Annotated in this window: 47 protein-coding genes and 1 pseudogene (1 of these 48 running past the window's edge); 30 read left to right on the forward strand and 18 right to left on the reverse strand. The window is 44.1% G+C overall.

What is annotated here, in order from left to right:
* From ACVW0P_RS11335 to ACVW0P_RS11350, 4 genes are all read left to right on the forward strand, one after another.
* Positions 1 to 758, forward strand: the 3' portion of a protein-coding gene (locus tag ACVW0P_RS11335; RefSeq protein ID WP_457132192.1) for an aspartate kinase. The gene continues 553 nt to the left of window position 1, outside the view; 758 of the gene's 1,311 nt are visible here — the last part of the coding sequence; its start codon lies beyond the left edge, outside the window; its stop codon occupies positions 756 to 758.
* Between the two features lie 98 nt (positions 759 to 856).
* Positions 857 to 2,053 carry a diaminopimelate decarboxylase gene (gene lysA / locus ACVW0P_RS11340; protein ID WP_457132193.1) on the forward strand — a complete coding sequence of 399 codons (1,197 nt, stop codon included), beginning with the start codon at positions 857 to 859 and terminating at the stop codon, positions 2,051 to 2,053.
* A 368-nt stretch (positions 2,054 to 2,421) separates the two neighbouring features.
* Positions 2,422 to 3,561 (forward strand): GAF domain-containing protein, encoded by a 1,140-nt coding sequence (locus ACVW0P_RS11345; RefSeq protein ID WP_457132194.1) that lies wholly within the window; start codon positions 2,422 to 2,424, stop codon positions 3,559 to 3,561.
* Positions 3,562 to 3,657: 96 nt separating this feature from the next.
* Positions 3,658 to 3,852: a cold-shock protein gene (locus ACVW0P_RS11350; protein ID WP_067057762.1), complete on the forward strand. Its 195-nt coding sequence runs from the start codon at positions 3,658 to 3,660 to the stop codon at positions 3,850 to 3,852.
* A 203-nt stretch (positions 3,853 to 4,055) separates the two neighbouring features.
* Here ACVW0P_RS11350 and ACVW0P_RS11355 read toward each other — a convergent pair whose 3' ends face one another.
* Positions 4,056 to 4,247, reverse strand: coding sequence for a hypothetical protein (locus ACVW0P_RS11355; RefSeq protein WP_354431703.1), 192 nt, complete (start codon positions 4,245 to 4,247; stop codon positions 4,056 to 4,058).
* 203 nt (positions 4,248 to 4,450) lie between these two features.
* On the opposite strand from ACVW0P_RS11355, the gene ACVW0P_RS11360 reads away from it, so the two are divergent.
* Positions 4,451 to 4,816: a YtxH domain-containing protein gene (locus tag ACVW0P_RS11360; protein ID WP_354431704.1), complete on the forward strand. Its 366-nt coding sequence runs from the start codon at positions 4,451 to 4,453 to the stop codon at positions 4,814 to 4,816.
* A gap of 144 nt (positions 4,817 to 4,960) precedes the next feature.
* Here the strand turns inward: ACVW0P_RS11360 and ACVW0P_RS11365 are convergent, their stop codons facing one another.
* Entirely contained in the window at positions 4,961 to 6,865 is a 1,905-nt protein-coding gene (locus tag ACVW0P_RS11365; protein WP_457132195.1) for a M1 family metallopeptidase, read from the reverse strand.
* A 217-nt stretch (positions 6,866 to 7,082) separates the two neighbouring features.
* Complete coding sequence (locus ACVW0P_RS11370; RefSeq protein WP_354431706.1) at positions 7,083 to 7,586, reverse strand: DUF892 family protein; 504 nt, start codon at positions 7,584 to 7,586, stop codon at positions 7,083 to 7,085.
* 91 nt (positions 7,587 to 7,677) lie between these two features.
* On the opposite strand from ACVW0P_RS11370, the gene ACVW0P_RS11375 reads away from it, so the two are divergent.
* On the forward strand, positions 7,678 to 8,622 hold the full coding sequence (locus tag ACVW0P_RS11375; protein ID WP_457132196.1) for a Smr/MutS family protein: 945 nt from the start codon (positions 7,678 to 7,680) through the stop codon (positions 8,620 to 8,622).
* Between the two features lie 9 nt (positions 8,623 to 8,631).
* Here the strand turns inward: ACVW0P_RS11375 and ACVW0P_RS11380 are convergent, their stop codons facing one another.
* Positions 8,632 to 8,925: a HigA family addiction module antitoxin gene (locus ACVW0P_RS11380; RefSeq protein WP_457132197.1), complete on the reverse strand. Its 294-nt coding sequence runs from the start codon at positions 8,923 to 8,925 to the stop codon at positions 8,632 to 8,634.
* Positions 8,926 to 8,966: 41 nt separating this feature from the next.
* The gene (locus tag ACVW0P_RS11385) at positions 8,967 to 9,206 is read right to left on the reverse strand and encodes a type II toxin-antitoxin system RelE/ParE family toxin (RefSeq protein ID WP_457132198.1); all 240 of its coding nucleotides are present in this window, start codon (positions 9,204 to 9,206) and stop codon (positions 8,967 to 8,969) included.
* 96 nt (positions 9,207 to 9,302) lie between these two features.
* Between ACVW0P_RS11385 and ACVW0P_RS11390 the strand changes: the two genes are divergently transcribed.
* From ACVW0P_RS11390 to ACVW0P_RS11410, 5 genes are all read left to right on the forward strand, one after another.
* Positions 9,303 to 9,632 carry an ArsR/SmtB family transcription factor gene (locus ACVW0P_RS11390; protein ID WP_457132199.1) on the forward strand — a complete coding sequence of 110 codons (330 nt, stop codon included), beginning with the start codon at positions 9,303 to 9,305 and terminating at the stop codon, positions 9,630 to 9,632.
* A gap of 53 nt (positions 9,633 to 9,685) precedes the next feature.
* Positions 9,686 to 10,243 (forward strand): DUF6428 family protein, encoded by a 558-nt coding sequence (locus ACVW0P_RS11395; protein WP_457132200.1) that lies wholly within the window; start codon positions 9,686 to 9,688, stop codon positions 10,241 to 10,243.
* 11 nt (positions 10,244 to 10,254) lie between these two features.
* Complete coding sequence (locus ACVW0P_RS11400; RefSeq protein WP_457132201.1) at positions 10,255 to 10,671, forward strand: arsenate reductase ArsC; 417 nt, start codon at positions 10,255 to 10,257, stop codon at positions 10,669 to 10,671.
* Positions 10,672 to 10,673: 2 nt separating this feature from the next.
* Positions 10,674 to 11,732, forward strand: coding sequence for an ACR3 family arsenite efflux transporter (gene arsB / locus ACVW0P_RS11405; protein ID WP_457132202.1), 1,059 nt, complete (start codon positions 10,674 to 10,676; stop codon positions 11,730 to 11,732).
* An 84-nt stretch (positions 11,733 to 11,816) separates the two neighbouring features.
* Positions 11,817 to 12,332: a hypothetical protein gene (locus tag ACVW0P_RS11410; RefSeq protein ID WP_457132203.1), complete on the forward strand. Its 516-nt coding sequence runs from the start codon at positions 11,817 to 11,819 to the stop codon at positions 12,330 to 12,332.
* A gap of 71 nt (positions 12,333 to 12,403) precedes the next feature.
* Here ACVW0P_RS11410 and ACVW0P_RS11415 read toward each other — a convergent pair whose 3' ends face one another.
* A complete protein-coding gene (locus tag ACVW0P_RS11415; protein ID WP_457132204.1) occupies positions 12,404 to 12,838 on the reverse strand; it encodes an SRPBCC family protein in 435 nt (144 codons plus the stop codon).
* A 1-nt stretch (position 12,839) separates the two neighbouring features.
* A complete protein-coding gene (locus tag ACVW0P_RS11420) occupies positions 12,840 to 13,157 on the reverse strand; it encodes an ArsR/SmtB family transcription factor (RefSeq protein ID WP_354431716.1) in 318 nt (105 codons plus the stop codon).
* A gap of 125 nt (positions 13,158 to 13,282) precedes the next feature.
* Between ACVW0P_RS11420 and ACVW0P_RS11425 the strand changes: the two genes are divergently transcribed.
* A complete protein-coding gene (locus ACVW0P_RS11425) occupies positions 13,283 to 14,335 on the forward strand; it encodes a glycoside hydrolase family 130 protein (protein WP_457132205.1) in 1,053 nt (350 codons plus the stop codon).
* Between the two features lie 73 nt (positions 14,336 to 14,408).
* Positions 14,409 to 15,815, forward strand: a complete 1,407-nt coding sequence (uxaC, locus tag ACVW0P_RS11430; protein WP_457132206.1) for a glucuronate isomerase — start codon at positions 14,409 to 14,411, stop codon at positions 15,813 to 15,815.
* Here the strand turns inward: uxaC and ACVW0P_RS11435 are convergent.
* Positions 15,805 to 17,637 carry an ATP-binding protein gene (locus ACVW0P_RS11435; RefSeq protein WP_457132207.1) on the reverse strand — a complete coding sequence of 611 codons (1,833 nt, stop codon included), beginning with the start codon at positions 17,635 to 17,637 and terminating at the stop codon, positions 15,805 to 15,807. The two genes, uxaC and ACVW0P_RS11435, sit on opposite strands and share 11 nt — an antisense overlap.
* A 353-nt stretch (positions 17,638 to 17,990) precedes the next feature.
* On the opposite strand from ACVW0P_RS11435, the gene ACVW0P_RS11440 reads away from it, so the two are divergent.
* From ACVW0P_RS11440 to ACVW0P_RS11455, 4 genes are read left to right on the forward strand one after another with little or no spacing between them, the layout of a single operon-like run.
* Positions 17,991 to 19,148, forward strand: a complete 1,158-nt coding sequence (locus ACVW0P_RS11440) for an acyltransferase family protein (RefSeq protein ID WP_457132208.1) — start codon at positions 17,991 to 17,993, stop codon at positions 19,146 to 19,148.
* 9 nt (positions 19,149 to 19,157) lie between these two features.
* A complete protein-coding gene (locus ACVW0P_RS11445; protein ID WP_457132209.1) occupies positions 19,158 to 20,084 on the forward strand; it encodes a ChbG/HpnK family deacetylase in 927 nt (308 codons plus the stop codon).
* Position 20,085: 1 nt separating this feature from the next.
* Positions 20,086 to 20,466, forward strand: coding sequence for a hypothetical protein (locus ACVW0P_RS11450; RefSeq protein ID WP_457132210.1), 381 nt, complete (start codon positions 20,086 to 20,088; stop codon positions 20,464 to 20,466).
* Between the two features lie 7 nt (positions 20,467 to 20,473).
* Positions 20,474 to 22,006 carry an FAD-dependent oxidoreductase gene (locus tag ACVW0P_RS11455; RefSeq protein ID WP_457132211.1) on the forward strand — a complete coding sequence of 511 codons (1,533 nt, stop codon included), beginning with the start codon at positions 20,474 to 20,476 and terminating at the stop codon, positions 22,004 to 22,006.
* A 56-nt stretch (positions 22,007 to 22,062) separates the two neighbouring features.
* On the opposite strand, the gene ACVW0P_RS11460 is transcribed toward ACVW0P_RS11455, so the two are convergent.
* Positions 22,063 to 23,250: an MFS transporter gene (locus ACVW0P_RS11460; protein ID WP_457132212.1), complete on the reverse strand. Its 1,188-nt coding sequence runs from the start codon at positions 23,248 to 23,250 to the stop codon at positions 22,063 to 22,065.
* A gap of 127 nt (positions 23,251 to 23,377) precedes the next feature.
* Here ACVW0P_RS11460 and ACVW0P_RS11465 point away from each other — a divergent pair, with 127 nt between their 5' ends.
* From ACVW0P_RS11465 to ACVW0P_RS11485, 5 genes are all read left to right on the forward strand, one after another.
* A complete protein-coding gene (locus ACVW0P_RS11465; protein WP_457132213.1) occupies positions 23,378 to 24,055 on the forward strand; it encodes a response regulator transcription factor in 678 nt (225 codons plus the stop codon).
* 102 nt (positions 24,056 to 24,157) lie between these two features.
* Positions 24,158 to 25,531, forward strand: a complete 1,374-nt coding sequence (locus ACVW0P_RS11470) for a HAMP domain-containing sensor histidine kinase (RefSeq protein WP_457132214.1) — start codon at positions 24,158 to 24,160, stop codon at positions 25,529 to 25,531.
* Positions 25,532 to 25,657: 126 nt separating this feature from the next.
* Positions 25,658 to 26,881 carry a TolC family protein gene (locus ACVW0P_RS11475; RefSeq protein WP_457132215.1) on the forward strand — a complete coding sequence of 408 codons (1,224 nt, stop codon included), beginning with the start codon at positions 25,658 to 25,660 and terminating at the stop codon, positions 26,879 to 26,881.
* 86 nt (positions 26,882 to 26,967) lie between these two features.
* Positions 26,968 to 28,062 carry an efflux RND transporter periplasmic adaptor subunit gene (locus tag ACVW0P_RS11480; RefSeq protein ID WP_457132216.1) on the forward strand — a complete coding sequence of 365 codons (1,095 nt, stop codon included), beginning with the start codon at positions 26,968 to 26,970 and terminating at the stop codon, positions 28,060 to 28,062.
* 134 nt (positions 28,063 to 28,196) lie between these two features.
* The gene (locus ACVW0P_RS11485; protein ID WP_457132217.1) at positions 28,197 to 31,334 is read left to right on the forward strand and encodes an efflux RND transporter permease subunit; all 3,138 of its coding nucleotides are present in this window, start codon (positions 28,197 to 28,199) and stop codon (positions 31,332 to 31,334) included.
* A 229-nt stretch (positions 31,335 to 31,563) separates the two neighbouring features.
* Here the strand turns inward: ACVW0P_RS11485 and ACVW0P_RS11490 are convergent, their stop codons facing one another.
* From ACVW0P_RS11490 to ACVW0P_RS11500, 3 genes are all read right to left on the reverse strand, one after another.
* The gene (locus tag ACVW0P_RS11490; RefSeq protein WP_457132218.1) at positions 31,564 to 32,868 is read right to left on the reverse strand and encodes an NAD(P)/FAD-dependent oxidoreductase; all 1,305 of its coding nucleotides are present in this window, start codon (positions 32,866 to 32,868) and stop codon (positions 31,564 to 31,566) included.
* Between the two features lie 189 nt (positions 32,869 to 33,057).
* On the reverse strand, positions 33,058 to 33,915 hold the full coding sequence (locus tag ACVW0P_RS11495; RefSeq protein ID WP_354431732.1) for a sigma-70 family RNA polymerase sigma factor: 858 nt from the start codon (positions 33,913 to 33,915) through the stop codon (positions 33,058 to 33,060).
* A gap of 153 nt (positions 33,916 to 34,068) precedes the next feature.
* Positions 34,069 to 34,260: a cold-shock protein gene (locus ACVW0P_RS11500; RefSeq protein WP_129875592.1), complete on the reverse strand. Its 192-nt coding sequence runs from the start codon at positions 34,258 to 34,260 to the stop codon at positions 34,069 to 34,071.
* A 278-nt stretch (positions 34,261 to 34,538) separates the two neighbouring features.
* Between ACVW0P_RS11500 and msrA the strand changes: the two genes are divergently transcribed.
* From msrA to ACVW0P_RS11525, 5 genes are all read left to right on the forward strand, one after another.
* Positions 34,539 to 35,168 carry a peptide-methionine (S)-S-oxide reductase MsrA gene (msrA, locus tag ACVW0P_RS11505; RefSeq protein WP_457132219.1) on the forward strand — a complete coding sequence of 210 codons (630 nt, stop codon included), beginning with the start codon at positions 34,539 to 34,541 and terminating at the stop codon, positions 35,166 to 35,168.
* A 2-nt stretch (positions 35,169 to 35,170) separates the two neighbouring features.
* Positions 35,171 to 35,686, forward strand: coding sequence for a peptide-methionine (R)-S-oxide reductase MsrB (gene msrB, locus ACVW0P_RS11510; RefSeq protein ID WP_457132220.1), 516 nt, complete (start codon positions 35,171 to 35,173; stop codon positions 35,684 to 35,686).
* A 312-nt stretch (positions 35,687 to 35,998) separates the two neighbouring features.
* Complete coding sequence (locus tag ACVW0P_RS11515; RefSeq protein WP_457132221.1) at positions 35,999 to 36,583, forward strand: fasciclin domain-containing protein; 585 nt, start codon at positions 35,999 to 36,001, stop codon at positions 36,581 to 36,583.
* Between the two features lie 136 nt (positions 36,584 to 36,719).
* A complete protein-coding gene (locus ACVW0P_RS11520) occupies positions 36,720 to 37,871 on the forward strand; it encodes an FAD-dependent oxidoreductase (protein ID WP_457132222.1) in 1,152 nt (383 codons plus the stop codon).
* 141 nt (positions 37,872 to 38,012) lie between these two features.
* Positions 38,013 to 38,336 (forward strand): hypothetical protein, encoded by a 324-nt coding sequence (locus ACVW0P_RS11525; protein ID WP_457132223.1) that lies wholly within the window; start codon positions 38,013 to 38,015, stop codon positions 38,334 to 38,336.
* Here the strand turns inward: ACVW0P_RS11525 and ACVW0P_RS11530 are convergent.
* From ACVW0P_RS11530 to ACVW0P_RS11540, 3 genes are read right to left on the reverse strand one after another with little or no spacing between them, the layout of a single operon-like run.
* Positions 38,333 to 38,890 carry a PAS domain S-box protein gene (locus tag ACVW0P_RS11530; RefSeq protein WP_457132224.1) on the reverse strand — a complete coding sequence of 186 codons (558 nt, stop codon included), beginning with the start codon at positions 38,888 to 38,890 and terminating at the stop codon, positions 38,333 to 38,335. The genes ACVW0P_RS11525 and ACVW0P_RS11530 overlap by 4 nt on opposite strands.
* A 53-nt stretch (positions 38,891 to 38,943) precedes the next feature.
* Entirely contained in the window at positions 38,944 to 40,926 is a 1,983-nt protein-coding gene (locus tag ACVW0P_RS11535) for an HRDC domain-containing protein (protein WP_457132225.1), read from the reverse strand.
* A 57-nt stretch (positions 40,927 to 40,983) separates the two neighbouring features.
* Positions 40,984 to 42,672: a pseudouridine synthase gene (locus ACVW0P_RS11540; protein WP_457132226.1), complete on the reverse strand. Its 1,689-nt coding sequence runs from the start codon at positions 42,670 to 42,672 to the stop codon at positions 40,984 to 40,986.
* 165 nt (positions 42,673 to 42,837) lie between these two features.
* On the opposite strand from ACVW0P_RS11540, the gene katG reads away from it, so the two are divergent.
* Positions 42,838 to 45,099 carry a catalase/peroxidase HPI gene (gene katG / locus ACVW0P_RS11545; RefSeq protein WP_457132227.1) on the forward strand — a complete coding sequence of 754 codons (2,262 nt, stop codon included), beginning with the start codon at positions 42,838 to 42,840 and terminating at the stop codon, positions 45,097 to 45,099.
* Positions 45,100 to 45,238: 139 nt separating this feature from the next.
* Here the strand turns inward: katG and ACVW0P_RS11550 are convergent, their stop codons facing one another.
* The 3 genes from ACVW0P_RS11550 to ACVW0P_RS11560 form a co-directional block, all read right to left on the reverse strand.
* Positions 45,239 to 45,511 carry a hypothetical protein gene (locus ACVW0P_RS11550; protein WP_457132228.1) on the reverse strand — a complete coding sequence of 91 codons (273 nt, stop codon included), beginning with the start codon at positions 45,509 to 45,511 and terminating at the stop codon, positions 45,239 to 45,241.
* Complete coding sequence (locus ACVW0P_RS11555) at positions 45,511 to 46,194, reverse strand: cytochrome b/b6 domain-containing protein (protein WP_457132229.1); 684 nt, start codon at positions 46,192 to 46,194, stop codon at positions 45,511 to 45,513. The genes ACVW0P_RS11550 and ACVW0P_RS11555 overlap by 1 nt, the downstream gene beginning before the upstream one ends.
* Positions 46,195 to 46,846: 652 nt before the next feature.
* Positions 46,847 to 47,410: a helix-turn-helix domain-containing protein gene (locus ACVW0P_RS11560; RefSeq protein WP_429380091.1), complete on the reverse strand. Its 564-nt coding sequence runs from the start codon at positions 47,408 to 47,410 to the stop codon at positions 46,847 to 46,849.
* Positions 47,411 to 47,759: 349 nt separating this feature from the next.
* Between ACVW0P_RS11560 and ACVW0P_RS11565 the strand changes: the two genes are divergently transcribed.
* The gene (locus ACVW0P_RS11565; protein ID WP_457132230.1) at positions 47,760 to 48,125 is read left to right on the forward strand and encodes a cupin domain-containing protein; all 366 of its coding nucleotides are present in this window, start codon (positions 47,760 to 47,762) and stop codon (positions 48,123 to 48,125) included.
* Between the two features lie 187 nt (positions 48,126 to 48,312).
* Positions 48,313 to 49,514: pseudogene (locus ACVW0P_RS11570) on the forward strand (acetate/propionate family kinase).
* Positions 49,515 to 49,534: the final 20 nt, after the last annotated feature.

The raw sequence follows: 49,534 nt of genomic DNA on the forward strand, positions 1-49,534 counted from the left end.
ATGCCTTTGGCGAGATAGATAACCTGCGCCGTGGCGGCAGCGATTATACGGCATCATTAATTGGTGCGGGCATCCGCAGCGAGGAAGTACAGATCTGGACCGATATTGACGGGATGCACAACAACGATCCGCGTATTGTGAACAACACCAAACCCATTGCACAGCTATCATTTGATGAAGCTGCCGAGCTGGCTTACTTTGGTGCCAAAATCCTGCACCCGCAAAGTGTGTTCCCTGCGCAAAAGTATAAGATCCCGGTACGGTTGTTAAACACTATGGACCCGCAAGCCGCCGGTACCTTGATAACCAACACCAGCGAAAAGGATAAAATAAAATCGATAGCCGCTAAGGATGGCATCACCGCTATAAAAATCCAAAGCAGCCGCATGCTGCTGGCGCATGGCTTTTTACGCCGCGTATTTGAGGTGTTTGAGCGTTATCGTACATCTATTGATATGATCACCACATCTGAGGTAGCGGTATCCTTAACAATTGATGATACCACTTACCTGGGCGAGATCACCGCTGAACTTGGTGCTTATGGCTCGGTTGATATTGATGTGAACCATACTATTATATGTGTGGTTGGCGATTTTGCCGCCGAGAAACATGGCTACGCATCCCGCGTACTGGAAGCCATTAAGCATGTTCCTGTAAGGATGATATCATACGGTGGCAGCGATCATAACATGTCGGTACTGGTAAAAACAGAAGAGAAGATAGAGGTATTGAGAAGCTTGCATAGCAGGTTATTTTAGGAGCCTCTCCCAACCCTCTCCGAAGGAGAGGGCTTTAGAAATGTTTAATTAAGATAAATAAAAGTCTCCCCTATCGGGGGAGATTTAGAGGGGGCTAAATGTTCAACAACAATACGATACAGCGCTTTAACGATACCGAAACACCATTCTATTATTATGATATGGATGTTTTGCGCAATACGCTTGATGCCTGTAGGGATGCATCATCAAAATACGGTTTCCATGTGCATTATGCTATGAAGGCCAACTTCAACACCAAAGTGGTGGGTATGATCCAATCCTTTGGGTTTGGTGCCGATTGCGTAAGCGGTAACGAGGTGAAATCTGCAGTGAAGCATGGCTTTGATAAAGGCAAAGTGGTTTTTGCAGGCGTTGGTAAATCTGATAAAGAAATCAATCTGGCGTTGGATGCAGATATCTTTTGCTTCAATGTGGAGTCGGTCCAAGAACTGGAGATCATAAACGAACTTGCCGCTGCCAAGGGCAAAGTGGCTGGTATCGCCATCCGGATCAATCCAAACGTTGATGCGCATACCCATCATTTTATTACCACCGGGCTTGATGAGAATAAATTCGGCATTAACACCTGGCAGCTAAATGACGTAGCCGAGATGCTGCGTAAATGTGCCCATCTTAAATTTTTAGGCATCCACTTCCACATCGGGTCGCAAATTACCGATATGGAGGTTTACCGCAACCTGTGTACCCGTATCAACGAGATCCAGGATTGGTTTGAAGACCATGGCTTCGCGATAAAGATATTAAACACCGGTGGTGGCCTGGGTGTAGATTACTATAACCCCGACACCAATGGCATTGCCGATTTTGAAGCATATTTCAAAGTATTCAGCAAGTTTCTGCGTGTAAAACCTGGGCAGGAGGTGCATTTTGAATTAGGCCGGGCAATGGTTGCACAGTCAGCTTCGCTGATATCAAGGGTGCTGTATGTAAAAAACGGCCAGAAGAAGAACTTCCTGATCCTGGATGCCGGCATGACTGAACTGATGCGCCCAATGCTTTACCAGGCGTACCACGCAATTGAGAATTTGAGCAGGGAGCGTGGAGCGAAGAGTGACGGAGCGGACTTAACGGGCACCCCGCACTCGGTACCTCTAATAAATTATGACGTAGTAGGCCCCATTTGCGAGAGTACAGATTGCTTCAGGAAAGATGTTGACCTGCCGCAATCGTACCGCGGCGATTTGATCGCTATCCGTACAGCGGGGGCTTATGGCGAAGTGATGGCGTCTAACTATAACCTGCGCGATCATGTGCAGTCCGTTTACTCCGAATAGGTTTAAACACACCGCAAACCAACTGTAGATATTAAGCGTATATTAATTAAATAGCTTCTTTTGATTAATTATAAGGTGGTTGTCTTATATACAAAGTGGCTAAATAATTAATATTGCTTTTGTGGTTATAAGTAATGTTAAGGTATTTAGTAAAGCCCCGCAGGTTAACGCTTACGGGGCTTTTTTTATCCTAAAACTTTTTGAAGTAAATTGTGAACTCTACAGTTAGTTTTCCCGTATTTTAAATAAATGCGCAAAAAAAATCTTACAACTCGCACCAAAACCTGAACCAAAGTGCATGTTATAACGTATTAAGAAAAACCTTATAGTTATATTAAAATAACTTGGAATAATATTTATTAGTCACAATGAATTACACCGAGCAACAACGCCTTACCGCGGTAGACAGGTTTAAAAACCTCGACGACGGTATCACGAAAGACCTCAACGATATTGTTGCCCTTGTATCAGAAATATGTAACACCCCGGTTGCCCTGGTTACTGTGCTTGATAAAGATGTACAGTGGTTTAAAGCAGCCACGGGTACTGATGTTACAGACACCCCCCGAAGCGTTTCGTTTTGTAATAATACCATTGAGCAGGAAGGTATCAATATTATATACGACTTGCAAAAGGACGATCGCCACAACCAAAACCCCCTTGTAGTGGGCGAACCCAATGTGCGCTTTTATGCAGGCTCGCCATTGATCACCAAAGATGGTTATGCCATTGGGAGTTTATGTGTGGTGGATATGGAGCCGCGTGATCTTACCGAGCATCAGCAAAAAGCTCTTCAAATAATGAGCAAACAGGTGGTAAACCTAATGGAACTTAACTGGAGCCTTAAAATAATGGCCCAACAACGCGAACGTGAGCAGCAACAAGCTGAAACCATAATTGACTCTGAATTTAAACTAAAAGCTATTTTTGATAGTAGCAAAGATAGCCACATACTTATTGATAAAAACTTTTCGGTACTAGCCTTTAACAAGTCGGCATCATCATTTATCCACACCATTTATGCCCACGTACTTGTTAATGGAGATAGTTTGTTAGACTATTCGGACCCCAAAACATTAATCCAATTAAAAAAATATTGCAAAGCTGCGCTTGGTGGTAAATCTGTAAAACGAGAGTGGCATATTATGGCCGGTACCCCATATTCCTGCTGGATGAATACCACATTTATACCCGTTAGGAACAAAGCAGGCGAAGTTATAGGTGTGGCGTTAAACTCTACCGATGTTACACATCATAAAAAGCAGGAAGCTTACATAAACGTACAAAACGAGGCGCTTAACCGTATTGCTATTATCCAGTCGCACGAGTTGCGCAGGCCGGTTGCATCGCTGTTAGGTATCATGGACCTCATAAAAATGGAGAACGTGTACTTTAACTATTTTGAGATGATGGAGCTTACCGTTAACGAATTAGACGAGAAGATCCGCGGGATTGTTAAAGATTCTGAGAATACTCTTCATAGCCGCCACCTTGCTGTTGTAGCATAAATAAACCATTTATAGCACCGGCATAACCAGCATTTACAGCACGTTTGCACTTATGTGGATTATTATGCATACTTTTGCACTTTAATAAATAAAATAATGCAAAAAGAAGGAACAGTAAAATTTTTCAATGAGACAAAAGGTTTTGGATTTATCACACCTGATGGTGGTGGTGCCGACGTATTTGTTCATTCAACAGGTCTAATCGACGAAATTCGTGAAAACGATAAAGTTGAGTTCGAAGTAGAAAACGGTAGAAAAGGCTTAAACGCAGTAAACGTAAAAGTTGTTTAATTATATATTAATCCACTAAATGTTACAGAAAGCATCCGCTCCCCAAAGGGCGGATGTTTTTTTTGTTCCGCGATTTTATGGTTGTGAGTGTTTATTTTTATGTTAGCCTGTGAAGGATTAGCACTGCGGATCAGTCATTGATTAGGTCAAACTAACAATCTTTCAAATGCAAACAGGCCTTCGATAACTTCGGCATGAGTGTTCTAAGCATTTCCTCTCGTCCAAAAAGCCACCGATGCCAAAGCAATGATGGGCATCATTACAGGTATCAGTGTTTCCAAAATATGGCGACCCACACGATGGACAACATTTTCTTTCCGGTTAAAAGTAGGGAATAGTTTATATTTAAGTACAATTAGTATAGCTACCAGTACAACGGTTACTAAATAGAGCATTTTCCCAAAATGTTCAGACTTTAATAAGTCTGTTAACGCTCCCCGGGCCATAATACACTCAACGTCAAGCTAACAGCTTTGTGTTGAGTGTACCTTAAATTGGTGTTGAATAATCGCTTAGATAACTTTATTGAAAAAAATTTAAACAGTGCGGCATGGCATTTGTTAACTAAGTACAAATCATCTACTAAAAAGTAATTAATATGAAAGATCAAGCAAAAATTATAGCAGCACTTTTAGTGGGTGCTGCAGCGGGTGCCGCATTAGGTTTATTATTGGCCCCGGAAAAAGGCGAAGAACTAAGAGGCGATATCGCTGATTACGTAAATGACCTTGTTGATAAAGCGAAAAACAAAGCACAGAGTACTGCCGATAACGTTAAAGAATACGCCAGCAGTACGGTTGATTCTGTAAAATCGAAATTCAATGGGGCCGTTAACGATGCCGAAGGCGCTTACGATGATGCAAAATCAAAAGCTACCAATTATGCCGAAAACGGTGCAGACAGTGCAAAATCAAAAGCAAAAAGTACCGCAAACGACTGGAATAATTCTATCCAGAACGCGTAAGGTATTTAAGATACATGTTTAAAAGCCCTACCGACTGATGTTGGCAGGGCTTTTTTTGTGGTATTGCTCACTAAGCCTCCTGACGAAATAAGCAAAAAAAAGCGCCGACCTTTAGGCCAGGCGCTTTTATATTGGAAAAAAGACTTATTTCTTTTTAGCAGGCACGGCGGCAGGTGCCCAAGTATTATCCTTGGTATTGGCATCCATATAGATCCCGTTATCAAGCGTGATAGATTTTAAACTTTTACCCCGCTCGTTAGTAAAAGTTACCAGTGTTTGTTTCTGATTAGCTTCCCAAACCGCAGGGGTTTTGTGGACGGTTTTGGTAGTGCCATCGGCGTATGTTATAACAACATCAAATGGGATAGCGAAACCACCAACGTTAGCTACTGTAAAGGTGCAACCATCTTTACCTGTTACCGGGTTTTTAATAGCCAGGTCGTTGTAGTAATTGGTGAAGAACCAGTTGGTAAAAAACCAAGTTAAGTTACGGCCAGATACATTGCTCATCGAGTTAAAGTAATCCCAGGGGATAGGGTGTTTACCGTGCCATCTGTCCATATAACCATGCAGGGCTTTCTTGAATAGTTCATCGCCAAGCATATCTTTAAGCGCTAAGTAGCTTAACGATGGCTTACCGTAAGCGTTATTACCATAACCGGTGGTCAGTTCGCTGGTTTGGGTTATAACCGGGATATCCTGATTGCTCGAACGGTTATTGATCCATCCGTTAATACGGAACTGTTTATAAAACTCATCTGCCTTTGCTTTGCCTTTTTCGGCAGTGCCTATCAGGTATTCTAAGGTAGTTGCCCAGCCTTCATCCATAAACGCATAGCGGGTTTCGTTGATGCCCATATAAAAAGGGAACCAGGTATGTGCAATTTCGTGGTCCTGCACAAGTTGTGCAAAACCCGGGTCGCCCATTTGGCTGTCGTTCACCATCATAGGGTATTCCATATCGGCAAATCCCTGGAAAGCAGTCATCTTAGGGAATGGGTAGGGTACTCCCGGCCAGTTGTGGCTAAACCAACCCAAGGCGTTACGGCCGTATTGAACTGATTTTCTAAAGTCGGTACCGGCTACAGAGTAGGCAGCCTGCATGCTGGAACGCCTGCCGGTTTTGTTATCAACAATAACACTGCCTGCGTCCCAAATGTAATGGTTGCTTAGGCCAACAGCTACGTCGCTAATATCGGTAGCGGTCCATGTCCAGGTGTTCATGGCGCTTTGATTGGTAACCTTGTTGCCTGTAATTTCTTCAATGGTAGCCACATTAATAGTGCTGTCGCTGGTCATTGACTTTTGCAGGCGGTTAGCATATTCTTTTTGTAAAACTTTGTTTGGGTTTTGCAATGTACCTGTAGCCCAAACAATAAAGTTTTTAGGCACGGTAACGTTTAGGGTATAATCGTTAAAGTCGTTGTAAAACTCCTGTGCATCAACAAATGCTACGCGGTCCCAGCCGTTGTAATCGTCATAAACAGAAACTCGCGGGTAAAAGTAGGCCAGGTAATAACTGGTGCTGTCTATCTGCCCTTCGCGGCCGCTTTGTTTTGATGCGTCAAAATGCCATGCGATGTTGATCTTAACAGAATCATGTGGCATCAACGGTTTTGTTAAACCCACAGCCTGGTTGGTAGATGACGCCTGCGCGTTGTTCCAGGGCTTTTTAATACCTGCAATTAAAAATGAATCTATCTGGATGCCCGATGTTAAGTAATCGGGCCCTGCATCACTCATACGGGCCGAACCCGGACGGTGGATATTCAGGATCAGTTTCATGTTCAGCCTTTTCAAAGTATCGGGGCTGTTGTTGTAGTACGTGATGGTTTCGGTACCTTTTACCGTAGCCATTGGTGGCGCGGCAGTTATCGAAATGTTGTAACGCGCGCGGTTTTGCCAGTATTTGGCACCGGGTTTACCATCGGCACTGCGGGTGCCATTCTCAAAAGCTTTTTTTACATCGCGGGGCATGTAAAGGCTTTGGGCCTGCAATTGTACCAGCGCAATGCTGCAAATTGCGGTTAACAGGATTTTTTTAAACATGATAAATGATTAGCTTTTATAAAAACACGAAGCAAATGTAGAATATAAATGAGTAAACCTTTGACGGTTTTGGTAAACGAATTGTTACAATACTTGCTTGTTTTGCGGCTTTTAATTATATTCCTTTGTATCAAGTTATTTTAGTAGGGGTATTAAATAACTATACAAAGCCGGGCTTTTTAGTCCGGTTTTGTTATTTTATATGATTTTGCTGATGTTAATCGGTAATGTATTCCTTAGCTATCAGCGTAAATAACTTGTCGTTATCTGCCGACTCATCAAAGTTTTCCTTCAATAACTGCTTCACCTCGTCATATTTCAAAAGTTTGGCTATCATTATCAGCATCCGGTACGATGTAATGTTGATATGCTCCAGAACTTGTAAATAAAGCATCAGGTCAAGGTCGTTTAATAAGGGGACGTCTTGCCCGTCGTCCAGGCAAAACTCATCTTTCACAATAGAGCGGATAGGGTTGCAAACCTCAGGTAACGGGGTTTCACCTATGAGCTTGTAAATGTCTTCCATCCGTTCCACCTGTTTATCAACGTCGCCGCCAAACTCACCAACAGCAAGCTTAAGCGCTTTAAACGATGCAATCTTTACCAAGTCGTCTGTTCGCTGCTGCAAAAAACGTTTACCATTGTATATGCGGGTTAAGTGATGTAAAAAGATCTGCTTTAAAAAAGCATCATCAGGGGCGGGTGGGGTACGAGGAGCCATCTTGCTTAATTAATTGTGAAAGGGAATTCAAATTTAAACAATTAACAACCATTAGTACCATTTATTCGCTATTGCTCGTTATTATTGCATTATGAGATATAAGTTAGGCGATTTTGTACGATTTGTTGACGAAAAGCTGGAAGGCTATGTAACCCACATCATCGACGAGCAGATGATAGGTGTTACCGTTGAGGATGATTTTGAGATCCCTGTTTTAGCCAGCAAGGTTACTTATGTACATGGCCACGGTGCCGAAAGCCACGACGCAGAATACGTTGCCGAAGCAAAACCACTCGGCGAGTTTAAAAGCAAGGGCGTACATATTGCCATAGTTGCTGACGCAAAAGCCCAGGCGCTGGTGCACTTGTATATCATCAACGAAACATCATACCAATTGCTTGCCTCGGTTACGGCGCAACAGCAAAAGGATTTTAAAGGCGAGTTTGCAGGCATCATCGAAGCTAATGGTGTAGCCAAGGTTTACTCGGCTAAACTATCCGACTTGCAGCTATGGCCGAAGCTTATCTTCCAGGTTGTGTTTTTCACAAAGCAAAACCAGCCATCGGTAAGTCCGTTGAATGTGAGCGAACAGTTTAAGGCAAAAGATTTTTCGGATGCTAAAAAGCTTGTTCCGTATATTAAACAACACGGCTGGATGATCCAATTGGACGAACCGGAACTTATTATAGATGCCGAGAAGCTAAAAGAAAGCTTTTTTAAACCTGCCGAAGAGAAAGCCCCAACCACTGTAAAACCCGTAAGCGAGCTTGACCTCCACATCGAAAAACTGCGCGACGATTACCAGTTCTTAAACAGCAGCGAGATCCTCAATATCCAAACCGACCATTTCAAAAAAGCGCTTGATGCCGCCATTGTACACCAGATGCCCGATATTACATTTATCCACGGCACAGGCAACGGCATACTTAAACACGAACTGCATAAACTGCTTAGCAAGCACCCCAAAGTACAAACCTTTATGGATGCCCGTAAAGAAAAGTTTGGTTATGGCGCTACCAAGGTGGTGTTGAAGTAGGTGGGAAGATTAAGCGCTTTTAAGGCGCTTAATGGTATCAAACTCTTCTTGCTTTTCGGCCATGGCATCTTCTATGTCAAAATCATCTTGCAGGCCAAGCCAAAACTTCGCGCTATTGCCAAAGAAATGACTGAAACGCAATGCAGTATCCGCGGTTATCCTGCGGTTGCCTTTAATAATTTCAGATATACGCGTTTGGGGGATGTGCGTTTCTTTTGCTAACCTGTAAGGAGTAACTTCTAACGGAAGTAAAAACTCTTCGAATAAGATCTCCCCCGGATGTATATTGGGTAATTTTTCCATTTTAATGATAATCTACAATTTCAACTTCAGTCGCGTTGCCGTTATCCCATTAATATTATACGCCATTGATTGTTTATTCTGATGCTGTAAAAATCTCTTAAGTTACCTTTTAATTTTTCGAGTTTATTTGATGGCGGAATTGTTAGATCGGATACGTTTTGCGAATTATTTAGCATCCTTAATTTCCTTCTTCCCGTAGTTTGAATGTCCATGGGCATTTTAACAACCCTGGTACCATTCCATATTTTTTCTGTGTCTTTAGAACCGAAAGAAATGATCATGCTAGCTTCATACGTTACTAACGTTAAAGGTAAGTGATTAAATATTTAAAACAAAACATTTTGATTTGAATTATTAATCGTAATATTGCGATTGATATGGGGGTTACTAAAAAAGATATTTTTACTAATGAGCAAAATAAGTTGGCTATGCAATTAAAGGCTATTGCACACCCGGCGCGTATCGCTATCCTGCAGCATATTATAAAAGCCAATGCCTGCATTTGTGGCGATCTTGTAGACGATTTGGGTTTGGCCCAGGCAACCATATCACAACATTTAAAAGAACTGAAAAATGCCGGGTTGATCCAGGGGACAATTGAGGGTGCAAGCATATGCTATTGCATCGAACCCAAGGCATGGAAAGTACTGCAAAACGAAGTAGGTGCATTATTTACATCGTACACCGATGTTAATAAATGCTGTTAAAATTTTTTACTTAAATCAATCGTAATATTGCGATAATATTAAATAAATAAATTATGGAAAACTTAACATGGCGTGCTTTTAAGCAACAATTACAAGCAAATCCGCAGTTGATACTACAATTTAGGTACGCCGAAGATAAATGGGTGGATGCGGCTTATCATATTACCGAAATTAAACTGGCACCCATTACATCGGTAGATTGTGGTGGTGTAGTGAATAGATGGACGGAGATCATCATGCAGCTTTGGGAGCCACAAAATGAGCAGCAAGAAAGGGCTATGCGTGTAAGTAAAGCCTTATCTATTATCGACCTAGTTGAAAAAGTATTGCCTTTAGATACAGATGGCATATTAAAGATAGAATTTGGCAACCAGCAATTTGATACCCGCCAAATGTTGCCAAAACAACTGCTGATTGATAACGATGCATTGGTGGTAGACCTGCAACCCGATGTTGTGCAGTGTAAGGCAATTGACCGTGGCGGCAGTTGCGGCACTAATGCCGATGGACCGGAATGCTGTACGCCAATAGCAGAAGTTAAACCCAAAATTCAAATACAAAACCTTGCCAACAACGCATCTTGCTGTACGCCCGGATCTGGCTGTTGCTAATTAAATTTACCATGATGAATATATTAATACTATGCACCGGCAACAGTTGCCGTAGCCAAATAGCAGAGGGATACCTGCGCCACTATGCGGGCAATAAAGCGACTATTTACAGCGCCGGAATAGAAACCCACGGCGTTAACCCAAAGGCTATTGAAGTGATGGCTGCTGACGGGATAGACTTATCCGCCCATACATCAAACCATGTAGATGAATACCTACACATCCCGTTTGATTATGTGATAACCGTGTGTGACAACGCCAATGAAGCCTGCCCGTATTTCCCGGGGGATGTTAAACGCTTTCATTATAATTTCCCCGATCCGGCAAAGGCCACAGGTACAGCAGATGAAGTAATGGCCGAATTTATAAGGGTGCGTGATATGATCAAGGCATACACGTATGATTTTGTAAAACAACACATCAAATAATTATGACGGCTAACAATTGCGCCCCGGCTGCTAACCGCAAAAAACTTGGCTTTTTAGACAGTTACCTTACCTTATGGATCTTTACGGCAATGGCAATAGGGGTTGGTATCGGTTATTTTATCCCCGGCGCCCCAAAATTTATTAACTCATACTCCAGCGGTACAACTAATATTCCCTTGGCTATTGGATTGATACTGATGATGTATCCGCCATTGGCAAAAGTGAAATATGAGAATTTAGGTGAGGTATTCAGTAACACCAAGGTTTTAAGCCTTTCGCTATTCCTAAACTGGATAGTGGGGCCTATCCTGATGTTTGCACTGGCCTTAATTTTCCTGCATGATAAGCCGGATTATATGATAGGCCTTATCCTGATAGGCCTTGCCCGCTGTATAGCCATGGTTATCGTATGGAACGAACTTGCCGAAGGTAACCGCGAATATGCCGCCGGGTTGGTAGCATTGAACAGCATTTTCCAGGTATTGCTTTATAGCGTTTACTCTTACGTATTTATTACGGTACTGCTGCCTTTATTTGGTATGAAAAGCGAGGTAGTGAATATCACCATTGGTCAGATCGCGAAATCGGTAGGTATTTATCTCGGGGTACCTTTTGCCGTGGGCATCATCAGCAGGTATGCACTCATTAAATTAAAAGGGGAGGAGTGGTTCAGCCAAAAATTTCTACCTGTAATATCGCCCGTAACATTAATTGCCTTGTTATTTACAATTGTAGTAATGTTTAGCTTGAAGGGGCAATTAATTGTCCAGATCCCTTTTGATGTTGTGCGAATCGCCATCCCGCTTGTAATATACTTCGCGATGATGTTCCTGGTAAGTTTTTTTGCAGGTAAATATATGGGTGCAAACTATTCAAAAAATGCTTCTATCGCTTTTACTGCAGCCGGGAATAATTTCGAGCTGGCCATAGCCGTAGCCATTGGTGTATTCGGTATCAATTCGGGCGAAGCTTTTGCGGGCGTTATTGGTCCGCTGGTAGAGGTGCCCGCCTTGATCATCCTGGTGAAAGTGGCGATGTGGTTGCGGAGTAAGTATTATTAAAAAAGATTTTATGTTTATATTATCTTTATCGGCATGGTAATTGTTTAATAGTTAATAGTTATAAACCATTAAATAATAAATATCATGAAAAAGATAACTTTAATAATGGCAACTGCCTTTGCTGCTTTAGCCATAAACGCAGCTGCAAAAACTCATACTTCAACATCATTCCACAAAGCGGTATTGTTAACAGACCATATAACTGCTAATCAGGACACCGTGCCTAAAAAACAAAAGGTCAAAACAACTACACCAACCAGGAGTACTACGCCTACAACGCCAATGAGCCCAAGCAGCCCAATGACGCCACCAAACCCGACTAATCCGTCGTACCCTACAACACCAACAAATCCAACGGCTCCAACCAGCCCTACTAACCCGACTGTTCCAACGGCACCGGCACCAGCAATGCCGAACCCAACAGTACCATCAACAAGCCCTACCAGCCCTAATGTACCAACACAGAGCCCAACCGTGCCAACGCAAAGCCCTACTGTGCCAAGCAGTACGTCGCCAACAGCGCCACGTACAACTACCCCGGCTACAACACCCGGTAATACATCACCAGGTAGCACCGCGCCAGCTACGCCTCGTCTATAAGTTTATTAAGTTGTAATACATATAAATGCGAGAAAGGCCGGTGAAGCGAAAGTGTTACCGGCCTTTTTGTGTTATGATTCTTTCTCTATAAATTCTTTTAAGCTGATGCCCAATATATGGTTCCAGCCTTTGCTGAAGCTTTCCACGCCAAAGTCAGCGGTGTTTTGCGGGAAGCTTTCCAAGCCCGTATGCGTAATGCGCACCAGCGTTTTATCCCCCTCGGGGAACAATTCAAAACTAACTTCAGAACCGCCGGGGAAGCTATCGTAAGCCCAGGTGTAGCTCAGTTTTTTCTCAGGTTCAACAGCGGTTACGCAGCAGCTGTGCATATACTTATCGCCTTTGCTTCCCTGCCCGCTAAAGCTAAATTCGAAACCAACGCGGGGTTCAAAATTTTCCAGTTTAAAGTACCATTGTTTCATTTGTTCGTTATCGGTAAGGGCTTGCCATACACGGCTAACGGGGGCGTTAAGCGTGCGCTCAACTACAAGAGGTGTCGTTTCCATATTATTTTGTTTTTGTTTCGTTATTTAAAAAATCTTCGAGCGCATCTAATTTGCCGGTCCAAAAGGCACGGTATTGTTCGGTCCATTTATTAACCTGTTCCAGTTTTTTAAGGTCGGCACGGCAGTAACGTTCGCGGCCTTGTTGTTTTATGGTGATGAGTCCACATTCGGTCAGGATTTTGATATGCTTGCTTATCGCCGGGCGACTGATGTCGAAGTTATCGGCAACGGCATTTAGGTTTAGCTGCTGATGTGCAAGCAGGTTAATAATATCTCGGCGGGTAGGGTCGGCAATGGCCTGGAAAACATCTCTTCTCATTTCGTGTAACCTAATGGTTACGCAAATATATACGTTACCATTCGGTTACGCAAATTTTTGTCAAAGTTTTTTTATTGGAAACCATTGTATAGACAGGCTGTTAAAATTACGTACCAATATTTTAAATGATGGCAGATCTGGCTAAACGTTTCCCGCAAAACCCACTCTTATCACCCAAAGATTTAAAGCCAAGTGCCGATGGCCTGCATATAGCCTGCCTGCTAAACCCCGGCGTTTTCAGGTTTGATGGTAAGGTATGGCTGCTGGTGCGCGTAGCCGAGCGGCCCGAACAAAGCGAAGTGAAGGTATCGTTCCCGATCCTGACCGCTACCGGCGAAACCACCATTATGGAAATAGCCCTGGATGACTCCGACCTAATAGCCACAGATGCCCGCGTAGTGCATTATAAAGGGGTAGATTACCTCACCACGCTATCGCACCTGCGCTTACTATGCAGCGATGATGGTGTAAAGTTTTATGAACCTGAAGGCTATAAAAAGCTATACGGTATAGGCCCGTTACAAACTTTTGGTATAGAGGATTGCCGGGTAACCCTTCTCGAAGATAAGTTTTACCTAACCTTTACCGCCGTTAGCGATAGTGGAGTAGGCGTAGGCCTGCGCACCACTACCGACTGGAAAACTTTCGAAACTTACGGTATGATCTTGCCCCCGCACAATAAGGATGTAGCCATTTTTGAGGAAAAGATAAACGGCAAGTTTTACGCCCTGCACCGCCCTAGCAGTGTGGACATTGGCGGAAATTATATCTGGATAGCCGAATCGCCGGATGGGGAGCACTGGGGCAATCACAAATGTATACTAAAAACCCGCGAGGGGATGTGGGACAGCAGCCGCGTTGGCGCAGGTGCCGCGCCTATTAAAACTGAAAAAGGATGGTTAGAAATTTATCACGGCGCTACAAAAGAGCATAGATATTGCTTAGGCGCGGTATTATTAGATCTTAACGATCCTTCAAAAGTATTAGCCCGCACCACCGATCCGATTATGGAACCAACAGAGGCTTACGAAACTACCGGCTTTTTTGGACACGTGGTATTTACCAACGGCCACGTGGTTAATGGCGACACCATTACCCTATATTATGGCGCTGCCGATGAGTTTGTTTGCGGGGCGAAATTCTCAATAAATGAGATATTAGATGCAATGGGCGTGTAACTAAAACGTTTGCGTGGTTTGCCGGTAAAATGTATCAGAAATGTTTAATACATTGCCTTTTTATTAGCCAATTATGAAGAGCTTTTTAGATGAGGACTTTTTGCTGCAGAGTGATACCGCCCGCGAGCTATACCACGATCACGCGAAAGACCTCCCCATTATAGATTACCACTGCCACCTGCCGCCAGATCAAATTGCCGGCAACATCAATTTTGCCAACATAACCCAGGCATGGCTACAGGGCGATCATTACAAGTGGCGGGCAATGCGTGCCAACGGTGTAGATGAGTCATATATCACCGGCAGCAAGCCCGATAGTGAGAAATTTCGGCAGTGGGCAAATACTGTTCCGTACACCTTGCGTAACCCGCTTTACCATTGGACACACCTGGAGCTGCAACGCTATTTCGGGATCACATCCCGCCTGATGCCTGATACTGCCGATTTTATTTATGACGATTGCTCGGCACGTTTGCAAAGCGCGGAGTTTTCGGTACAGCAAATGATCAAAAGGATGAATGTGGAAGTGATCTGCACCACCGATGAGCCGTTGGATGACCTGACCCACCACAACCAACTTAAACGGGATGGGGCCGAGGTAAAAGTATTCCCGGCGTTTAGGCCGGATAAAGCCATGCACATTGAAGACGTTGCGGGGCTAAACGCTTATATAAACCGGCTCGAGGAGGTTTCAAACATCGCCATAAGTACTTTTGAAGATTATTTATACGCGCTCAAGAACCGCCACCACTACTTCGCCGCAAACGGTTGTACCGTTGCCGACCATGGCGTTGAGCACATGTACGCAGAGGAATATACCGACGAAGAAATGCGCGAGATCTTTGAAAAAGTACGCACCGAAAAAAAAGTGACCAATTCTGAAAAGGTGAAATTTAAATCGGCCATGCTGTATAATTTCGCCGTGTGGAACCAGGAGAAAGACTGGGTGCAGCAGTTCCATTTGGGAGCGTTGCGCAACAATAACAGTCGCCTGTTGGGCACCCTTGGCCCGGATACCGGGTTTGATACCATAGGCGATTTTAGCCAGGCCAGGCCGCTTGCAAAGTTTTTAAATAAACTGGACAAGGACGAGCGGCTTGCCAAAACCATCATCTACAACCTTAACCCGGCCGATAACGAAATGATGGCCGCCATGATAGGTAACTTTAATGACGGCTCTATCGCCGGCAAAGTACAATATGGCTCGGCATGGTGGTTCCAGGATCAAAAGGACGGGATGACCAGGCAGATAAACGCGTTATCAAACATGGGTTTGTTGAGTCGTTTTATAGGTATGTTGACAGACTCGCGCAGTTTCCTGTCGTTCCCCCGCCACGAGTATTTCAGGCGCATCTTATGCAACCTGTTTGCTGAGGATATTGTGAACGGCGAATTGCCTAATGATATAGAATGGACGGGAAAGGTAATACAGGATATTTGCTACTACAACGCCAAAAGTTACTTTAAATTCAAGCTTTAAGCGGGATATAGATCGCTATCAGCGTGCCCTTGTTTTGGTCGGATGAGATATCAACCGTGCCTTTCAGGTATTCCACCCGGGTAATGATATTTTTTAGGCCGATTCCTTCAAATTTCATCTTGTCGTTGGTGTTAAAACCGACGCCGTTATCTTCGATAGTTACCGAGATATTGTCATCCTCGCGGGTAAGGTTTATATCTAACCGGTTAGCTTTGGAGTGTTTTATAACGTTGTTCACGCACTCCTGCACAACCCTGTAAAGTACTATCTCCACATTATCTTCCAGTCGTTCTTCCAACCCGTAAGCCTCGAGGTTCACTTTCAAATGCAGCGAATCTATCTTGTTTACAAAATCTTTAATAGCTGATGCCAGACCTATTTTTAACAAAATATTTGGCATCATCTGGTGGGCAATGGTGCGTACTTCCTTGCAGCTTTCGTCGACCATGGCGAGGGTTTTTTCCGCGAGGGCCTGCTCATCAGCATTGATTAAAACCACGCGGTCCATCAGGCTGCTGAGGTTCATGCGCACGGCCGAGAAGAGCTGCCCTACACCATCATGCAAGTCGGCCGCTATGCGTTTGCGCTCTTTTTCTTCGGCCTCAATAATGCCTTTTGTTGCAATATTCTGTTGTTGCAAAACTGCTGCCTGCAAAATGCAGTCTTGTTTTAATTTATAACTACGGTACGATTGTATGCCAATAATGATTGCCACTGCAAATAACGCCGCGATGACCGCAATGGTGGTATTTCGCCGGGTAATCTCGAACTGCTGCTGCTGAATTAGTTTCTGTTTGCGTTCCGTTTCAAATTTTACGTTCAGTTCCGATAGCTGTCTGGTGCTTTCTACATTAATGAATTTATCTTTTGTAGTAGCGTAAAGTTTATGATAATTGAACGCGTTTTTATAATCGCCTGCTTTGGCGGCGGCATCGGCCATGCTTTCGTAAGCGGCTTCTACAATTTCAATAGCGTTTATTTTTTTGGCTATTGCGATGCTCTTGCTGCAATATTCCAGTGCGTTTTTGTATTCACCCATTTCGCCGTACAGGTTGCCGATGTTGTTGTAAGTTGCGGCCATCATCCATTTATCGCCCGTTTTTTCAGAAAGTTTCAGCGCCTTTAAATTATACTCTAACGATGAGCCATAGTTCTTTTGAAATTTATAAACGATAGCCACATTACTCAGCGCCATCGAGATTTTGGCAGTGATGTCCATTTTTGTGTAAACATCCAGCGCGTTCTTGTAGGCGATGATTGCTTTATCATACTTTAATTGCTGTTCGTAAACGGTGCCCTTATTGTTTTGGCAATCGGCAACCAGTTCTTCATTACCGATCTCGCGGGCAAGTGTTTCAGCTTTTTCGTAGTAGCTAAGCGCTTCATCAAACTTTTTCCAGCTGATGTATAGTGCACCAATATGTTTGTAGATGTGCGCGGAAAGGTCTTTGTCGCTTATTTTTTCGGCTTTGGTAAGGGCTTGCTGGTAATTAGCAAGTGCCTTTACATTCTCGCCTTTATCGGCGTTGATGCGGCCAATGTTAATATGGGCTTCTGCATAATCCACGGAATTATCAAGCTTTTCGGCCAGGGTGGCAACTTCGGTAAAAAGCAGTTGAGCCGTATCGATATTGCCACCTTTTAGCTGGGCGTTGGCAAGTTCTAAACGTAGCGCGATGTTATCGGGATAGTGTTTTAATTTGGCGGTAAGGCTGTCGATATGGGGCGATTGCGCCAGGATGCGAATGGGCGACATTAATATTATAACAGTTAAAAACTTTAAAAAAGCGTGCCTTTTAAACTGGAACTTGTTTTTATACATAGTTTTAGGATCGGGACCACCGGCATCCGCAAAACAGGGGAAAGTTGAGCATCGCAACAATAATCAACTAAAGGTGACCAAAGGCAGGCGCAACCTATATACCGTAAAACCCGCATTTTTATCTACGGGATTGAAGAACCCGGCTTTCTTAGAAAAGTAGCATCTCCCAGCCCTCTGTAAAGGAGAAGAGAGTATGAACAAGATAATTCGACATGAGGCTTACTTTGGAGACGGCCGGAGAATGGCTAAAAACTTTTGTAAATTCTTTAAAAAGTATCTTATATTTAAAAATCAATTGATAAACCATTGCCGGTGGCCAGTACCGGGCTGTTTTACCTTTATTAGTATTACCAATGACCGCAAAAAAAGCAGATAATATCGCCGCATCCGATGGTGTAAACACCTCACCGTTTAGCTACGAGCGCCTTTATTCCCTCGATGCCCTGCGTGGGTTTGACATGTTTTGGATATTGGGCGGCGAAGAAATTTTCCACACCCTTGCCAAAGCTACCGGCTCGCCATTTTGGAAAACCATTGCCAATCAGTTTACCCACCCAGACTGGAACGGCTTTCATTTGTATGACCTCATCTTCCCGCTCTTTTTGTTCCTGGCGGGTGTAGCAACCCCATACTCAACAGGTCGCGAACTTGAAAAGGGTGCCACAAAAAACCAGCTTCTTTTACGCGTTATAAAACGCGCCGCTATTTTGGTGCTGCTTGGCTTATTGGTGAACAACGGCTTAAAAACCCTGAAACCATTCGAAGAGATCCGCTTTGCATCGGTACTTGGGCGCATCGGTATCGCTTATATGTTCGCCAATATTATTTACCTGTATGCCAACCGCAAATGGCAGATCGTTTTTTTCTGGTTCTTTATCATTGGATACTATTTGCTATTAAAATTCACAGCTGCCCCAGGCTTCGCCCCGGGCGACCTTACCATGCCGGGCAACTTTGCATCTTATATGGATAGGCTGATCCTGCCGGGTAAATTGTATCTGGGCATCCACGATCCGGAAGGGTTATTCTCAACCATCCCGGCTATCAGCACAGGTTTATTGGGCGTGTTAGCGGGTACGTTACTTAAAACCGGGCATCAGCATAAAGGGCGCAAGGCGTTTATACTGGCGGCTGTAGGTGTGGTGTTTTTAGTGCTGGCGCAGATCTGGAATCTTGACTTTCCAATCAATAAAAACCTGTGGACAAGCTCTTTCGTGTTGCATGTGGGTGGTTTAAGCTTGCTATTGTTAGCACTGTTTTATTATGTAATAGACGTGTTGGGTTATAAGGCCTGGGCATTTTATTTTAAGGTGATAGGTATGAACTCTATCCTGATCTACATTTCCAGCAAATTCATTAACTGGAACTATGCCACCAACGGGTTCTTTGGCTGGTTGGGCGAATTGGTTGGAAATCCCTATAATATAGTAGTAATGGCTATATGTTTTGTAATGGTGAAATGGATGTTCCTTTACTTCCTGTATCGTAAAAAGGCTTTCTTAAAAGTATAATCTATCAATATGAAAAATATAAAATACCTGTTCTGTTTAATGTTATGCGTTGGGTTGATGCAAACGGCACCGGCACAAATGTCTATCCAGATATTGCCTAAACTGATGCTGCGGTTAGACGACATCGGCATGAACCACTCCGTAAATATGGCCATGAAAAAAATGGCCGACACTAAAATGCCGTTCTCGGCCTCGGTGCAGTTTGCCTGCCCCTGGTACCAGGAAGCAGTAGAGATACTGAAGAAAAACCCGCAGGTAAGCGTTGGCGTGCACCTTACCCTTACATCCGAATGGAAGAACTATCGATGGGGGCCAGTAACAGGCCCCGAAGCGGTACCGAGTTTGGTTGATGGCGTGGGATATTTCCACCAAAGCACAGGCGCTTTTGCCAAAAGCGGTTACAAGATAGATGAAGTGGAGAGGGAACTCTCGGCACAAATTGAACGCGCCCTGGCATCCGGGCTTAAAATCACTTACATCGACCCGCACATGGGCATCGCCCTATCAACCCCGGCATTGCGCGCGTTAACTGAGAAGCTTGCCCATAAATATAAACTGGCTATCTCAACGCTGAGCGAGCAGGTGTACCTGGGCGAAACCTATAAGGAAATGTGGGGCGAACCCGTTGTCACTAAAAAGAAAGCGTTTTTGGCTTATGTTACCAATAAACTAAGTAAGAACAGGCCAAACCTCGTGGTGATCCACGTTGCTCTGCAAGATTCGGAAATGAGCGCCCTGTTTGATATGAACAGCAGCATGATGAATACCAAAGCAGGCAGGCCGCTTACCGCCCTGCACCGCCAAACGGAACTGAACATGCTGTTATCGCCCGAGTTTAAAAAACTGATAGGGCTAAAATTTGAACTGACCAACTACACCGAACTGGTAAAGGGGCGTGGCCTTGATGCCATGAAACTGGAAACTGTGAAGAATTGATATGGAAAGAAGGTTATTTGTAAAACTATCGGCATTTACCGCTCTGGCGTTAACATTGCCATTTGCTGAGAGCTGTAGCAGAGGGCCTAAAGAAATGGCCGTTGCGCAGCCATTCCTATTCTCGCATTTGGTTGATTCAAAAACCATTAAAGAGGTTGGTGCCAATTACCTGGAAACTCACAGTGCCGAGCGCGACCGGAAAACGCTTTCGCAACTGCTTATGGGCGGCAAAGATGTAGCTAACTTTAAGCAAAACGAGATACAATCCATGCTTAAAAAGCAGGTAACTGCCGATTTTAAAGCAGGTAATGTAATACAAGTTAGTGGTTGGGTAATGGCGTTAACCGAAGCGCGCCAGTGCGCACTTTACACCATAATTTAGGATAGTCATGCACATCGACGCGAGAAATATAGAGGATGATAGCCTGATAGAAGGCGATATATGTATAGTTGGCTCGGGTGCGGCAGGTATAAGCTTAGCGCTTGAATTTTTAAATACACCATATAAGGTAATACTGCTTGAGGGGGGAGGCTTTGAATATGAAAAGCAAATGCAGGACCTGTATAAAGGCAAAACTACCGGGCAGCGGTACTATCCGCTCGATTCGGCAAGGCTGCATTACTTTGGCGGAACAACAGGGCACTGGTCGGGCTTTTGCTCCACTTTCGACCCGATAGATTTTAAAGAGCGCGACTGGGTGCCGCATAGCGGATGGCCCATAACCCGTGATGATCTTGACCCGTATTACCCCCGCGCCCACAAAAACCTCGACCTTGGCCCGTATGAGTACGATGTAGCATATTGGCAAAGTAAAGATCCGGAACTGAAGTCGTTGCCGTTTGAGGGCGATGCAGTTTACAATAAAATGTGGCAGTTTAGTAAACCTACCCGCTTTGGCACCAAATACCGCGATACTATTGTTGAGGCGCCTAATATCCACCTGTATACCTACGCCAACGTTACAGATATTACCGCCAATGAACACGCCACCGCCATTACGCAAGTAACGGTAAAAAACCTTGCGGGCAAGCAGCATACGGTTAAGGCAAAACAATTTATTATTGCCTGCTGCTCCATCCAAAATGCCCGTTTACTGCTGGCATCAAATAAACAAATACTAAGAGGCCTGGGCAACCAAAATGATAATGTAGGCCGCTATTTTATGGAGCATCTCGAGATAAAATCGGCAGAATTGTGGCTTACCCGGCCCGATGTATTAAAACTATACCATTGGGAGTGGGAGATAACCAAAGCCCGCGCCGAACTGGCCATTAGTGAGGATATGCAGCGCAAACATAGGATTTTGAACGGAACAGCGTCACTTATTCCTTTGGATATCGCCAAAAAGCAAGCCGCCTTTATAGATATTTGGTCGGCCGATACCGCGCAAACTAAAAAGAACTTTGCCAAATTTGAAAAAGTCGGGAAGGATGGCGCGAAAAAAGAAGGCCACAGTTCGTACCAGTTGTTTACCCGGATAGAGCAGGCTCCAAACCCCAACAGCCGTGTTACCTTAGATACCGAAAAAGATGCTTTGGGTGTACCAAGAGCTATGCTGCATTGGGAGCTTACACCGCTGGAAAAGCATAGTTTGCGGGGCATCTACAAAATTATTGGCGAACAAATAGGCATCGCTGAAGCCGGCCGTGTTAGGTTAATGGAATATCTGCGTGACGAGAGCGATAATACCTGGCCCGAGTTTACCGGCGGTGGCTGGCACCACATGGGCACTACCCGCATGGCAGCCGATCCTAAAAAGGGCGTGGTAGATGCCAATTGCAAAGTGCATGGCATTGCTAACCTGTTTATGGCGGGTGCATCCTGTTATGCAACGGCAGCCGCGCCAAATCCAACTTTAACATTGGTGGCATTATCTATACGCCTTGCAGATCATGTAAAGCAGAAGATTAACGCGGTTTAAATTACTGCCCGCTGTGAGAGTCACGCTCGCACCATTATGCCAGTAATTTAGAGAAGTTAGGCCCGTACGCTCGACTTTCCTCGCCCCGATACCATTACAATAGCTATTGCAATAACCCCCCAAAGCAGCATCTGCCAAGTGCTCATATCCCATTCGCCAAGCTTCCAGGATAATAGTCCGAAGTAGGTGCCTGCCGAGCCGCCGATAAAGTAGGTGGTCATGTAGATGGTGTTCAGGCGACTATGTGCATGCTCGTCAAGTGCGTAGATGCGTGCAAAGTTGGTTATTTGTGTGGCTTGTACGCCAATATCCAAAAAGAAGATGGCGATGATAAGCGCCACGATAGAGTATGGGAAGATCTTGATAAGGATAACGCTGGCGATGATCATCCCAACAGAAATTAGCAGTGAGCGGTGCGTATTACCTTTATCGGCCAATTTACCAAACAAGGGGGCAACCAAGGCGCCGCCGATAGCTATAAAACCAAATAACCCAATGGTACTTGCCGAATAATTTAACGGCGCATTGCTTAAGTGGAAGGTAAGTGTGGTCCAAAAGGAGCAGAAGATCCCGAAGGTGAAAAAGCCTAATAAAGCCGCCTGCCTTAATATTTTAAACTCGCCCACTAAAGATAAAGCCGACTTAAGCAGGCCTACATAATTGCCTTTAAATTTTGGCGGTACGTTTGGCAGGTAAAGTTTTAGTAATATGGCAACAACAAATACCATCCCTGCCGATATACCGTAAACAAAGCGCCATCCCAGCCAGCCGGCAATTAACCCGCTGATAACCCTTGCGCCTAAGATCCCTACCAGGACGCCGCTGAAAACCTTGCCCACAGTTTTGCCGCGGTTAACGCTATCTAATGTAGCCGCCATCGGCATCAATATCTGGGCAGATGTGGCAAATAGGCCAACCAGCATGCTCAGCGCGTAAACCTGGTATAATTGTGTGGCAAAACTAAACCCTGCAAGTGCCACCATTAGTAGAGTGCTCAATAGTAAGATCAGGTTTTTGCGGTTCACCTTATCCCCAAGGGGGATCAAAAAGAACATACCTAAGCCATAACCTAACTGCGCAAACATAGATACCTTGCCAATTTCGGAACCGGAGGCATGTACCGACAGGCCGATATCTTTGAGGATGGGTTGGTTATAATAGATGTTGGCTACTGTAACACCGGCCGCTACGGCCATTAAGGGGATTATAGCGGTATGTAGTTTCGGGGTGATGGTAGCCGTCATGCCGCAAACGTAAGCAAATGTGTATCGCCATCAAATGCAAACAAGGGTTATATGACGTACAATGTATATTTGTGAAAGTAAATTGACAAACCGCCATTTATTTTCATATTTGAACAAACACTAAAGAATGATCAGGATCTGTGTTGTAGAGGATGAAGAGAAAGTTTCATCATTTATAAAAAAAGGCCTTAACGAGCACAACTACGAAGTGGATATTGCCGATACCGGCGAAGCCGCATTGGAGATGGTTCAGGCGAATGATTACAACTTGTTGATACTGGACGTGATGCTGCCCGATATGAGTGGTATTGAAATTTGCAGGCAGCTACGCAAGCGTCAGCCGCAATTGCCCGTACTAATGTTAAGCGCTTTAGGCACTATAGATGATAAAGTGAACGGCCTTCACTCCGGCGCGGACGATTACCTGGTAAAGCCGTTCCACTTTAACGAGTTGCTGGCTCGGATTGAAGCCCTGCTTCGCCGTAAAAAGCTTACCGATGGCGACAGCCATATCCTGAATTTCGGCGGATTAAAACTAAATACATGGGACAAAACCGCCGAACGCGAAGGCAAGCAAATAAACCTTACCGCAAAGGAGTACAGCCTGCTGGAACTGCTGATGAATAACCCCGGCAAACTGCTGTCGCGCGAGTATATTATGGAACGGGTGTGGGGCATCAACTTTGATACAGGCACCAATATGGTGGATGTATATGTAAACTACCTGCGCAACAAGATCCAGAAAGGATTTGATAAAAAACTCATCCATACGGTAATTGGGATGGGGTATATATTGAAAGATTAAGAGAAGCCTCTCCCAAACTCTTCCCGGAAGCAGGGCTTAAATAGATTTTTAAAGATTTTTAAAAAGTCTCCCCTATCGGGGGAGATTTAGAGGGGGCTGATAATGAAAATAAAAACCCGTTTATCGTTATACTTTACGCTCATAAGTTCGGGGGCGTTGCTGCTTGTTTTGGTGGCATTGTACATAGCCGTGTATTCGTTTTTTACTGCCGATTTTTATAGCCGCCTTACCGATCGTACCAACCTGGCATCCCAACTTTATTTAAAAGCCGATGAACTGGCAGCCGACAGTATGCTGCAGATACAGGAGCAATACCTGGAGAAATTACCCGATGAGGCTATCCGCGTTTATGATAAAGACAACGTATCTGCCTTTAAGGTAAAACACAATATATATTGGACACAAAGCATTATTGAACAAGTACGCCGCGACGGAAGCATCCAATACGAGGAAGGCAACAGGCAGGTGGTGGGCAAATTTTACCGTGATAACCAGGGCGATTTTGTGATACTGGCTTCCGCGGTTGATGAAAACGCGCCACGGCGTATGGTTGTTTTAGGTGAAATAGCGGGTGTGTTGTTTGTGGTATTTGGGGTGATATTATTTTTTGCGGGGCGGATGTTCGCCCAAAGGGCGCTCTCGCCTGTAACAAAGATCATCTCGCAGATCAGGGATATCCGGTCCAGCAACCTGCACATGCGGGTAAGCCAGGTAAAAAGCAAGGATGAGATAGCCGAGCTGATAGCTAATTTTAACAGTCTGCTGGCACACTTGCAAAACGCGTTCGAGTTGCAGCAAACTTTTGTAGCCAATGCATCTCACGAGTTGCGTACACCGCTAACCAGTATTATTGGCGAAGTAGAACTTGCGCTGGAGAAAGACCGCGACAAAGCGGAATATAAACGCATTTTGTCGTCAATAGCCATAGATGGCGCGCGGTTGCAGGAAACTATTACAAGTTTAATGGAGCTTGCACAGGTAGATTTGAATTACACCCAGGCCAAGCTAAGCCCCGTTAGGGTTGACGAGTTGATTTGGGAACTGGAGGAACAATGGTCGGCCAGGAAAGGGACGGGGATGCTGAAGATCCGGTTGGCAACTTTGCCCGAGGATGAAGAGGTGTTAACCATCCCGGCCAATAAGTCTATGCTGTATATCGCGCTGAACAACATCATTGACAATGCCTTTAAATATTCGGAACCACATCCCGTTACGCTAAGCTTTGAAGCCAATGCATCGCACATTAAAATCGCAGTAAGTGATCATGGCCCGGGCATTAGTAAAGAGAACGCGGAGAAGATATTTAATCCGTTCTTCCGTGCAAACCGGGATAAAAACATTGCCGGCAGCGGCATCGGCCTTTATATCACCAGTAAAATAATAGAATTGTTTAAGGGCACTATCGAGGTAACGTCTGACGGACAGGCTGGTAGCACTTTTGAGGTGCAATTTTTGAAAAACAATGCCTCCGCATAATTCTAATGGTATTCTAATTTGCTTTTAATGTGCTTCTAATATAGGTGCGATAGTTTTGGTACTATCAAACAATAGCACATGTTACGTATATATTATAGAATTTTAATTCTGTTTGCCCTCGCTTTTATGATCGGGCAAAAAGCCTCCGCACAAACTGACACGCTTAAGGTAAACTTTAAAGATGCATGGAAACTATTCCTGCAAAACAACCTGATCCTGATAGCCCAAAAGTATAATGTTGATGCCACGCAGGCATTGGTTAAACAAGCCAAACTTTGGGATAACCCCGTACTAAGTACTGACCAGAACATTACCGACGCCAACAAAAAGTTTTTTGACCACAGCAGCGGTAACGGCCAAATACTGGTACAACTGAGTCAGGTTTTTAAAACCGCCGGCAAACGCGGCAAGCAGGTACAAATGGCTAATGATGATGTAAACATCCAGCAGGCACAGTTTAATGATCTGTTGCGGAATTTGCACTACAACCTGCTCTTAGATTTTTCGCAGGTGGCCAACCTGATAGACCAGCGTAAAGTTTACCAGACCGAGATAGCATCGGCTACCAATATGGTGAACGCTACCGATAAATCTTATCAGGCGGGCAACAACTCTCTTAAAGACCTGATCCGTTTAAAAGCCTTATTATTTGGCTTGCAGAATGACTTAGTTGAAATAGACCGCCAGATAAACGACCTGCAAAGCGAATTGAAAACTTTGTTGGTTGCTAATCAGGAACAATTCATCGCCCCGCAAATAACTTTTAATAATACAGATACCACGCTCAACGCAAATGACCTATCTGCTCTTGCAAAAGCAAACCGTGGCGATTACCTGGCTAACCAATATCTGTTAGATCAAAACAACCATAACCTGTCGCTGCAAAAAGCGCTGGCCGTGCCGGATGTTACCATCGGTAGCACGTTCGACCAAAATAGCAGCTACGCCCGCAACTTTGTGGGTTTAGAGATCAGCCTGCCGTTGCCCATCTTTAACCGTAACCAGGGTAATATCAAAAACGCGAAACTTGCTGCCCAAAGCCAGGAATACACGCTAAAGAACAGCGAACTACAGGTGAAGAACGATGTGTACTCGGCAGTGCAACAATACAAGCTTAGCCAGCAATTGCTTGGCAACCGCGAGAATGACTTTTACGCCAAGTACGATCAGTTATTTAAGGGCATGTCTAAAGCTTACCAGCTGAAGCAGATTAACCTGCAGGAGTATGTAGACTTTTTCGATTCGTACCGGGAAACCAAGATCAAAATTTTACAGCAGCAGCTAAACCTGCAAAAGGCCATCGCCGACCTGAATTTTGCGGTAGGCACAACAGTAGTAACGCCGCTTTAAGAAGCCTCTCCCCGGCCCGCTCCGAAGGAGAGGGAGGTAGGAACAAAGTTTAAATATATCTCAATCAATAATAGCACTAACATATAATGAAAAAGCACATCATATACTTAGGCCTGGGTTTAATTGGCCTTAGCGCTTGCCAGGAAAAAAAGACAGGCACTATGGAGACCAAACAGGTTTGCATAAGCGATTCGTTGCAAAAGATGATCAAAATAGATACCGCCAAAAGCAAGCCCATGAAAGATGAGCTTGCACTATCGGGCGAGGTATCATTCGATGAAAATAAAGTGGTAAAGGTATTCCCTTTCACCAGCGGGCAGGTAATGGAAGTTAAGGTTTCCCTGGGTGATAAAGTAACCAAAGGCCAAACGCTTGCCATTATCCGCAGCGCAGATGTTGCAGGTAGCTATACCGACCTTAGCACTACAAAATCTGACCTGGCAATCAACAAGCGCCAGTTGGAGCAAGCCGAGTACCTGTACAAAAACGGGATCTCGAGCGAGCGTGATTATACCGAAGCAAAAGAGAATTATAATAAGGCGGTAGCCGCGAATAGCAAAGTCCGCGACCAAATTGCTATTAACGGCGGTGGCAATACCAGCGCCAGCGGCTCGCTTATTATAAAGGCACCGGGCAGCGGTTACATAGTAGAGAAAAATATCTCGGCAGGTAACTTTATCCGCCCGGATAACGCGAATAGCCTTTTCACCATATCTGATATGAAGGATGTGTGGATTTGGGCAAATGTGTTTGAGACAGACATTGCCAAGGTTAAAAAAGGTTACGATGCTACAATAACAACACTGGCCTATCCCGATAAAGTATTCAATGGTAAAATAGACGAGATAAGCTCGGTACTTGACCCGGATAATAAGGTGATGAAAGTGCGTATCGCGTTATCCAACAATGATATGTTACTGAAGCCGGAAATGTTCACCAATGTGCTCATCACCAATAAAGAAGGTTCAAACTCGGTGGCTATTCCGGCAGCCGCTGTAATATTCGACAGCAGCAAAAACTACGTGGTTGTTTACAACAGCAAGTGCGACCTGCAGGTGCGTGCGGTAAACGTGATAAAAACGGTTGACGATATTACCTATATCGCATCGGGCTTAAAGGCTGGTGATAAGGTGATTTCTAAAAGCCAGCTGCTGCTTTACAATGCTTTAACAGAAGACTAATTACGAGAATCAAGACAATTAGAGTCAAGAATCAAGACAATTAGAATTAAGACATAAGAGTTAAGAAGCAAGACAGAATTAATTTAAGATGTCGTCGCTCTTGCTCCGGGCTCCGGCTCCTTAAAAATATAAAAATGAATAAGCTAATTAAAAATATCATATACTACTCGCTCAGGCACCGGGCGATGGTATTCTTTTTGACTGCGGTGCTGGCTGTATTGGGCGTCTGGAGCTACTTGAATACCCCTATCGAGACGTTTCCGGACGTTACCAATACGCAAATCATCGTAATTGCCCAATGGCCGGGCCGTAGTGCCGAAGAGGTGGAGAAAATGATCACCATCCCCATGGAAACCGTTTTAAACTCGGTACAAAAAAAGGCTAACCTGCGTACTACTTCATCATTCGGCTTATCATACCTGCGCATCATTTTTGATGACGATGTGGATGATGCCTTTGCCCGCCAACAGGTGCTGAGCCGCCTGCAAAATGCCGATCTGCCCGATGGTGTTAAACCCGAGGTTGAGCCGCCATACGGCCCAACCGGCGAGATCTACCGTTATACGCTTAAAAGCAAAACCGAATCTATCCATGACCTTACCGCGATACAGGATTGGGTATTGGACCGCCAGTTTAAATCTATCCAGGGTGTTGCCGATGTAAATAGCTTTGGTGGCGAGGAAAAAACTTATGAGGTGAGCGTAAACCCATCGCTATTACAGAAATATGGGTTAACATCCCTTGATGTATATAACGCCATTAACCGCAGTAATATTAACGTGGGTGGCGATGTTATCGAGAAGAATGACCAGGCCTTTGTGGTGCGTGGTATCGGTTTGATAAACAACGTCAGCGAGATTCAGAACATCATCATTAAAAATGTAAACAACGTGCCTATTCTGGCGCGCAACGTTGCCGAAATTAAGGAAAGTGGCCTGCCACGCCTTGGGCAGGTAAGCCGCGACAGGCAGAAGGATGTGATAGAAGGTATCATAGTGATGCGTAAGGGCGAAAACCCTGCGCTGGTGCTGGATAAGATCCGCGAGAAGGTGAAAGACCTGAACGAGAACATCTTGCCGAAAGATGTTAAGATAGATACCTTTTATGACCGTACCAACCTGATGGATTTTTGTACCGAAACGGTGATCCATAACTTGTTAGAAGGTATCGTACTGGTAACCGTTATCGTTTTCCTGTTTATGGCCGATTGGCGCACTACTTTAACCGTAGCCATCATTATCCCGCTTGCATTGCTTTTCGCCTTTATATGTATGCGCATTAAGGGGATGACGGCCAACTTACTGTCGATGGGGGCGGTTGATTTCGGGATCATCATAGATGGGGCCGTGGTGATGGTAGAGGGCATCTTCGTAGCGCTCGATCATCGCGCCAAAGAACTTGGTATGGAGAAATTTAACAAGATAGCAAAGCTTGGTTTGTTTAAGAATGTAGGTGCCGAAATGGGCAAGGCTATCTTCTTCTCCAAGCTGATCATCATTACTTGTTTGATCCCCATCTTCGCGTTCCAGAAGGTTGAGGGTAAAATGTTCTCTCCGCTGGCATATACTTTGGGTTTTGCCTTGTTGGGCGCGTTGATATTTACCCTTACGCTGGTGCCGGCACTATCCAGCATACTGCTCAAGAAAAACGTACGGGAGAAGCACAACCCGGTAGTTATATTCTTCGAGAATGGCATCCGCAGGATGTTTGGCTTCACCTATAAAAACCAAAAACTGAGCCTGCTGGTAGCGCTTGCCTTTATGGTGATCACCTTCTTTTCGGCAAGGTTTTTAGGGACGGAGTTTTTGCCAGATTTAAATGAGGGCGCCCTTTGGGTAGAGGCGGAGTTGCCAATGAGTGTATCGCTAAACCAAGCCGAGCACATCAACCAAAAGATGATGCAGATATTGGAGAAATTCCCCGAGGTGAAGCAAACGCTTGCACAGGTAGGCCGTACCAATGACGGTACCGACCCTAAAGGTTTCTTTAACGTACAGATCCAGGTGGATCTGAAAAATAAAAAGGACTGGCCAAGCGGCGTATCCGAAGAGGCTTTGATAGACCAGATGGATACCCAGCTGCGCAAACTGCCGGGCATCGTATTCAACTACTCGCAGCCTATCCGCGATAACGTAGACGAGGCCGTAGCCGGTGTAAATGCGAGTATGGCCGTCAAGATATTTGGATCGGACTTTGAAACGCTTGATCACAAGGCCGACGCGGTGATGAAGGTGCTGAAAAATGTACAAGGTGTAGACGATTTAGGCGTGCTGCGTAACCTTGGCCAGCCCGAGTTTAGGATAGAGCTTGACCAGCAAAAGATGGCGCTTTACGGCGTTGCCACTGCCGATGCAAACTCGGTGATTGAAATGGCTATAGGCGGTAAGGCCGCTACGCAATTGTACGAGGGCGAGCGCAAGTTCGACATCCGCCTGCGTTACCAAAAGCAATACCGCGATACCGAAGAGAAAATAGAGAACCTGATGGTACCTACCATGAATGGCTCAAAAATATCCATTAAGGAGATCTCGACCATAAAACAACTGACCGGCCCGGCGTTTATCTTCAGGGATAATAACACGCGCTACATAGCAGTCAAATTTAGTGTGCGTGGCCGCGACCTGGGCAGTACCATTGCCGAGGCGCAACAAAAAGTAAATGCTGCTGTAAAGCTTGATAAAGGTTATGCCTTTACCTGGAACGGCGAGTTCGAGAACCAGATCCGTGCATCAAACACATTGGCCCACGTGGTGCCTATTTGTTTATTGGTGATCTTCCTGATACTGTATGTAACCTTTGGTAATGCCAAAGACGCCATGCTCACCATTATGAACGTACCATTCGCGCTGATAGGCGGGATATTGGCGCTGCACATTACGCATACCAACTTCAGCATCTCGGCCGGTATTGGATTCATAGCCTTGTTTGGGGTGTGTATCCAAAACGGTGTGATCCTGATCTCGGTGTTCCGGAAGAACCTGGAAGAGCATATGACGCTTGATATTGCCTTAATGGAAGGTGTAATATCGCGTGTGCGCCCGGTGGTGATGACCGCCTTGATGGCCGCAATTGGCCTGATGCCTGCCGCCTTATCAACCGGGATAGGCTCCGAAACCCAAAAACCCTTGGCCATTGTGGTGATAGGGGGCTTGGTTACCTCAACTATTCTTACCCTCTTAATATTACCTGTTATTTATGCTATGGTTTACAAGTTGATCCACAGGCGCGAAAACCGGAAACTATTAAAAAGGATGGGCGTAGTTAGTGCTTAGTTTATTGTTTGAAACATTGCGCCCTAAAATGAACCGCGAGGGTTTATTTTAGGGATCGCAATGTTATTGATTAAATCAGGCCTGACTAATAAAAGCAATAAGCCTGCAGTAAAATACTGCAGGCTTATTATTTTTATAGCATTGTATGTTTTAATATCGTATCACCTTGTTATGAAGTAAAAAGAAGGCTGTAACACCATTGATGCTTTCAATGGTGTCGTCAAGCTTATTACACGCCCGACTTAAATATCATCCTAAACGACTGATCGCGGCTTAAATAGGCAACCGCCCAATTATAAAGCGTGCGCAGTTTGTTACGGTAATTCACCAACGATATTAGGTGGATGAACAGCCACATAAACAACGCGATTATGCCACGGAAGTGAACTTTGTGCTTAAAGAGATCCACCACCGCGCTGTTGCGGCCTATGATAGCCATGTCACCTTTATCGAAATATTTGAATGGTTTTAAAGGCTGGCCTTTAGCCATAGCAATAAAGTTTGCCGCCAAGGTTTTGCCTTGCTGTATGGCAACCTGTGCTATTTGCGGGTGGCCTTTAGGATAAGCTGCATCGGTTGTCTGGATGCTGGCATCACCAATAGAATATATGTTTTCTAATCCATGTACCTTGTTGTGCTCGTCGGTCATCATCCTGCGGCCTGCGCCAAGGCTGGATACGGGGATGCCATCAAAAGTGTTGGCAGTGATACCCGCCGCCCATATCAATGTGCTCGATTCTATCACCTCACCGTTAGATAGCATGATTTTACCATCTACATAATCGTTAACGTGCAGGTTTAGCTTCACTTTTACGCCAAGGCTGGTAAGTACTTTGTACGCCTCTTTGTGGGTTTTGTCGCTCATGGCGCCTAACAGGTTAGGGCTGCCGTCAATAATGTATATAGCACCGGGCTGATTGATCAATTCCGGATAATCTTTTTTAAATACGTAGTTCTTCATTTCGGCCAACATGCCCGATACTTCCACGCCGGTTGGGCCGCCGCCTGCTACTACAATGGTCAGCAGTTTTTTTCGTTCGGCAGGGTCTTTGGTGATAGTAGCGCGTTCAAGCGTTTGCAACAGGGCATTACGCATGCGCAGGCCATCGTCAATGCTTTTCATCGGGATGGCATTTGCCTCAATGTTGGCATTGCCAAAAAAGTTGGTTTTGGCGCCGCTTGCAAACACCAGGTAATCGTAGTCCAGTTCGCCGTCTTTTAAATAAACGGTTTGCGTAACCGGGTCAACTTTTACAGGCTCGCCCAGGCGGAAACGGATGTTATCCTTACGGAACAGTTTACGGAAAGGGTAACTGATGCTTGATGGTTCCAAGAAACTGGTTGATACCTGGTACAACAACGGAGGGAAGTAATTGAAGTTGTTTTTATCTACCAGCGTAACCTGGTAGCTTTTGTTTTTTGCCACGTTTTGCGCGAAGTTTACACCGGCAAACCCTCCCCCAATAACCACAATTTTTTTAGGCGTTACAGGCTCATGGCCTGTAAAAACCGAAGGGTTAGAAAGATCGCTCATTTCTGTATTTTTTTGTTTGTCACCGTTATAAATGACGATGCAAATTTAAGCAAAGTGTACATAGTACACTACTAAGTCAGCCTAATTTTACAATGTATTGATGATGGCTGCTCGGGGAGCTTTTGGGGCGAAAAAAAGCCGCTTTTAAGTGTCTTAAAAGCGGCTTTTGTATCTATGCGGATGGTAATACTACAAATAAGATTGCAGCGCACCGCTGCGCGATGATTGTTTTATACGTTGTAAGGCTTTATCCTTTATCTGGCGAACACGTTCGCGGGTAAGAACAAATTTTTCGCCTATTTCTTCTAAGGTGTGGGTATGATTATCGCCCAGGCCGTAAAATAACATTAGCACTTCGCGGTCGCGCTCACCTAATTTAGATAGGGAACGGCCAAGTTCGGTCGCTAACGAATCGTGGATCAAACCACTGTCGGTAGTTGGGTCATCATTGTGCATTACATCAAGTAATGTACCTTCTTCACCTTGTTGAAAAGGGGCATCCATAGATACCTGGCGGCCCGAGTTACGTAACGAGTCGGCGATCTTTTCCACTGTAGTTTCCAGGCATTCGGCCAGTTCTTCGGGCGTTGCTTCGCGCTCTAACTGTTGTTCAAGCGTTGATTGTGTTTTGCGGATCTTGCTCAATGTACCTATCTGGTTCAACGGTAAACGTACCGAACGTGATTGGTCTGATATAGCAGAGATAATAGATTGGCGGATCCACCAAACGGCGTATGATATAAATTTGAAACCTTTGGTTTCGTCAAAACGGCGGGCGGCTTTAATTAGGCCCAGGTTACCTTCGTTAATAAGGTCTCCAAGGGTAATGCCTTGGTTTTGATATTGTTTTGCTACTGATACTACGAAACGAAGGTTGGCTTTTGTAAGTCGCTCTAATGCGGCCTGGTCGCCTTCGCGTATTTTTTGTGCCAGGATAACTTCTTCCTGTGCGCTAATGAGGTCTACTTTACCAATCTCTGTTAAGTATTTATCCAGCGATTGGGTTTCGCGGTTGGTAATAGATTGACTTATCTTAAGTTGTCTCATTTAATGGGAATAATGCGGCCACCTTTTGCCGGCAATTAAATTAATAAAAAAACTTTAAAGAGCGGGGGGTACGGGCGTTTTAAAAGGGCCCATGAAAAAAATAAAAAGCATCCGTATGGTTAACGGATGCTTCACGATTATTAATATAGTGTATTAAGCTACTTTAACTTTTACCGCGTTAGGGCCTTTTTTGCCTTCTTCTACTTCATACTGTACAGTATCGTTCTCGCGGATGCGATCAACTAAACCTGATGAGTGAACAAACACTTCTTTGCCACCGTTACTTGGGGTGATGAATCCAAAACCCTTTTCTTCGTTAAAAAATTTTACTGTTCCTTGTTGCATTATATTGATTTAAATAGTGACAAATGTACCATTAATTATTCATTAAATGGCATTAATTTATTAATTGATATGCTTTACTTATAATTTGCTACCTATTAATACGTAAAATGACAATGATTTGTTATCCACGTATGTAAGAATAACAACGTTTGTCATGTGCACATCACAATAATTACAACACGTAAGTTTGTATACTGTTTTACGACGAATGGGTAATACTTAAAACCATATTTACGTTAGTTAGCCAGCACGTTTAAACGTGTACATCTTAAAATTATATGAAGAGGATAAGCATTCAAATCGCATTATTGTTATTAATAGGTGTCAGCGCCCTGGCGGGTACGCCTAAAAAGGCTTTAGTCAATAAAATTAAATTAGACACCGCCACATTTGCCACAGGCTGCTTTTGGTGTACTGAAGCGAAGTTTCAGCAATTGAAGGGAGTTAAAAAAGTTGTATCGGGTTTTAGCGGGGGCAATGTTGCCAATCCAACTTACAAGCAAGTTTGCACAGGCACAACAGGCCACGCCGAAGCCTGTAATATTGTGTACGACCCTAAAGTAATCACGTATGACGAATTACTGGCCGCGTTTTTTGTTGCGCACGACCCAACCCAGCTAAACCGCCAGGGGAACGATGTAGGTACGCAGTACCGCTCTGCTATATTTTACCATAACGCCGCCCAAAAACAAAAGGCCGATTATTACATTGGTAAGCTAAATACCGAGAAAGCCTACAAAAGCAATATTGTTACCCAGGTAACATCCTACAAGATTTTCTATAAAGCCGAAGATTATCACCAGGATTATTTTAACCAGAATAAAGGAAGCAACCCGTATTGCAAATATGTGATACAACCCGAACTGGATAAGTTTAGAAAAGTATTTAAAAATAAACTGAAAAGCTAAAAATGAAAGCGATATATATCACCGCTGTATTATTACTAACCTTTAACTGCGCTACATTCGCGCAGCACTTAAAGAGTAATAAAGGCCACGAGAACAACCCGTTTTATTCCAACACCGATACCACTCCTTTAAAGGTTACGGACGCCCAGTGGAAAAAGATTTTGCCGCCTACATTGTACGCGACTGCCCGCGAGCAAGCTACCGAGCGCCCTTTTACCGGCCAGTTCTGGAACAAAAGTGCCAAAGGGATTTACTACTGTGCGGTTTGCGGTAACAAACTCTTCCGTTCTGATGCTAAGTTTGCAAGCGATTGCGGCTGGCCAAGTTTTTACGAGCCTGTACGTAAGAACAGCGTAATTTACAAGCAGGACAATTCAGTAGGGATGGAGCGCACCGAGGTTATCTGCGCACGTTGCAGCTCGCACCTCGGGCATATATTTGATGACGGCCCCGCACCAACTTACAAAAGGTTTTGCATGAATTCCGTTTCATTAGATTTCCAACCGGACGGATTATAAATGCGGATGTCTCGCAACAAATCATAATACTTTGTTGCAAATTAAATGATGGACGTTATTGCCACTTCGGCGTTAGAATCACCGGAAAGCTTATAATTTTAGTCTGAAATTATAAGTTTTCAACTAATTGATTTACACTATCTTGTGACTGATGGCACGGCATTAGCATTTATTTTTTATGCGCCTGTTAAACAAATTTGATTTTTTTGGCGTTATAAATGGCAGTTACCCACTTAAAATAAACTGCGCTATATAGATAAAAACAACTACACTTTAACCAAATCAATTAATTCAATTACAAACATCAGTAACATGAAAAGATCCACTTTAATGGTTGGCGCGTTAGTCGTTTTAAGTTTAACCACCGGCCGTGCATTTGCACAAGTACAAGATACTACCAAAAAAACTACCACTACAGCTACCGCCACCACACCTGCAGTTGCAGATGGCGCAACCGATGTAGTTGGCGCATTAGCCAGCAATGCAGATTACTCTACTGCCCTTGCCGATGTAAAGGCGGCAGGCCTTGAGGCAACCCTTAAAACAGGTGGCCCATATACAATTTTCGCCCCAAACAATGCCGCGTTCAGCGCGCTACCACCTGCAAAATTGGATAGCCTGGTAAAAGATCCTGCAAAATTAGCCACCGTGCTTAAAGGCCACGTAGTGACCGGTAAATATGCTAAAGCTGATATCATCAAAGCATTAAATGCCGGTAAAGGCAAGGCTACGTTGACAACTATCGACGGACAAACGCTTACACTTTCGGTTACTGCCGATAAAAAATTGCAGCTTTCAAACGCCGCAGGTAATACTTCGCAGGTTATTTTATATGACCTTGTTGGCGCCAACGGTGTGGTGAACGGCCTAAACGCCGTGTTAGCACCCACTAAATAATTCAGTCAACATACAATCTAAAAGCCGCCAAACGTAAGTTTGGCGGCTTTTGTGGTTTAAATAAAAATATTTTAAAAGATAAACGGTGATGGTCCGTCTACCCAAACAGGGTGCATAATTAACTCCCTGTTTAAAAATGAATAACATCAAATCAAAAAATATAGCCGTTGTAGGCGCAGGCCCGGGCGGCTTAACGCTTGCCAGGCTTTTACAAATGAACGGCGCGAATGTAAGAGTCTACGAACGCGATGCTAATAAGGATGCCCGCCCGAAAGGTGCCACGCTCGATCTGCATGACGAATCTGGATTGGCCGCCATCCGTGCGGCCGGTTTGTGGGATGCCTTTATGGCGAATTACCGCCCCGGTGCCGATAGGTTAAGAATTGTAGATAAGCATGCCAAGATTTGGCTGGAAGATAACACCGAGCGGAACGATGAGCATTGGCGACCCGAGATAGACCGCGGCCCGCTGCAAAAGATCCTGCTTGATTCATTAAAGCCCGGCACCGTGGTATGGGGCAGGCAGTTTGACACCCTTACACCCAAAGGCGAAGGCTGGACCATAGCCTTTAAAAATGGCATTATAGAAACCGCAGACATCGTAATTGCGGCAGACGGGGCCAACTCAAAACTGCGCCAATACCTAACCGATATAAAGCCATTTTTTGCAGGGATGACTGCCATCGAAGCATCGGTATATAGCTCAGCTAAAACAATCCCCAATATGCACACCCTGCTTAACGGCGGTAAAATATTTGCCTTCGGCGATACCAAAAGTTTGATCGTGAGCTCGAAAGGGGATGGGAGCCTGGTGTTTTACCCCGGCTTTAAAACCGAAGAGAACTGGGCTCGTGACTGCGGGATAAACTTTAGCGATAAAGCACAAGTGCTTGCCTGGTTCAAACAGGAATATATAGGATGGGGCGATGCCTGGGACGAGCTTTTTGAGAACACCAGCGGCAACTTTATTCCCCGCCCGCAATATTGCATGCCCTTAGACCAAACCTGGGAACCAAAACCAAACCTCACTATGCTTGGCGATGCCGCCCACCTTATGCCACCCTATGCCGGCGAGGGCGTAAATATGGCTATGCTGGATGCCTTGGAATTGAGCCGGCATTTGTTGAACGAAAATTATCCTGACACACTATTAGCTATAAGATCATATGAAACCGAAATGTTGAAACGCGCATCAGAAACAGCATACTTTACCCTGCAAAACACCGAAGCCCTGCACTCGGAAGGCGCTCTAAAATTTATGGTAGATATGATGGCGGGTGGGGAATAGGATAGCTAAATTAACATATCAAATGCCTTGCGAGCATAAGCGGGGCTTTTTTTTGTCGCAATTCACCCTGCAATCTGTCCCAATTACACATTTTATTATTGAATGGTGGCGGGTATCTTTACTCATCAATAATAAATAATTATGAGAGTAAACAGGGTACAGTACACCACCACCGCGGCATTTGCGCCGATTAACCAAGCTAACATAGCCGAAATTATAAAAGACTTGAAACAATTGAAACATCCCGGTATACAATGCGGGTGCTGGTTGCTTCCAGATGGTAAAACCTTTATGCATTTTGACCAGTTTGTGGATGATGCAGCGCACGACGTTTTACTTTCCCGGGCATCCTTCAAGAAATTTGATGAAGAACTTTGGGCAAGCGGGCTGGAAGCGGAACCGGTAATGGTTAACCCTACTTTGGTTGCATCTACAGAAAACTTCTTTAAGGTCAACCAGGGTTAGGGGGCAACTTCTTTTACCATCGCCATAATGTTGCCGCTTTTCTGGCTGCGTAACAGGTGTGCTGTAATGGCGACGTTTATGATGTTGCCGTTTTTTTTATGATGGCGCCAAACGCCGCTATCATTCATGCCGGGTTGTAATTCGCGTGCCGCGGTATGCACAGCGGCAAGGTCTTCGGGTAAACAAAGATCCAGCACATTCATCTTGAAAAACTCCTCCCGGCTGTAACCGTAAAAAGAAATTGCAGCCTCGTTAACCGCGGTAAAAGCAAACGTGCGCAGGTCAATGATCCACATTGGGTTGGGGTTATCGTCAAAATAGCTGCGATAGCGTAATTCGCTTTCAGATATGCGGCGGGTGTGTAGTTTTATCAGTTGATATAGCAGCAAACCGGTTAGCAATACATACCCAACGCCTTTAATGCTGCCTATAAATAATACAAACTCCAGGTCGACGTGGTTTTGCATGGCAAATAATAGCTTGTCGCTCAGCATAATCCATAGCACGCCAACAATCACATAAATAGCCGCTATTTTAAATGCCCCTGATTTCATCTATCCGAATATAGAGAATTTGAAATCAAATACTTTGATAGGATAGATTATAATTAAAACAAACTTGCCTGGTCGTTATCCGGCCCTTGCTGATATATGCGGATAAGTGTAATAATATCTGCCCCGTATTGATTTGCCTTTTGAGGGCCTACGCCTTTAATGCCGCTGAAGTTTTTTAAAGTTGCCGGCAGTTTTTCTGCAATAGCAGCCAGCGTTTTCTCGGTAAACACCATCCCTGGCATTATTTTCTGACGGGTTGCCGCTTTTTCGCGCCAGGCGAGTAGCTGATTGTAAAGCTCTTCGTTAGGCAGGGCGTTCAGTGCTTTAAGATAGCCGCGGTCGTGAGTGGTTACTTTGTTTTTTAGCTGCTCTAAATAAATGGTGGTTTTAAAAGGATTTGCCGTAAAATATTGTAATAGCTGTATGCGGTTCATCAGCCATATAATAAGTTGGTCGGCTTTGGCGGCTTTTTCTTTTGATTTATCTATCAGGAAAGGCAGGTTTTGGTGCAGTATTTCTATAGCCCCGGTTAGTTTCTCCAAAAAATAGGCTGATGCCTGCTGGCTGCGCTCAATTTTTAGTTGCCGGTTGAATTTTTCTGCTACGGCAATAATATCCGTTTCCAGGTTGGGCAGTAAACTGGTAAATTCTTTAAGCTTGGTTTGCAGCGGGCCAAAGTTAAATAGTTCGCTTAATAAGTATTGCTGATACAGGTGCCTGTCGTGCTCAAGCCGTTTTTCGTCGGGTGCTACCTGTGCCGAGTGCTCGTTAAAACGCGTAACTGCCGGGTCGCCAATAATATTGCGTGCCGCGATGGGGTTACGTAAAACCATGCCTGCAAGGCTGCGGCAACGGCTTAAAGCAACGTATGCCTGCCCGTGCGCAAAAGATTCAGATACATCTATAATGGCCTTATCAAAACTAAGCCCCTGGCTTTTATGAATGGTGATAGACCAGGCCAGTTTAAGCGGGATCTGCGCGAAACTGCCCGAATTGGTTTCGTTGATCTCGTCGCCCTCCATCTGGTAATTTATATTGGTCCACTCCAGCGCTTCTACTGCTATTTCCTTGCCATCGCTGCCGCATTGTACGTAAACCGTGCTTTCATCCAGCGCGGTAACAGTGCCTATTTTACCATTATAATATAACTTCTCCGCCGAGCTATCATTCTTCACAAACATCACCTGCGAGCCAATTTTCAATTTCAGGCTGATGTCGGTAGGGTAGGCATCCCTCGGGAAATCGCCGCTAACGGTAGCGGTATATTCCACCTCTCGGGCGTTAAGCGCCTCCAGGTATTCGTAATTAATTTTTTGTGCTATGCTGTTGTGGGTGGTGAGTGTAATATACGGCTCATCAACTGTAGGTTTAAAGCCGGGTACATGCCTGTCGTTTAACGTTTGCAGGCTTGCAGGGCTGATGGTATTGTTGCGCACCTCATTCAAAATATCAACAAAGGCCTGCTCTTTTTGCCTGAACACGTGGTTAAGCTCTATACGTACATAAGGCGCTTTTTGCATCACCCTGCTGCTGAAAAAGTAAGGTGTATTATAATAAGGCCGTAATATGCCCCATTCATCATCTTTAATGATGGGGCTAAGCTGTGAAAGATCGCCAATAAGCAATAACTGCACACCACCAAAAGGATACGACGAGCCTTTTATATTGCGTAGTATCAAGTCTATCTGGTCAAGCACATCGGGGCGCACCATACTCACCTCGTCAATAACCAGCAATTCCAGGTTGGCAAGCAATTCTTTCTTCTCGGTGTTGAAATGCACTTCGGGTCTTTCTGTTCCCGATGGGATTATCGGCCCAAAGCCTAATTGAAAAAACGAGTGGATGGTCATGCCCCCGGCATTGATGGCAGCTACGCCTGTGGGCGCAACTACGGCAAGCTTTTTTTGCGAAGACTGCCGCAGGTTTTGCAGAAAAGTGGTTTTGCCGGTGCCCGCTTTACCCGTTAAAAAAACAACCGTGTTGGTGCTTTCTAAATAATCATAAGCCAACTGCATCACCGGGTTCATCTCTGCCATTACTGGTGCAAAAATATAATTCTATTTTGCTAAAAATGTAAGCAAAACAAAAATTTACTAAAAATCTTCGGGTATTTCAAAAGTGATGGTTTGTTTGCTTAGGGGATGCACAAATTGCAGGTAAGCCGCATGTAGGTAAAGCCTTCCGGCCCCGGTTGCGTACAAATCATCGCCAACAATAGGGGCGTTAAGCCCCTGCAGGTGTGCCGCATGCATCCTTAACTGGTGGGTGCGCCCGGTTAGCGGCCAAAAATGGACTTTAGTAGTATGCTCGTTCCGTTGAATCACTTTCCATTTGGTTACGGCCTTTTTGCCTTCGTCAAAACAAACCAGTTGCCTTGGCCTGTTCAGCAAGTCCGCCCGCAGGGGCAAGCTGATCTCGCCTTCAGATTCCATGATCACTTTAGAAAGCAACGCGGTGTAGCGTTTGGTTACCGTGCGTTTTGAAAATTGCGCCTGGATAAATTTATGGGCTTCCTTAGTTTTGGCTACTACCAACAACCCCGACGTGCCCATGTCCAACCTGTGGACGATAAGTGGTTCGATATCATCAAACCTTGATTTTAACCTGCTATAAACCGAATCATGGATATTAACCCCCGGCACCGAACGTAAATCGGCAGATTTGTTAACTATAACAAAGTAATCATCCTCGTAAATAATATCGATCACATTGCTTTCGGTAGGGTTTTCGAGGAGCGGGTTATCGTCTACGGCCATCCCCTCCAGCATGTGTGCCAAAATGGGTTTACATTTACCCGTGCAGGCAGGGTAAAATTGCTTATGCTGCCTTATTTCAGATTTTGGTGCCGCGCCCCACCAAAACTCGGCCATGGCAAGCGGTTTGTAACCGTGCTTGAATGCGTATTGTAATAGTTTTGGGGTGGCACATTCGCCGGCAGCAGCGGGGGGCTTCCCAAAAACGGTAGCAGCGAATATCTCATGCAGGCTTTTCTCTCTGTTATTTATATTGAGGAATACATATTGTTCAAACAACTGCTGCTGCAATGCAGACGACCTTTCCCTACGGTCTTTTTTTAAACGTTCTGCCTCATCCTCAGACTGTGCAATGCGTGATTTTAGTTCGGTTAGGTGTTGTTCCCATTTGTTGGATAGTATGTTAAACTCATGCTTGTCCCGCAGGCTTTGTTTAATTAGGTCGGCTTCAAAAGCTTCATAATCTGGCTCGTCTAAAATGCCTTTTTGCGCTTCGCGGAGCTTTTTACGGCGATCCTTATTCTTTTTTAGCTGTTTTTTGGATGATGCTATTTCTTCAAGGGATAGTGTAGTGGCCTGCTCATGTTCCTGTTTTTGGTTGATGTAATTTTCATCAGACTCTATTGCCTTTACCTGTTGGTTAATGGTATTGATGATATCCTGTCCCTTCAGGAAGAAACTATCCTCTATCAGCATATCAAAAACGGGTGGTACAAATTTAGAGTGATCGTTAGAGCCGGCCATTTTACCCGAGAAGGCAGATAAATAACCCAACCTGCCATCCGCATCTTGCACTACCAAAACGCCAAACATTTTGCCAATAACAGGGCCTTCCTGCTCATCATCCAATCCAAAATTATGGTTAAGGTTGATTTGCTCGTTTAGATATTTTTGTAGATCTGCCACAGCAAGTAATGTTAACGGGTGCGGAACGTAATAAAACGGGAAAGTGAATTTTTGGGGTAAGGCGATACCGTTTATAGAAGTATCAGAAAAGTAGGAGAGATGATGTTGGCCGTTGTTACCCATTTGCAGATGCAAAAATAACAGATATAAACTGAAGATGTATTTAAGTTAACTACCGCGTCATCTTTTTGTTAAAAATATAAGTTGGTAACATAACCACATCTTAAATCCCTATCTTTTCAAAATCGATAAGTATAAGCCAATTTTCAATTATATAATACGCTAAAAATGGAAAACGATTCAAACGACATCAGCAAGTGCCCGTTCCTGAACGGTGGTCAGAAACAAAATGCAGCCGGCGGCGGCACGCGTAACCGCGATTGGTGGCCCAACCAGTTAAAGCTTGGCATCCTGCGTCAAAATTCATCCCTGTCTGACCCAATGGGCGAAGATTTTAATTATACCGAAGCCTTTAACAGCCTTGACCTGGAGGCCGTGAAAACAGACCTGCACGCGTTAATGACCGATTCGCAGGACTGGTGGCCGGCAGATTTTGGGCATTACGGCGGTTTGTTCATCCGTATGGCATGGCATAGCGCTGGTACCTACCGTATTACTGATGGGCGTGGCGGCGGTGGCGCGGGCCTGCAACGTTTTGCCCCGCTTAACAGCTGGCCCGATAACGTAAGCCTTGATAAAGCCCGCAGGTTGCTTTGGCCTATAAAACAAAAATATGGACGCAGTATTTCCTGGGCCGATCTGATGATACTGGCGGGTAACATCGCCTTAGAATCTATGGGTTTTAAAACTTTTGGCTTCGCCGGTGGCAGGCCTGATGTATGGGAAGCTGATGAATCTGTTTACTGGGGTGCCGAAACAACCTGGTTGGGTAACGATAAACGTTATGCCGATGGTTCGCCGGGTGTAGAGGGGCGCGGTGTATTGGTATCTGATGAGGATGCTAATGGCGATATCCACACGCGTAACCTTGAAAAACCACTTGGTGCTGCACACATGGGTTTGATATACGTTAACCCCGAGGGGCCCGATGGAAACCCCGACCCAATAGCGTCCGCAAGGGATATCCGCGAAACTTTCGGCCGTATGGCCATGAATGATGAAGAAACCGTCGCGCTTATTGCTGGTGGCCACAGCTTTGGTAAAACCCACGGCGCAGCATCATCAGATCATGTAGGTAAAGAACCGGAGGCCAGCGATGTAGAGTTGCAGGGCTTTGGCTGGGCAAACCAATACGGATCTGGCAAAGGTGCAGATACAATTACCAGCGGCCTGGAAGTAACCTGGACAACCACACCAACCCAATGGAGCAATAACTATTTCGAAAACCTGTTCGGCTTTGAGTGGGAGCTTACCAAAAGCCCTGCCGGCGCGCATCAATGGGTTGCAAAAAATGCGGAAGATATTATCCCTGACGCTTACGATAATTCTAAAAAGCATAAGCCAACCATGCTTACAACGGATATTGCCCTTAGGGTAGACCCGGCTTACGAAAAGGTATCGAGGCGCTTTTTGGAAGACCATGAAGCATTTTCTGATGCATTTGCACGTGCATGGTTTAAACTAACCCACCGCGATATGGGCCCGCGCGAGCGTTATCTTGGCCCGGATGTACCGCAGGAAGAATTGCTTTGGCAAGATCCTATCCCTGCCGTAGACCATGCTTTAATAAGCGCGGAGGATATAGAAGCTTTAAAAGCGAAAATATTAGATTCGGGACTAAGTGTTTCTCAGCTGGTATCTACCGCGTGGGCTTCGGCTTCAACCTTCCGCGGGTCGGATAAACGCGGTGGCGCAAATGGCGCACGCATCCGTTTGGCCCCGCAAAGGTACTGGCAGGTTAATAACCCTGCAAAGCTGCGGGAGGTATTAAGCGTGTTAGAAAATATCCAAAGAGAGTTTAACAACAGCGGCCAAAAAGTTTCTCTGGCCGACCTTATCGTGTTGGCGGGATCGGTGGGCGTGGAAAAGGCTGCCAAAGATGCCGGGCATGATATTACCGTTCCGTTTACGCCGGGCCGTATGGACGCCTCGCAAGAGCAAACAGATGTAGAGGCAATGGGTTATTTAGAGCCTGCTGCAGATGGTTTCCGCAATTACCGCAATTCAAAAGCTGAAATAGCTACGGAGGAATTGCTGATAGATAAAGCCCAACTGCTTACCCTTACCGCGCCGGAATTAACGGTTTTAGTTGGTGGTTTGCGCGTGTTAGATACTAACTATGATGGGTCTAAACATGGTGTGTTTACCACGCGCCCCGGCCAGCTTACCAACGACTTTTTTGTGAACTTGCTGGATATGGGTACCGCCTGGAAGGCAACGGGGGGCAAGGAACTTTATGAAGGTATCGACAGAAGTACGGGTGTGTTTAAGTGGACAGCCACCCGCGCCGATCTGGTGTTCGGTTCAAACTCCGAGTTGCGGGCCGTTGCCGAAGTTTACGGAAGCGCTGATGCACAGGGGAAATTTGTTAAGGACTTTGTGGCCGCATGGCATAAGGTGATGAACCTGGATAGGTTTGATATCAAGTAAATCGAATTTACTGCCAATAGTAAAGCCGCCTGCTGATAAGCAGGCGGCTTTTATGTTTAATAATCCTTTGCTCAATGGTGCATGTTGCCGTTATTTGCACAGTTTCAAAATCTAAAGATGCAAGCGACCATGCCCCTCATCATGGAGTAGATTGATAAAGAAACTTTTTGTTGGCAACATGTATCTTTAAAATAAGCCCGCTTTCAACTAATTTTTTCAGGCGGCCATAAAATGAACTTATACTCATTTTATGGCCGTTTTTAGAAAACGCTAACCAAATAAATTCGGCATCTTTGGGCTCAACCAGTCCGTTTATAAACTCTACAATCAGGTCATTTACCTTATTGTATTCCAGTTGTGCCGTAGTTAACCGCGACTTTGATGATCTGTATATCTGTGGTTGTCCGTCCATTAATTAGTATTATGGTCCTTTCCGCCATTGATCATGTCAGACACAATTCCACTACCGTCTTTGCGTTCTGCCAATAACACGCCAAAAATATGTACTAATATAAATGCCAATATAAGGTACATGCAAAACCCGTGAACCTCTTTAACAGAATGGCGAATGGATTTGTATGCTGATAAAGCATCTTCGAAAGCGAGGAATAAACCAGTTACCACCATTACTATCAACAGCAGATAAAATACCGCATATATCGATTTCACGGTTAATTCGTGCGTGGCTATTTCTCTTTCCTTTTTAATAGTACTGAATTGATGATAAGCGCTTTTAATTTTTCGGATAAATTTTTGATCTGCTAACTGGAAAAACTCCAATACCAGCCTAAATACCAGTAAAGCCGCCAGCGCGTAACCAAAATAAATATGAATTCCCCAAACACTATCGCTCAAGGCATGTGCAGCAGTCCCCGCTTGATCATCATTTACAACTGTGCCCGACTTTTGAAACTCGGTCTTAATTGAATTAGCTGTGGCATGGTCATCAGTTATGGTAGCATTAATAAGCACCGTGATTAGCGAGCCGCTTATTGCAATTAAGTTTAGCCAGTGCCAAAGCCGTAGCGTGAAAGAATACTTTTTGATACTCGACGGATCCTGAACATCGCGCCGGGTTGGTTCTATAATAGCCATATGATATCTTACTTTGCTTTAAACATATAAGGCAAAACTGGAATAAAACTGAATTTATACAATGAGTCATCTAAAAAAAGTTGTCTGTTTTAGTTAATGCTTATTATGTGAATATTATAAAAACGCTTACGGCTAAAAACATCGAAAAATTTCTTTAAACATAAAATAAATTAAAAATGTTGCTCAGATAAAGTTTAATCCTTACTAAGCGTCCAAACATTTTCAATTACAGTAGCTTTTGGCAATCTTTAAATACCATTTGTGGGATACATGACTCTAAATGGACTTGGAATGCATCTATTGCAAATGACCATGGGGTACGGTTAACTTACCTTCAGCTATTTTACAAAATTTGATTGTTAGTGGAGCCGGAGGGATTTGTATTACCCTTATACAGCGCTGATATTCAATATTTTATAATGGATTAATTTCTTACTCACCGAAATACTCACCACTTTTTTAGTACAGATTAATTGCAAATCTTATAAAGATAAAGATACGACTTTTTGGATAATCATGCAATTAATGAATAGACAATTTGATTAGAGGTACTTGAAAAACTTATTTAAATCTTGTATTCAAGTAGTTATGTTATTTTTCAGTAATTATACTGGATTTAACGATACGCACATCAATTGATATTGAATATCAATCATCCTGGATTTACAATACCTTTACACCTGTGTACCTTTAACTTTTTAAAGTGCGACGGCGTTAAACCGGTTATCTTTTTAAATTGATTAGATAAATGCGCTACGCTGCTATAATGTAGTTTATAAGAAATCTCTGTAAGAGACAACTCATCATAAACTAACAATTCTTTCACACGCTCAATTTTGTGGGTTATGATATAGTGCTCAATGTTTATACCTACTGTTTCTGAAAATAAGTTAGCCAGGTAGGTATAGTTATGGTTTAACTTTTCGCTTAAGTGATCAGAGAAATTTATCTTTTCCGGCTCATCAGTGTAATGGATAAGCTCCACTATTACTTTTTTAATCTTCTCTATCAGGATGCTTTTTCTGCTATCCATTAACTCTAAGCCATATTTTAAAAGGGCTGCATTAAGTTTATCAATTTGAATCTTAGAAATATTCCCCAGTATTTCTATTTCCCCTAACTCCACAATAACACAATGTAGGGAAAGTTTTTTAAGCTCTTGCCTGACAATCATTTTGCAACGAATGCATACCATATTCCTAACGTAGAGCTTCATGATATTACCTGTTGATTATTTGAGCCGGTTAGATAGTTATCTGACTAAGATAATGAAGAGAGAATTCAGCTACTTGATAAAACTGTTTTGTACCGATCACATAAGTAGAAGCAGAAACATAGCTTAATGTTTCATTTTGAAAAGTTAAATATCGCTATAGGTTGTGAGAATACGAGAAAGTTAATGTGGAAGTGTGAATAATGTAACTTATTCGGTGAGTTATGTAACTCTTCTGAAAGACATAACCTCACCTTTACCACGCTTAATAGAGCTGCAATTGACCTGTTTTATTGATTTTAACTATTAGGGTTTGATAGGTGCTTCACAAAGCACTATAATATGCTTGACCATGGACAAAAAACGCATTGAATATAATCCTGAAAGCACAGAGATTGAAAAGGCTAAGTCGCACATCATTGTCGAGATCATCGAATATGTGCCCAATGCGGTAGTGATTAAAACGATCATCAAAAAATCCACAGGCAATATTAGTATGATGTCGTTCGATAGCGGCGAGGGGTTGACTGAAAAAACCTCGCCATTTGATGCTTTTGTGCAAATAATTGAGGGTGAGGCAGAGTTTGTTATTGACGGTGTTTCCAATCTTTTGAATACAGGACAGGGTATGATACTTCCGGCACATCTTTCTCATTTTATTAAACCCAACGGGCGTTTCAAAATGATCCAAACGATTATTAAAAGTGGTTATGAATAAGTTTATATGACCAAGATCATCAAATAATGTATTGATCATCAGATTTTTATCAACAGGCCGCGTATAACTTTGGAGCTAAGCTGCGCTAAACTAATATTAGACATACCTATGAAAAAAGAAAATCATATCAATACCTTATTTCTTGACATCGGCAGCATTTTGCTCACTAAGCCTTATTTCCGTGCTAATGAAAAAGCTTACTAAAGACTGCCTCCTTACCATAAATGGAGGTTCATCAAGTATAAAATATGCTTTATATGAAATTAAGGATACGCTTGATCAATTACTATCCGGCGAAATGGAAGGCATCGGAAGCGGTGATGCCAAACTCAGCTTTATACATTTAGAAAGTAGCCAAAGTCATCAGGTTAACATCCCTGTCGCTGACCACAATGAAGCCTCAAATTGGTTGATTAACTGGCTGGAAGAAAAAACAGAATTTATAAGGGTGAAGGCAATAGGGCACCGCATAGTACAGGGTATGGAACATACCGCGCCAGAAAAGATCACCGACAGGCTATTGAAAGAACTAAAGGACATAAGCCCTTATGATCCTGAACATTTGCCCGTCGAGATCAAGTTGATCGAAGTATTTAGAAAACGCTATCCGGATATTCACCAGGTAGCTTGCTTCGACACTTCTTTCCACGCATCAATGCCAGATATTGCCAAATTGATACCCATCCCGATAAAATACAGGGATAAGGGAATAAAGCGATATGGATTCCATGGTCTATCTTATTCCTACCTTATTGAAGAATTTAAACGTACCGAAGGAGCTGAAAAAGCAAAAGGAAAGATCATTATTGCCCATTTAGGCAGCGGTGCAAGTCTTGCCGCAGTAAAGAATGGCAAAAGCGTGGATACCAGCATGGGATTTACACCCGCATCAGGCTTAACGATGAGTACTCGTACCGGCGACCTTGATCCGGGCGTAGCCTGGTATTTACAAAAGTTTGAAAAGCTCACGCCTGCGCAATTTAATCACCTGGTCAATCATGAATCTGGTTTATTAGCCATATCGGGCACCACGGCAGATATGCAGGAACTACTCCAAATTCAAAATGATGACAAACGTGCCGCACAGGCCGTTGATTTCTTTTGCTACCAATGTATAAAATGGATAGGTGCATTTATCGCTGTGCTTGGTGGTTTGGATTCCTTTATATTTTCTGGAGGTATTGGCGAACATGCACCCGAAATACGGGGGCGAATTTGTACTGGGCTACAATTTTAGGGATTGAATTGGATAAAAATAAAAATAAAAACAGTGATGCCGTTATTTCAACCGATGCCAGCAAGGTATTGGTCAGAGTGATCAAAACCAATGAAGAATTAATGATCGCGAGATCAGTATGTACTATTTTGAATTACAACATTAAACAATAAATAAAATGGAAACCCTATTG

Source organism: Mucilaginibacter sp. UYNi724 (assembly GCF_054057495.1).

What these genes read in the sequence shown, in the direction of transcription:
- lysA (WP_457132193.1), top strand. Translation starts at nt 857, where the DNA reads ATGTTCAACAACAATACGATACAGCGCTTTAACGATACCGAAACACCA.
- ACVW0P_RS11345 (WP_457132194.1), top strand. Translation starts at nt 2,422, where the DNA reads ATGAATTACACCGAGCAACAACGCCTTACCGCGGTAGACAGGTTTAAA.
- ACVW0P_RS11350 (WP_067057762.1), top strand. Translation starts at nt 3,658, where the DNA reads ATGCAAAAAGAAGGAACAGTAAAATTTTTCAATGAGACAAAAGGTTTT.
- ACVW0P_RS11355 (WP_354431703.1), bottom strand. Translation starts at nt 4,247, where the DNA reads ATGCTCTATTTAGTAACCGTTGTACTGGTAGCTATACTAATTGTACTT.
- ACVW0P_RS11360 (WP_354431704.1), top strand. Translation starts at nt 4,451, where the DNA reads ATGAAAGATCAAGCAAAAATTATAGCAGCACTTTTAGTGGGTGCTGCA.
- ACVW0P_RS11365 (WP_457132195.1), bottom strand. Translation starts at nt 6,865, where the DNA reads ATGTTTAAAAAAATCCTGTTAACCGCAATTTGCAGCATTGCGCTGGTA.
- ACVW0P_RS11370 (WP_354431706.1), bottom strand. Translation starts at nt 7,586, where the DNA reads ATGGCTCCTCGTACCCCACCCGCCCCTGATGATGCTTTTTTAAAGCAG.
- ACVW0P_RS11375 (WP_457132196.1), top strand. Translation starts at nt 7,678, where the DNA reads ATGAGATATAAGTTAGGCGATTTTGTACGATTTGTTGACGAAAAGCTG.
- ACVW0P_RS11380 (WP_457132197.1), bottom strand. Translation starts at nt 8,925, where the DNA reads ATGGAAAAATTACCCAATATACATCCGGGGGAGATCTTATTCGAAGAG.
- ACVW0P_RS11385 (WP_457132198.1), bottom strand. Translation starts at nt 9,206, where the DNA reads ATGATCATTTCTTTCGGTTCTAAAGACACAGAAAAAATATGGAATGGT.
- ACVW0P_RS11390 (WP_457132199.1), top strand. Translation starts at nt 9,303, where the DNA reads ATGGGGGTTACTAAAAAAGATATTTTTACTAATGAGCAAAATAAGTTG.
- ACVW0P_RS11395 (WP_457132200.1), top strand. Translation starts at nt 9,686, where the DNA reads ATGGAAAACTTAACATGGCGTGCTTTTAAGCAACAATTACAAGCAAAT.
- ACVW0P_RS11400 (WP_457132201.1), top strand. Translation starts at nt 10,255, where the DNA reads ATGATGAATATATTAATACTATGCACCGGCAACAGTTGCCGTAGCCAA.
- arsB (WP_457132202.1), top strand. Translation starts at nt 10,674, where the DNA reads ATGACGGCTAACAATTGCGCCCCGGCTGCTAACCGCAAAAAACTTGGC.
- ACVW0P_RS11410 (WP_457132203.1), top strand. Translation starts at nt 11,817, where the DNA reads ATGAAAAAGATAACTTTAATAATGGCAACTGCCTTTGCTGCTTTAGCC.
- ACVW0P_RS11415 (WP_457132204.1), bottom strand. Translation starts at nt 12,838, where the DNA reads ATGGAAACGACACCTCTTGTAGTTGAGCGCACGCTTAACGCCCCCGTT.
- ACVW0P_RS11420 (WP_354431716.1), bottom strand. Translation starts at nt 13,157, where the DNA reads ATGAGAAGAGATGTTTTCCAGGCCATTGCCGACCCTACCCGCCGAGAT.
- ACVW0P_RS11425 (WP_457132205.1), top strand. Translation starts at nt 13,283, where the DNA reads ATGATGGCAGATCTGGCTAAACGTTTCCCGCAAAACCCACTCTTATCA.
- uxaC (WP_457132206.1), top strand. Translation starts at nt 14,409, where the DNA reads ATGAAGAGCTTTTTAGATGAGGACTTTTTGCTGCAGAGTGATACCGCC.
- ACVW0P_RS11435 (WP_457132207.1), bottom strand. Translation starts at nt 17,637, where the DNA reads ATGTATAAAAACAAGTTCCAGTTTAAAAGGCACGCTTTTTTAAAGTTT.
- ACVW0P_RS11440 (WP_457132208.1), top strand. Translation starts at nt 17,991, where the DNA reads ATGACCGCAAAAAAAGCAGATAATATCGCCGCATCCGATGGTGTAAAC.
- ACVW0P_RS11445 (WP_457132209.1), top strand. Translation starts at nt 19,158, where the DNA reads ATGAAAAATATAAAATACCTGTTCTGTTTAATGTTATGCGTTGGGTTG.
- ACVW0P_RS11450 (WP_457132210.1), top strand. Translation starts at nt 20,086, where the DNA reads ATGGAAAGAAGGTTATTTGTAAAACTATCGGCATTTACCGCTCTGGCG.
- ACVW0P_RS11455 (WP_457132211.1), top strand. Translation starts at nt 20,474, where the DNA reads ATGCACATCGACGCGAGAAATATAGAGGATGATAGCCTGATAGAAGGC.
- ACVW0P_RS11460 (WP_457132212.1), bottom strand. Translation starts at nt 23,250, where the DNA reads ATGACGGCTACCATCACCCCGAAACTACATACCGCTATAATCCCCTTA.
- ACVW0P_RS11465 (WP_457132213.1), top strand. Translation starts at nt 23,378, where the DNA reads ATGATCAGGATCTGTGTTGTAGAGGATGAAGAGAAAGTTTCATCATTT.
- ACVW0P_RS11470 (WP_457132214.1), top strand. Translation starts at nt 24,158, where the DNA reads ATGAAAATAAAAACCCGTTTATCGTTATACTTTACGCTCATAAGTTCG.
- ACVW0P_RS11475 (WP_457132215.1), top strand. Translation starts at nt 25,658, where the DNA reads ATGATCGGGCAAAAAGCCTCCGCACAAACTGACACGCTTAAGGTAAAC.
- ACVW0P_RS11480 (WP_457132216.1), top strand. Translation starts at nt 26,968, where the DNA reads ATGAAAAAGCACATCATATACTTAGGCCTGGGTTTAATTGGCCTTAGC.
- ACVW0P_RS11485 (WP_457132217.1), top strand. Translation starts at nt 28,197, where the DNA reads ATGAATAAGCTAATTAAAAATATCATATACTACTCGCTCAGGCACCGG.
- ACVW0P_RS11490 (WP_457132218.1), bottom strand. Translation starts at nt 32,868, where the DNA reads ATGAGCGATCTTTCTAACCCTTCGGTTTTTACAGGCCATGAGCCTGTA.
- ACVW0P_RS11495 (WP_354431732.1), bottom strand. Translation starts at nt 33,915, where the DNA reads ATGAGACAACTTAAGATAAGTCAATCTATTACCAACCGCGAAACCCAA.
- ACVW0P_RS11500 (WP_129875592.1), bottom strand. Translation starts at nt 34,260, where the DNA reads ATGCAACAAGGAACAGTAAAATTTTTTAACGAAGAAAAGGGTTTTGGA.
- msrA (WP_457132219.1), top strand. Translation starts at nt 34,539, where the DNA reads ATGAAGAGGATAAGCATTCAAATCGCATTATTGTTATTAATAGGTGTC.
- msrB (WP_457132220.1), top strand. Translation starts at nt 35,171, where the DNA reads ATGAAAGCGATATATATCACCGCTGTATTATTACTAACCTTTAACTGC.
- ACVW0P_RS11515 (WP_457132221.1), top strand. Translation starts at nt 35,999, where the DNA reads ATGAAAAGATCCACTTTAATGGTTGGCGCGTTAGTCGTTTTAAGTTTA.
- ACVW0P_RS11520 (WP_457132222.1), top strand. Translation starts at nt 36,720, where the DNA reads ATGAATAACATCAAATCAAAAAATATAGCCGTTGTAGGCGCAGGCCCG.
- ACVW0P_RS11525 (WP_457132223.1), top strand. Translation starts at nt 38,013, where the DNA reads ATGAGAGTAAACAGGGTACAGTACACCACCACCGCGGCATTTGCGCCG.
- ACVW0P_RS11530 (WP_457132224.1), bottom strand. Translation starts at nt 38,890, where the DNA reads ATGAAATCAGGGGCATTTAAAATAGCGGCTATTTATGTGATTGTTGGC.
- ACVW0P_RS11535 (WP_457132225.1), bottom strand. Translation starts at nt 40,926, where the DNA reads ATGGCAGAGATGAACCCGGTGATGCAGTTGGCTTATGATTATTTAGAA.
- ACVW0P_RS11540 (WP_457132226.1), bottom strand. Translation starts at nt 42,672, where the DNA reads ATGGGTAACAACGGCCAACATCATCTCTCCTACTTTTCTGATACTTCT.
- katG (WP_457132227.1), top strand. Translation starts at nt 42,838, where the DNA reads ATGGAAAACGATTCAAACGACATCAGCAAGTGCCCGTTCCTGAACGGT.
- ACVW0P_RS11550 (WP_457132228.1), bottom strand. Translation starts at nt 45,511, where the DNA reads ATGGACGGACAACCACAGATATACAGATCATCAAAGTCGCGGTTAACT.
- ACVW0P_RS11555 (WP_457132229.1), bottom strand. Translation starts at nt 46,194, where the DNA reads ATGGCTATTATAGAACCAACCCGGCGCGATGTTCAGGATCCGTCGAGT.
- ACVW0P_RS11560 (WP_429380091.1), bottom strand. Translation starts at nt 47,410, where the DNA reads ATGAAGCTCTACGTTAGGAATATGGTATGCATTCGTTGCAAAATGATT.
- ACVW0P_RS11565 (WP_457132230.1), top strand. Translation starts at nt 47,760, where the DNA reads ATGGACAAAAAACGCATTGAATATAATCCTGAAAGCACAGAGATTGAA.